The sequence below is a fragment of the Herminiimonas sp. GW821-FHT09C12 genome (assembly GCF_059416385.1).
The window spans coordinates 1093415-1151085 of sequence record NZ_JBWKPC010000002.1; the positions used below are offsets into that span (position 1 = coordinate 1093415).

Annotated in this window: 52 protein-coding genes (2 of these 52 running past the window's edge); 17 read left to right on the top strand and 35 right to left on the bottom strand. The window is 52.2% G+C overall.

Features of this window, described 5'->3' with window-relative positions; genetic code table 11:
* The 4 genes from AC07N2_RS14975 to apbC all read right to left on the bottom strand — a co-directional run.
* Window positions 1-604, bottom strand: partial view of a 4Fe-4S binding protein gene (locus tag AC07N2_RS14975; protein WP_494778968.1) — the beginning only. The gene continues 1496 nt to the left of window position 1, outside the view; only the first 604 of its 2100 coding nucleotides appear in the window; its start codon is at window positions 602-604; the stop codon falls past the left edge of the window.
* Window positions 605-639: 35 nt separating this feature from the next.
* Window positions 640-1263: a DUF3306 domain-containing protein gene (locus AC07N2_RS14980; RefSeq protein ID WP_494778969.1), complete on the bottom strand. Its 624-nt coding sequence runs from the start codon at window positions 1261-1263 to the stop codon at window positions 640-642.
* Window positions 1253-1771, bottom strand: coding sequence for a DUF3305 domain-containing protein (locus AC07N2_RS14985; RefSeq protein WP_494778970.1), 519 nt, complete (start codon window positions 1769-1771; stop codon window positions 1253-1255). Before AC07N2_RS14985 ends, AC07N2_RS14980 begins: the two co-directional genes overlap by 11 nt.
* A 214-nt stretch (window positions 1772-1985) precedes the next feature.
* Window positions 1986-3074: an iron-sulfur cluster carrier protein ApbC gene (gene apbC, locus AC07N2_RS14990; RefSeq protein WP_076591130.1), complete on the bottom strand. Its 1089-nt coding sequence runs from the start codon at window positions 3072-3074 to the stop codon at window positions 1986-1988.
* A 214-nt stretch (window positions 3075-3288) separates the two neighbouring features.
* On the opposite strand from apbC, the gene moaA reads away from it, so the two are divergent.
* Genes moaA through moeA form a run of 3 tightly spaced genes read left to right on the top strand, consistent with a single transcriptional unit; the run spans window position 3289 to window position 6418 of the window.
* A complete protein-coding gene (gene moaA / locus AC07N2_RS14995; RefSeq protein WP_494778971.1) occupies window positions 3289-4401 on the top strand; it encodes a GTP 3',8-cyclase MoaA in 1113 nt (370 codons plus the stop codon).
* 41 nt (window positions 4402-4442) lie between these two features.
* On the top strand, window positions 4443-5039 hold the full coding sequence (mobA, locus tag AC07N2_RS15000; RefSeq protein WP_494778972.1) for a molybdenum cofactor guanylyltransferase MobA: 597 nt from the start codon (window positions 4443-4445) through the stop codon (window positions 5037-5039).
* A gap of 59 nt (window positions 5040-5098) precedes the next feature.
* Window positions 5099-6418 (top strand): molybdopterin molybdotransferase MoeA, encoded by a 1320-nt coding sequence (gene moeA / locus AC07N2_RS15005; RefSeq protein WP_494779263.1) that lies wholly within the window; start codon window positions 5099-5101, stop codon window positions 6416-6418.
* 87 nt (window positions 6419-6505) lie between these two features.
* On the opposite strand, the gene AC07N2_RS15010 is transcribed toward moeA, so the two are convergent.
* The 6 genes from AC07N2_RS15010 to mltG form a co-directional block, all read right to left on the bottom strand.
* Window positions 6506-7204 carry an ankyrin repeat domain-containing protein gene (locus AC07N2_RS15010; RefSeq protein ID WP_494778973.1) on the bottom strand — a complete coding sequence of 233 codons (699 nt, stop codon included), beginning with the start codon at window positions 7202-7204 and terminating at the stop codon, window positions 6506-6508.
* Between the two features lie 4 nt (window positions 7205-7208).
* On the bottom strand, window positions 7209-7988 hold the full coding sequence (locus AC07N2_RS15015; RefSeq protein WP_494778974.1) for a TatD family hydrolase: 780 nt from the start codon (window positions 7986-7988) through the stop codon (window positions 7209-7211).
* 143 nt (window positions 7989-8131) lie between these two features.
* Entirely contained in the window at window positions 8132-8509 is a 378-nt protein-coding gene (locus tag AC07N2_RS15020; RefSeq protein WP_494778975.1) for a PilZ domain-containing protein, read from the bottom strand.
* 10 nt (window positions 8510-8519) lie between these two features.
* Window positions 8520-9551 (bottom strand): DNA polymerase III subunit delta', encoded by a 1032-nt coding sequence (locus AC07N2_RS15025; RefSeq protein WP_494778976.1) that lies wholly within the window; start codon window positions 9549-9551, stop codon window positions 8520-8522.
* A complete protein-coding gene (gene tmk, locus AC07N2_RS15030) occupies window positions 9548-10162 on the bottom strand; it encodes a dTMP kinase (RefSeq protein ID WP_494778977.1) in 615 nt (204 codons plus the stop codon). Before tmk ends, AC07N2_RS15025 begins: the two co-directional genes overlap by 4 nt.
* Before the next feature lie 28 nt (window positions 10163-10190).
* Window positions 10191-11177, bottom strand: a complete 987-nt coding sequence (gene mltG / locus AC07N2_RS15035; RefSeq protein WP_494778978.1) for an endolytic transglycosylase MltG — start codon at window positions 11175-11177, stop codon at window positions 10191-10193.
* 114 nt (window positions 11178-11291) lie between these two features.
* Here mltG and ygfZ point away from each other — a divergent pair, with 114 nt between their 5' ends.
* The 3 genes from ygfZ to AC07N2_RS15050 are packed head-to-tail and all read left to right on the top strand — an operon-like array spanning window position 11292 to window position 13395.
* Window positions 11292-12341: a CAF17-like 4Fe-4S cluster assembly/insertion protein YgfZ gene (gene ygfZ / locus AC07N2_RS15040; protein WP_494778979.1), complete on the top strand. Its 1050-nt coding sequence runs from the start codon at window positions 11292-11294 to the stop codon at window positions 12339-12341.
* Between the two features lie 41 nt (window positions 12342-12382).
* A complete protein-coding gene (locus AC07N2_RS15045) occupies window positions 12383-12670 on the top strand; it encodes a DUF4936 family protein (RefSeq protein ID WP_494778980.1) in 288 nt (95 codons plus the stop codon).
* A complete protein-coding gene (locus AC07N2_RS15050) occupies window positions 12661-13395 on the top strand; it encodes an NRDE family protein (protein ID WP_494778981.1) in 735 nt (244 codons plus the stop codon). Before AC07N2_RS15045 ends, AC07N2_RS15050 begins: the two co-directional genes overlap by 10 nt.
* A gap of 19 nt (window positions 13396-13414) precedes the next feature.
* Here the strand turns inward: AC07N2_RS15050 and AC07N2_RS15055 are convergent, their stop codons facing one another.
* Together AC07N2_RS15055 and AC07N2_RS15060 are read right to left on the bottom strand one after the other, a co-directional pair.
* Window positions 13415-14317: an SDR family oxidoreductase gene (locus AC07N2_RS15055; RefSeq protein ID WP_494778982.1), complete on the bottom strand. Its 903-nt coding sequence runs from the start codon at window positions 14315-14317 to the stop codon at window positions 13415-13417.
* 8 nt (window positions 14318-14325) lie between these two features.
* Window positions 14326-14763, bottom strand: coding sequence for a PaaI family thioesterase (locus tag AC07N2_RS15060; RefSeq protein WP_494778983.1), 438 nt, complete (start codon window positions 14761-14763; stop codon window positions 14326-14328).
* Window positions 14764-15027: 264 nt separating this feature from the next.
* Here AC07N2_RS15060 and AC07N2_RS15065 point away from each other — a divergent pair, with 264 nt between their 5' ends.
* From AC07N2_RS15065 to AC07N2_RS15075, 3 genes are all read left to right on the top strand, one after another.
* A complete protein-coding gene (locus AC07N2_RS15065) occupies window positions 15028-16689 on the top strand; it encodes an MFS transporter (protein WP_494778984.1) in 1662 nt (553 codons plus the stop codon).
* Window positions 16690-16926: 237 nt separating this feature from the next.
* Window positions 16927-18147, top strand: coding sequence for a formate-dependent phosphoribosylglycinamide formyltransferase (purT, locus tag AC07N2_RS15070; protein ID WP_494778985.1), 1221 nt, complete (start codon window positions 16927-16929; stop codon window positions 18145-18147).
* On the top strand, window positions 18147-20777 hold the full coding sequence (locus AC07N2_RS15075; RefSeq protein WP_494778986.1) for a putative bifunctional diguanylate cyclase/phosphodiesterase: 2631 nt from the start codon (window positions 18147-18149) through the stop codon (window positions 20775-20777). The genes purT and AC07N2_RS15075 overlap by 1 nt, the downstream gene beginning before the upstream one ends.
* Before the next feature lie 57 nt (window positions 20778-20834).
* Here the strand turns inward: AC07N2_RS15075 and AC07N2_RS15080 are convergent, their stop codons facing one another.
* A complete protein-coding gene (locus tag AC07N2_RS15080) occupies window positions 20835-22154 on the bottom strand; it encodes a dicarboxylate/amino acid:cation symporter (protein WP_494778987.1) in 1320 nt (439 codons plus the stop codon).
* Between the two features lie 419 nt (window positions 22155-22573).
* Between AC07N2_RS15080 and nadB the strand changes: the two genes are divergently transcribed.
* Window positions 22574-24178, top strand: a complete 1605-nt coding sequence (nadB, locus tag AC07N2_RS15085) for an L-aspartate oxidase (RefSeq protein WP_494778988.1) — start codon at window positions 22574-22576, stop codon at window positions 24176-24178.
* A 229-nt stretch (window positions 24179-24407) separates the two neighbouring features.
* On the opposite strand, the gene nadC is transcribed toward nadB, so the two are convergent.
* The 16 genes from nadC to AC07N2_RS15165 all read right to left on the bottom strand — a co-directional run bounded on the left by nadC (window position 24408) and on the right by AC07N2_RS15165 (window position 42472).
* A complete protein-coding gene (gene nadC, locus AC07N2_RS15090; RefSeq protein WP_494778989.1) occupies window positions 24408-25280 on the bottom strand; it encodes a carboxylating nicotinate-nucleotide diphosphorylase in 873 nt (290 codons plus the stop codon).
* A complete protein-coding gene (gene nadA, locus AC07N2_RS15095; RefSeq protein WP_494778990.1) occupies window positions 25277-26416 on the bottom strand; it encodes a quinolinate synthase NadA in 1140 nt (379 codons plus the stop codon). The genes nadC and nadA overlap by 4 nt, the downstream gene beginning before the upstream one ends.
* A gap of 234 nt (window positions 26417-26650) precedes the next feature.
* Window positions 26651-28252 (bottom strand): ABC-F family ATPase, encoded by a 1602-nt coding sequence (locus tag AC07N2_RS15100; RefSeq protein WP_076591110.1) that lies wholly within the window; start codon window positions 28250-28252, stop codon window positions 26651-26653.
* 182 nt (window positions 28253-28434) lie between these two features.
* Window positions 28435-29394, bottom strand: a complete 960-nt coding sequence (ldcA, locus tag AC07N2_RS15105) for a muramoyltetrapeptide carboxypeptidase (protein WP_494778991.1) — start codon at window positions 29392-29394, stop codon at window positions 28435-28437.
* 3 nt (window positions 29395-29397) lie between these two features.
* Window positions 29398-30309, bottom strand: coding sequence for an alpha/beta fold hydrolase (locus AC07N2_RS15110; RefSeq protein WP_494778992.1), 912 nt, complete (start codon window positions 30307-30309; stop codon window positions 29398-29400).
* An 11-nt stretch (window positions 30310-30320) separates the two neighbouring features.
* Window positions 30321-31142: an esterase/lipase family protein gene (locus AC07N2_RS15115; RefSeq protein WP_494778993.1), complete on the bottom strand. Its 822-nt coding sequence runs from the start codon at window positions 31140-31142 to the stop codon at window positions 30321-30323.
* 112 nt (window positions 31143-31254) lie between these two features.
* Window positions 31255-31746, bottom strand: a complete 492-nt coding sequence (gene tadA / locus AC07N2_RS15120; RefSeq protein WP_494778994.1) for a tRNA adenosine(34) deaminase TadA — start codon at window positions 31744-31746, stop codon at window positions 31255-31257.
* 9 nt (window positions 31747-31755) lie between these two features.
* Window positions 31756-32205 carry a 6-carboxytetrahydropterin synthase QueD gene (gene queD, locus AC07N2_RS15125; RefSeq protein WP_076591105.1) on the bottom strand — a complete coding sequence of 150 codons (450 nt, stop codon included), beginning with the start codon at window positions 32203-32205 and terminating at the stop codon, window positions 31756-31758.
* A 5-nt stretch (window positions 32206-32210) separates the two neighbouring features.
* The gene (gene queE / locus AC07N2_RS15130; RefSeq protein ID WP_494778995.1) at window positions 32211-32846 is read right to left on the bottom strand and encodes a 7-carboxy-7-deazaguanine synthase; all 636 of its coding nucleotides are present in this window, start codon (window positions 32844-32846) and stop codon (window positions 32211-32213) included.
* 192 nt (window positions 32847-33038) lie between these two features.
* Window positions 33039-34673, bottom strand: a complete 1635-nt coding sequence (locus AC07N2_RS15135) for a Na+/H+ antiporter (RefSeq protein WP_494778996.1) — start codon at window positions 34671-34673, stop codon at window positions 33039-33041.
* Window positions 34674-34876: 203 nt separating this feature from the next.
* A complete protein-coding gene (cydX, locus tag AC07N2_RS15140; protein ID WP_494778997.1) occupies window positions 34877-34999 on the bottom strand; it encodes a cytochrome bd-I oxidase subunit CydX in 123 nt (40 codons plus the stop codon).
* A gap of 67 nt (window positions 35000-35066) precedes the next feature.
* Window positions 35067-36221 (bottom strand): cytochrome d ubiquinol oxidase subunit II, encoded by a 1155-nt coding sequence (cydB, locus tag AC07N2_RS15145; protein ID WP_494778998.1) that lies wholly within the window; start codon window positions 36219-36221, stop codon window positions 35067-35069.
* Complete coding sequence (locus AC07N2_RS15150; RefSeq protein WP_494778999.1) at window positions 36218-37822, bottom strand: cytochrome ubiquinol oxidase subunit I; 1605 nt, start codon at window positions 37820-37822, stop codon at window positions 36218-36220. The genes cydB and AC07N2_RS15150 overlap by 4 nt, the downstream gene beginning before the upstream one ends.
* A 54-nt stretch (window positions 37823-37876) precedes the next feature.
* Window positions 37877-39577, bottom strand: coding sequence for an amino acid ABC transporter ATP-binding/permease protein (locus AC07N2_RS15155; protein ID WP_494779000.1), 1701 nt, complete (start codon window positions 39575-39577; stop codon window positions 37877-37879).
* A complete protein-coding gene (gene cydD / locus AC07N2_RS15160) occupies window positions 39574-41253 on the bottom strand; it encodes a thiol reductant ABC exporter subunit CydD (RefSeq protein ID WP_494779001.1) in 1680 nt (559 codons plus the stop codon). The genes AC07N2_RS15155 and cydD overlap by 4 nt, the downstream gene beginning before the upstream one ends.
* A gap of 301 nt (window positions 41254-41554) precedes the next feature.
* Window positions 41555-42472, bottom strand: a complete 918-nt coding sequence (locus AC07N2_RS15165; RefSeq protein ID WP_494779002.1) for a LysR family transcriptional regulator — start codon at window positions 42470-42472, stop codon at window positions 41555-41557.
* 112 nt (window positions 42473-42584) lie between these two features.
* Between AC07N2_RS15165 and AC07N2_RS15170 the strand changes: the two genes are divergently transcribed.
* Window positions 42585-43751 carry a mandelate racemase/muconate lactonizing enzyme family protein gene (locus AC07N2_RS15170; RefSeq protein ID WP_076591098.1) on the top strand — a complete coding sequence of 389 codons (1167 nt, stop codon included), beginning with the start codon at window positions 42585-42587 and terminating at the stop codon, window positions 43749-43751.
* A 78-nt stretch (window positions 43752-43829) separates the two neighbouring features.
* On the opposite strand, the gene AC07N2_RS15175 is transcribed toward AC07N2_RS15170, so the two are convergent.
* Window positions 43830-44570 (bottom strand): SDR family oxidoreductase, encoded by a 741-nt coding sequence (locus AC07N2_RS15175; RefSeq protein ID WP_494779003.1) that lies wholly within the window; start codon window positions 44568-44570, stop codon window positions 43830-43832.
* A 117-nt stretch (window positions 44571-44687) separates the two neighbouring features.
* On the opposite strand from AC07N2_RS15175, the gene AC07N2_RS15180 reads away from it, so the two are divergent.
* From AC07N2_RS15180 to AC07N2_RS15200, 5 genes are all read left to right on the top strand, one after another.
* A complete protein-coding gene (locus AC07N2_RS15180) occupies window positions 44688-45593 on the top strand; it encodes a LysR family transcriptional regulator (RefSeq protein WP_494779004.1) in 906 nt (301 codons plus the stop codon).
* A gap of 90 nt (window positions 45594-45683) precedes the next feature.
* The gene (locus AC07N2_RS15185) at window positions 45684-46094 is read left to right on the top strand and encodes a group III truncated hemoglobin (protein ID WP_494779005.1); all 411 of its coding nucleotides are present in this window, start codon (window positions 45684-45686) and stop codon (window positions 46092-46094) included.
* A gap of 163 nt (window positions 46095-46257) precedes the next feature.
* Window positions 46258-46761, top strand: a complete 504-nt coding sequence (locus tag AC07N2_RS15190; RefSeq protein ID WP_494779006.1) for a sigma-70 family RNA polymerase sigma factor — start codon at window positions 46258-46260, stop codon at window positions 46759-46761.
* A complete protein-coding gene (locus tag AC07N2_RS15195) occupies window positions 46758-47747 on the top strand; it encodes a FecR family protein (protein ID WP_494779007.1) in 990 nt (329 codons plus the stop codon). Before AC07N2_RS15190 ends, AC07N2_RS15195 begins: the two co-directional genes overlap by 4 nt.
* Before the next feature lie 81 nt (window positions 47748-47828).
* Window positions 47829-50306, top strand: coding sequence for a TonB-dependent receptor (locus AC07N2_RS15200; RefSeq protein ID WP_494779008.1), 2478 nt, complete (start codon window positions 47829-47831; stop codon window positions 50304-50306).
* A gap of 67 nt (window positions 50307-50373) precedes the next feature.
* Here AC07N2_RS15200 and AC07N2_RS15205 read toward each other — a convergent pair whose 3' ends face one another.
* From AC07N2_RS15205 to AC07N2_RS15220, 4 genes are all read right to left on the bottom strand, one after another.
* Entirely contained in the window at window positions 50374-51246 is an 873-nt protein-coding gene (locus AC07N2_RS15205; protein WP_494779009.1) for an alpha/beta hydrolase, read from the bottom strand.
* Complete coding sequence (locus AC07N2_RS15210; RefSeq protein WP_494779010.1) at window positions 51236-53665, bottom strand: TonB-dependent siderophore receptor; 2430 nt, start codon at window positions 53663-53665, stop codon at window positions 51236-51238. Before AC07N2_RS15210 ends, AC07N2_RS15205 begins: the two co-directional genes overlap by 11 nt.
* 78 nt (window positions 53666-53743) lie before the next feature.
* Window positions 53744-54760 (bottom strand): FecR family protein, encoded by a 1017-nt coding sequence (locus AC07N2_RS15215; protein WP_494779011.1) that lies wholly within the window; start codon window positions 54758-54760, stop codon window positions 53744-53746.
* The gene (locus tag AC07N2_RS15220) at window positions 54757-55290 is read right to left on the bottom strand and encodes a sigma-70 family RNA polymerase sigma factor (RefSeq protein WP_494779012.1); all 534 of its coding nucleotides are present in this window, start codon (window positions 55288-55290) and stop codon (window positions 54757-54759) included. The genes AC07N2_RS15215 and AC07N2_RS15220 overlap by 4 nt, the downstream gene beginning before the upstream one ends.
* A 268-nt stretch (window positions 55291-55558) precedes the next feature.
* Between AC07N2_RS15220 and AC07N2_RS15225 the strand changes: the two genes are divergently transcribed.
* Window positions 55559-56131: a flavodoxin family protein gene (locus tag AC07N2_RS15225; RefSeq protein ID WP_494779013.1), complete on the top strand. Its 573-nt coding sequence runs from the start codon at window positions 55559-55561 to the stop codon at window positions 56129-56131.
* A 168-nt stretch (window positions 56132-56299) separates the two neighbouring features.
* Here AC07N2_RS15225 and guaA read toward each other — a convergent pair whose 3' ends face one another.
* Window positions 56300-57671: the 3' portion of a glutamine-hydrolyzing GMP synthase gene (gene guaA / locus AC07N2_RS15230; RefSeq protein WP_494779014.1), read on the bottom strand. 248 nt of this gene lie beyond the right edge of the window; 1372 of the gene's 1620 nt are visible here — the last part of the coding sequence; its start codon lies off the right edge, out of view; it ends in the stop codon at window positions 56300-56302.

Genomic DNA, 57671 nt, shown 5'->3' on the forward strand with positions numbered 1-57671 from the left:
TACAGGCTTCCAGATCGATGGGATTTGCCTGTTGCCACTGCACCTTGAATTTGCCCAACCAACCCGTGATCATTATTTGATTCCCGGAGAAAGTTGGAAACGCTCTGTCCTGCAACATTTCACCAGCCGCGCCGCCAGTCAACAAAACGCTGACATCAAGTTGCGACCCCAAACGCTGGGCCCAGGTCAGTGCGCGATCTGCCGGTCCAATGATCAAGGCGTGTCCGGCTGATTGATAATCGACGGTAGGAACGGGATCAGGATCGGGCAAGGCTGCTGCTGCCAGCAATGCTGCCATTTTCGGCACAGCATTTTTCGCTTGAGCGCCCCAACCGCCGGTCTCGCGGATATTGACGAAACGCAGCGGTGCAACCGAACCTTTTTGCTGTGCAATTTCTGCAAACAGGCTGCGTTCCTGCGTACAGGCAACGACGATATCGTCCACACCATCAAGCGATGTTAAATACGAAGGGACTTCACGCCGGCATAACTCAGTATGAACAGGAAGTGCTCCGGTGCCGAGCGCAGTACCGATTTGCGCGCCTGCATGTGTATCAAGAGGCATGGTGCGATTGCAATTACATACTTTGAATTCTGTGGTCATTGGCTGGCTTCTATGGCTGGCTAGGACAAACTGCTTTAAATATCTTCAACGCGAGATGATGCGTTGAGCTCCTTTGGTGTACTGATTTTTTCTTGTTTTTTAGTATCGTCTTGCTCTGTATCGCCATCTGAAGATACTTCTTCCGATGCAGCTGCTTGTACTTCATCCTCTTGTGAAGTATCCAGTACAGGCTGTTCAGCAGTGATGACAACCGGCTCTTCTTTCTTGGGTACTTCCAGTAAATTCATGAACGGCGATTGCAGTTGCGATAGTGGATCCAGCAATGCTTTGGCATGACTGAGAGAAGCAATGAAAGCTGGCGTCATTGGTTCAAACTTGCTGTAATCCTCAATATAGACATCCAGTCCATCCATCACATTGAAGTGTGGATTCGTGAATAATTTCTTCATGGCTGAACGCCTTACCGACTCATCCACACCTTGCCCCATGAATGCCGAATAATCCGAATCGTGTGTCAGGTGTTCAACATCTTCTTGCGTAGGTAGTGGCTTGGCCGCAGTCTCTGCAGCAATCGGTTCATGCGCAGCATCAGATGCAGGCAAGACCTCGCCTGCATTTTTTTCAGGCGCAATTTCTGCATCAGCAGATGTGTCGGACTTTTTCTTGGCCCAACGCGCAAAAAAATCTTCAGCCGCCATGTGTATCACCTTCGGCGCGCGCCATTTTATCGACGCCTTCACCGCCTTCAAATGATGGTTTTTTGTGTTTGCGTTTGGGCTCGGGATGATAGTAGTTGTTCGTAAACTCAGTCAGACGTTCGATGATATCGACAGAGGCTGGCAAGGTATCGACCCGTTCACCACCATCCATCAAACGCGCTGCCTCGTTGTATGACAAGGTGACTGATTTTGGAACGGCCAATTCAACCCCATCAACCTCTTCAATACGCCACATGATGAACCAGCAAGGCGCAGGCGCACTGATATTAAGGAAATATCCTTCTGCTTCAGTACTGAATAATTTGACTTCGATACCGCCAAATAACCAGCTCATATCTGCAGGATCATTGCGCAGACAATGCGGCGCGTCATGTGACGAGCCGACATCTCCGACAACTTCAATGGGGAGCCATTGAAACGGTTGCCACCGATTGGAAAGTGGTGTGCGTTGCATGATGACGCCAACGCGGATTGCTTCTGTCTCCATGTTTCCTCATTGCGGCATATTCTGCCTGTCGTTGTGACGATTGGGACGCAGTACTTATTCTGCGCCGAAATTGCAAACCGGATCGGGACTTCAATCACGGAATTTAACGATGAGTAAACTGCGTGAGCACCTTGATGCTCACGCATAGAGAAACTTACTTCGAAACAACCATACCTTGAAACTTGATGAGCATCAAGCAAGGAAAATGAAAAATTTAATCGTTCTTGACCACGATCGTTGGGAACTTGGACGACATATCCTTCGCCTTTTCTGCAACCTTGATTGCGATCTTGCGAGCGATCTGTTTGTAGATCACCGAGATAGGACCATCAGGATCAGCAACCACTGTAGGCTTACCGGAATCTGCCTGCTGACGGATCGACATCGTCAGTGGCAATGCACCGAGGAAATCCACACCGTATTCGCCACACATTTTCTCGCCGCCACCTTCGCCGAAGATTGCCTCAGCATGACCGCAGTTGGAGCAAATATGCGTACTCATGTTTTCTACAATGCCGAGAATCGGAATGCCGACTTTCTCAAACATTTTCAAACCTTTGCGTGCATCCAGCAAAGCGATATCTTGTGGTGTCGTCACAATGACTGCACCGGTGACTGGCACTTTTTGCGACATCGTCAATTGAATATCGCCGGTACCTGGTGGCATATCGACGATCAAATAATCCAGATCGCGCCAGTTGGTTTGTTCCAGCAACTGCGTCAAGGCTTGCGTAACGATAGGACCGCGCCACACCATAGGCTCATCCGGATCGATCATGAAACCAATACTGGAAACCTGCAAACCGTAGTTCTCCATCGGCTCCATGGTTTTACCGTCCATGGTTTCCGGACGACCGGAAATACCCATCATCATGGGTTGTGACGGGCCATAGATATCTGCATCGAGGATGCCGACTTGCGCGCCTTCAGCCGCCAGCGCCAGCGCCAGATTGACTGAAGTAGTGGATTTGCCGACGCCGCCCTTGCCGGACGCGACCGCAATGATATTTTTGACATTAGCCAACAGCTTCACGCCACGTTGTGCCGAGTGCGCGACGATTTTGGAATAGACATTGGCGGTGACGCTGCCCATACCTTCAATAGTACGTACCGCAGCAATCGATGCCTTGCGGATGCCATCAATCTGGCTTTTAGCCGGATAACCAAGCTCCACATCGAATATGACGTTATTGCCATTGATTTGAATGTTTTTTGCAGAACGGCTGCTGACCAGATCTTTGCCCGTGTTTGGGTCGATTACCCCGGTCAATGCTTCTTTGACTGCTTCAATCGTAATACTCATTGGTTCTCCCGAATTTGATAGCGCAAGTCTAAACTAATTGCATGCGACATGCTGATGACTTGCTGACAAGCATTGCCATATTTTCCATCTTTCCACTTGCGAAAATGGGATTTCAACACCATCTACATAGGTAGAAACCCCGGCAAACAGCCAGTACCAATTCGACACGCCATGCGTGAACGACTTACAATGGCGTACTTAGACCATTTTTGCCATGACTGAAAAAATCATTCCGCTCGCTGACCTACGCTATCTGAACAGGATACCGGTCATTCCTGCACGCCTTGAAGCACCTACCGGCTTGCTGGCGGATACGCGCGCGCGTCCTTTGCAAGACTTGCGTATTTCGATCACGGATCGTTGCAATTTTCGTTGCGTTTATTGCATGCCGAAAGAAGTATTCGACAAAGACTACGCATTTCTGCCGCAAAGTTCCCTGCTGTCGTTTGAAGAAATCACCCGCATTACTTCATTGTTCGTCGCGCATGGCGTGGAAAAAATCCGCCTGACCGGTGGTGAGCCACTGCTGCGCAAGAATGTGGAAAAACTGATTGCCATGTTGAGTGCTCTGCGCACACCTGATGGCCGCGAACTCGATCTGACCTTGACCACCAATGGCGCGCTGCTCGCGCGCAAGGCGCAGGCTTTGAAGGATGCCGGCTTGAAACGCGTTACCGTTTCGCTGGATGCCTTGGACGACAAGACCTTTAAAAAGATGAATGACGTCGACTTCGCCGTATCCGATGTACTGGAAGGTATAGAAGAAGCACATCGCGTTGGCCTCGGCCCGATCAAGATCAATATGGTCGTCAAGGGTGGCATGAACGATCAGGAAATCGTGCCCATGGCACGCCATTTCAAAGGTACGCCATACATACTGCGCTTCATCGAATACATGGACGTTGGTGCATCGAACGGCTGGAAGATGGATGAAGTCATTCCTTCGTCCGAAGTCGTACGTCGCATCGAGGCAGACATGCCATTGCAACCCATCGCACCGAACTACACCGGCGAAACGGCCGATCGTTGGCGCTATGTCGATGGCGGCGGTGAGATCGGTGTGATCTCCAGCGTGACGCAAGCATTCTGCAGCGACTGCAGTCGTGCCCGCCTATCGACCGAAGGCAAGTTGTACACTTGCCTGTTCGCGACCGGCGGTCATGACTTGCGTGCATTAATGCGTGGCGGCAATACCGATGAAGAAATTTCAACCGCAATTGCCCACATCTGGCGCGCACGCGACGATCGCTATTCTGAATTGCGTACCGCGAAGACAAATAGCCTGCAGGTAGAACGCAAAGTCGAGATGTCTTACATCGGTGGCTGATCAAGCACTCCATTTAACTGATATCGGAAAAACCTAACAATATGGATACCAGTCAGATTACCGGCCTCATACTCGCAGGCGGACGTGGCACCCGTATGGGCACTGTTGATAAGGGCCTGCAACTCTTCCGTGATGCGCCCATGGCTTTGCACGTGTTGATGCGTCTGTCGCCGCAAGTCGGCTACATCATGATCAACGCCAATCAGAATATCGCGCCGTATGAAGGTTTTGGCGTACCGGTCTGGCAGGATGAAATGCAAGGATTTGCCGGCCCGCTAGCAGGTTTGCAAACAGGCTTGATCCATTGCGAAACAGATTATCTGGTTACCTCACCTTGTGATTCACCTTTCCTGCCCAAGGATCTGGTGGCACGTCTTGCCGCCGGATTGGAAGAAAAGAACGCCGATCTGGCCGTTGCCATCACAGGTGAAGGCGAAACACGACAAGCGCATCCGGTATTTTGTCTGGTGAAGGCATCCTTGTTGCCACATCTGACGCTGTACCTGCAAGAAGGTGGTCGCAAATTCGATAAATGGTATTCATCGCTCACGGTAGCCGAAGTTCACTTCGACGATGAAGATGCCTTCCGCAACATCAATACGCTGGACGATCTGCGTAAATACGAGACCACTGCATAATGAATCTGCGCTATTCACACATCCTGCGCGATGCCGCACTTTCCGATTTAGATGAGCCCATGTCCAACGATAATCCTGCCGACAGCAATCCTCCGCCAGCAACGCTCTCCAATGTAATCAGCTGTCTGTCGGATTACGACCCTGATGCGTTGCCAGTACCGGATGCGCAAACAATCATTCGTCAATTCATCCAGCCTATCAATGCAGTGGAAAAAGTCGCAATCCGCAGTGCACTGGATCGCGTACTGGCAGCTGACATCGTGTCACCTATCAATGTCCCTTCGCACGACAATTCGGCGATGGATGGCTACGCCTTGCGTGGCAGCGATTTAAATAAAGATAAAGACCTGAACCTGAAGATAGTCGGCACCGCCTATGCTGGTCGCGCCTATGAAGGCCAAGTCAACAGCGGCGAATGCATACGCATCATGACCGGTGCCGTCATGCCGGTTGAGTGCGATACCGTCATTCCGCAAGAATTCACGCGAGACGAAAGCGAAACCGGCGTAACCGTACCCGCCGGCACCGTACGCACCGGTGACAATCGCCGCCTCAAAGGCGAAGACTTGGCAGTCGGCACACCCGCGCTGCAAAAAGGAAAAATCCTCCGCCCTGCCGACCTCGGCTTGCTCGCTTCGCTCGGCATAGGCGAAGTGCCAGTGCAACGTCGCTTGCGCGTTGCATTTTTCTCGACCGGCGATGAGTTGCGTTCCATCGGTGAAACCTTGGATGAAGGCTGCGTCTACGATAGCAATCGCTACACGCTGTACGGCATGCTGACGCGTCTGGGTTGCGACATTGTCGACATGGGCGTAATCAAGGATGATCCGGCTGCGCTGGAAGCTGCGTTCCGCACCGCTTGCGAAAACGCTGATGCCATCATCACTTCCGGCGGCGTTTCCGTCGGTGCAGCCGATTACACCAAACAAATGATGGCTGAATTAGGCGATGTCACGTTCTGGAAAATAGGCATGCGCCCAGGTCGCCCTATGGCTTTCGGAAAAATTTCGTCGCATGGCAAAGAAGCTTATCTGTTCGGCTTGCCTGGTAATCCGGTTGCAGTGATGGTGACCTTTTACTTCCTCGCACGCCAAGCATTGCTGCACATGATGGGTGCCTCGGCAGTAGAACCGCCGCCTTTACTACGCGTCGTATCGAAGGCAGCAATCCGCAAACGCCCTGGTCGTACCGAATATCAGCGCGGGATTTTGAGCCGCAATAGCGATGGCGTACAAGAAGTGCGCACCACTGGTTCGCAAGGCTCAGGCGTGTTGCGTTCGATGTCAGAGGCAAACTGCATGGTCGTACTGGAACATGAGCGCTCTGAAGTCAAAGCCGGCGATCTGGTCGATGTGATTTTGTTTGACGGATTGATTTGAGCTAAAGAATTTCGGCTCATGGCATTAAAAAGCGTCGTTTCAGATTGAACTGAAACGACGCTTTTTTTATGGGTTCAACTTACTCAGTTACAGCTTGCCTGCCTTCTTCAAACGATAGGTCAAACCTTCCACAATATCCGTGCTACCATTCTGCTTGGCAAAATCAATCGCTGTCATGCCTGCTTCGTTCTTCAGCGTGGCATCTGCTCCGGCATCGAGCAAGGCTTTCACAATGAAAATATAGCCACCACGCGCAGCCATCATCATCGGTGTAGTCTTGTTCGGCGATAAGGCATCCAAGGCAGCCGATTTTTTGATCAACAGTTGCACAATCTCGCTATCACCACCGGCAGCCGCGTAATGCAATGGCGCCCAGCCATCCTTGTTGACCGCAGCACCTTTCGCCAGCAATGCTTCCACAGCAGGCTTGTTTGCCTTGAAGGCCGCGATCATCAATGCAGTATCACCATCCCTCGATTGCGCATCCAGATCGATACCATTTGCATTCAATAGCAAGGGAAAGACCTTCATCGAATTTTCACGCATGGCCAGAATCAAACCGGTATCGCCGCGCTCTTCTTCTATCGTATTCGGGTCAAAGCCGCGCTTTAACAAGGAAGAAATTTCTGAAGGATTATCAATCTTCACCGCACGAAAATAATCATCGTACGCGCCAGCATGCGCCAGCTGCGGCGATAGTGTCATCACAGAAGCAATGATGAACATGCCACAAGTCAGGCGACGCATGGGCGACATCAAACTGTGATTCAGTTTTGCGTTCAGCATGGTTTCACCTTGCGATCTTGAATAAATTGAAGAAGTTATCCGTCGTCTGCTGCGCAATCTGTTCCACCGGAACGCCTTTCAACGTCGCCAGATATTCAGCCACATGACACACAAAACCCGGCTCGTTCACCTTGCCGCGATGCGGCACCGGAGCCAGATAAGGCGAATCTGTTTCGATCAGCATTTGTTCCAGCGGCACTTCACGTGCAACCGCCTGCAAATCCTTGGCGCTTTTGAAAGTCACGATGCCGGAGAAGGAGATATAAAAACCCATTTCCATCGCAGCCTTCGCCACTTCCAGCGACTCGGTAAAGCAGTGCATAACGCCAGCCGCACCACCTGCATCTGTACCAGCGCCTTCTTCACGCATGATGCGTATCGTATCTTCGGATGCGGCGCGAGTATGAATGATCAGTGGCTTACCGGTCGCACGCGAAGCGCGGATATGGCGGCGAAAACGCTCGCGCTGCCATTCCAGATCGCCTTCCAGACGGTAATAATCCAGACCAGTTTCGCCTATCGCGACGATTTTCGGATGATCGGATAAACGGATCAAATCATCGACCGATGGCTCCGGCGTATCTTCATAATCCGGATGGACACCAACCGATGCGTAAATGTTTGGGTAGCGCTCTGCCAGCTCCAGGACGCTGGGGAAATCAGGAAGATCGACCGAAACGCATAAGGCGTGGCTGACTTTATTCTCGGCCATCTTGCCAAGAATCTCTGGCATGCGCGCAGCCAGTTCGGGGAAATTGATGTGACAGTGGGAATCGATATACATAGTAGGCAGAATTGTACGCGCCTAGCCGTTTTACTGCGATGGTCGGCGCGAATAAGGCTTACCGTGGAGAATCAGGCTCGCCTCGTCGGCAAGGCGGCCTTCATTGCAGATGAATGAGGAGTGCCGATCAGCACTCCTTCTGCTTACAGCGTGTGTGTAGCGCGCGAAGACCCAAGTGCGGCACCTAGCAACTCTTCTATACGTTGCTTGATGCGCTGACCGCTCTCGTCAGCGGAAAACTGTACGCCTATGCCTTGCGCCTTGTTGTTATTCGCGCCAGCAGGCGTAATCCAGGCGATCTTGCCGGCAATCGGATATTTGGTCGGATCGTCCATCAAGGTCAGAATCAGATAGATTTCGTCGCCGATTTTGTACGACTTGGTCGATGGAACGAAGATGCCGCCATTCGCCAGAAAAGGAATATAAGCGGCGTACAGCGCGGATTTTTCCTTGATCGGCAAGGACAAGACCGACGGTCTGCCGACGACGGGGCTTCCTGTTGCAAGCGGGTTATCTGCCATTACTCACCTTTCAGGAAAAAATCGTCGAATATTCCAGCAACATGTCTTCGATAAAGAGCTTGGGTGCCAAGGGATGCTCGGCAATTGCGCGCCTGTCGTTGACTGCCTTGATCTCCTGCAACAATGCGCCGGTATCGACACGTTGCGCCAGCGCGCCCAGCTCTTTTTTATAGCGCGGGTAGTAACGGATTGTGCCGGAAAGTTTGACGGAAAGCACGTCATACAACCACCGTTGCAACCACGCGACTAATTCCGGCACGGGTGTTTTTTGCAAGCGATCCGCAGCCTTCAAGGCACCATCGACACCGGACTGCGCCAACTGCCGCAAGAAGTCATCCATCGTCTCACGCGCACCGGCTTGCGAGGCTTCAAATGCCGCCAGAGGCGCGCCACCCTGCTCCGCCAGCCAACCGTCTGCGTCACTGACTTGCTGTGTCTTCAACCATTGCAAGGCTTCTTCCTTGCTCGGCATTGCCAATGCAAATTTACGGCAGCGCGACAAGATGGTCGGCAGCAAACGATCCAGACTATTACTCACCAATAGAAACATCGTTTGCGGCGGCGGTTCTTCCAGCATTTTCAGCAGGGAGTTCGCCGCTGCAGTATTCAATACCTCGGCCGGATACAACACGATCACACGCATACCGGAGCGATGCGTGGAAATATTCATGAAATCGGCTAACGCACGAATTTGATCGATCTTGATTTCTTTCGATGGTGCCTTGGTCGCTTTGGCTTTTTTCGACTCGCCTTCTGCTTCGTCGCCCTCTACACCTTCGCCGTCGTCCAGAATTTCAGGACGCACACGGCGATAATCTGGATGACTGTATTGCGTAAACCAGCCACAGGCATCGCATGTACCACAAGCATGACCATCAGAGGCAGGTGTTTCACACAATAGAGATTGCGCAAAAGCGTCAGCGAATGCGGTCTTGCCTATGCCTTCAGCCCCATGAAACAAAATCGCATGCGGCAAGCGTTCGCGCAGTTGCTGCAACTGCTGCCAGGAAGACTCCTGCCACGGATAAAGCGAGGCGCTCAAGAATCTATCCCTGCAATGATGTCGCGCAATTGCTCCTGGATCGTCGCAATTGCTTGCGTCGAATCGATCACGTGGAAGCGCTGTGGAAATTCAGCGGCACGGCGCAGATACTCGGCACGCGTCGCGGCAAAGAAATCCGCCTTCTCTTGTTCAAACTTGTCCAGTGTACGTGTGGCATCCAGCCGTGCACGCGCCACATCCAGCGGCACGTCAAACAACAACGTCAAATCCGGTTGCAGATGCGGATGCACCCATTGTTCAAGCGCATCGAGTTTTGTTCTATCCAGCTTGCGGCCACCGCCTTGATAGGCAAAAGTCGCATCGGTAAAACGATCAGAGATAACCCAATCGCCACGCTCCAGCGCCGGCGCAATCACTTGTGCAATATGCTCGCGTCGCGCAGCGAACATCAGCAGCGCTTCCGTTTCCAGATGCATTTTTTCATGCAGCAAAATCTCGCGCAGCGCTTCGCCCAGACGAGTGCCGCCGGGTTCGCGCGTGACGACGACAGTCTTCTTTTTCTCGCGCAACAGTTCAGCCACAAACGACAAATGCGTGGATTTACCCGCGCCGTCTATGCCTTCAAAGGTGATGAATTTTCCTGTCGTCATGCCGCAACCATAAAAGGATTCTTGTTAATTATTTACGTTGATATTTGTTCACTGCGTTGTTGTGATCGTCCAGATTGGCCGAAAACTGGCTGCTGCCATCGCCGCGTGCAACAAAGTACAAGGCATCAGTTTTCGCTGGATTCATGGCTGCATGCAAGGATTCTGCGCCTGGCAAAGCAATCGGCGTCGGCGGCAAGCCCGCACGCGTGTAGGTATTGTGCGGCGTATCGGTCAACAGGTCGCGTTTGCGGATATTGCCTTTGAACTGATCGCCCATGCCATAGATCACGGTTGGATCGGTTTGCAACAACATGCCGTGTTTCAAACGATTGACGAAAACCCCTGCGATCATGCTGCGCTCGGATTTCTTCCCGGTTTCTTTTTCGACGATGGAAGACATGATCAATGCTTCATACGGCGTAGCATATGGCAGCCCGGCATCACGTGCCGCCCACGCTTCGTTCAAACGCTTGATCATCAGGTTGTAGGCTTGCTTGTAAATTTGCAAATCGCTGGAATTTTTGGCAAACAGATAAGTGTCGGGATAGAACAAACCTTCCGGCAAGGCGTAATCGCTGGAGATTTTCGCCATCAAGTCTTTATCCGACAAACCAGCCGTATCGTGTTTTAGCGCAGGATTGCTATCGATCGCCTGACGCATCTGCTTGAAGCTCCATCCTTCGATGATGGTCAGTGCTTCTTGTGCAAACTCACCGCGTACCAGTTGCTTGACCAATTGGTTCGGCGTGGTGCCCGGCTTCAGCTCATAGGTACCAGCTTTCAGCTTGGTGCTATTGCCCGTCATTTGCGCCAGCAAGCTCATCAACCAGGAATTGACCGGCACACCTGCATCGTCGATCTGCTGCATGCTGCTTCTGAGGCTGCTGCCAGGAGCGATGGTGAACTCCATGCTGGAAGTTTGCTCAGCAGGAAGAATAGGCTTCTCGGCCCAAAACATGAAAGATGCGCCGGCGATGATACCCAGCAAGATGATGCGCCTGAATAATTTTTTCAAAACAAGGTCTCGGTGAAATCGAAGGCAATCCGACGTGTTTTTGCCACGCCACTATAATCAGACCCTAATGATAATCGCTGAACCACCCAACGCTCCAATTTATTGATTGAAATTATGACTACATGGCTTACTTTTCTAACTGAACAAGGCGCAAAAATCAGCGCCGACGCCGCTCCGCGCGTGCTGTCTTTCGGTGCAGAAATACCATCCGAGACTGCAAAAACCAATTTTGTCACACCACTGACTCATCTCGGCCTGATCGCTGCCGTCGGCGAAGATGCGCCACACTTTCTACATAATCAACTCACCAACGACGTAGAACACCTGAATAGCACCGAAGCACGACTGGCTGGTTATTGCTCCCCCAAAGGCCGCTTGCTGGCCAGCATGCTGATCTGGAAGACGGCTGACGGCATCATGCTGCAATTGCCACGTGAACTCCAAGCCGCGATACAAAAACGCTTGCAGATGTTCGTATTGCGCGCAAAAGCCAAGTTATCTGATGCGACAGAAGATCACGTCATGCTGGGCTTGGCCGGTCCTGCTGCAGCCAGCGCATTGATGCCTTGGTTCCCTACGCTACCAGTAGCCATTTACGGCAAAGTCGAATCGGAGGCAGGAACCTTGATTCGTCACTCCAACGCCTTCGGCGTGCCACGTTATCAATGGATTACCACGGCCGCACAAGCTATCGAAGCCTGGCCAAAATTGACTGAAGTCTTGCAAGCCAGTGGTGCAGATGCCTGGCAACTGGCAGAAATCGACAGCGGCGTGCCGCATATCACTCTCACAACCCAAGAAAAATTCGTACCGCAAATGATTAATTTTGAATTGATAGGCGGCGTGAACTTCAAGAAAGGTTGCTATCCAGGGCAGGAAATCGTCGCCCGCAGCCAATATCTCGGCAAACTCAAGCGCCGCATGCTGCATGCCAGCGTCGCTGCGACAGAGGTAGAACCTGGCACTGAAATTTTCTCCACAGACGATCCCGAACAGCCTTGCGGCATGGTGGTCAATGCCGAACGTTCGAATGCGCACACCATCGATTGTCTGGTTGAAATCAAGCTGGCTGCTACAGAATCCGAAGTCCATCTGGGCTCGGCACAGGGCCCTGTATTGTCATTCCTGACCTTGCCTTACCCGCTCACCGATCCGGCAGTTTGAGCGGCGACAGCAGATTCATTTCAAATCACGGACAATAGGCAATGGATCTCTACATCTACTACCGCGTGCATGTGCGCGATGCAGAAATCTTCCGTGCAAAAGTTTTGGCGATGCAAGATAATCTCGCCCGACTATACGGCGTCCGAACTGCGCTCAAGCGCAGACCAGATGAGCAAGATGGCATGCATACATGGATGGAAGTGTATCTGGATGCTGCGGAGGATTTTGAAGCGAAACTGGAACAAGCCATAGGCGTACACCAGTTGTTGTCGTTAATCGATGGCAAACGCCATACGGAACAATTTTTGGATTTATCTTTATGTGCTTAATCGTCTTTGCATGGCATGTGATCCCAGGCATGCCCTTGATCGCCGCAGGTAACCGCGACGAATTCTACGACCGTCCAGCCAAACCGGCAGACTGGTGGGACGATCATCCACAAATTTACGCAGGACGCGATTTACAAGGCGGCGGCACTTGGATAGGAGTCTCCCGTGAAGGACGTTTCGCTGCATTGACCAATATCCGTGCACCCGCAGAAATGCGCAACGATGCGCCATCGCGCGGTGCTCTGGTCACCAATTATCTGGCAGGAACAATGAGTCCCGACGAATACGTCGAAGAACTCAAATCACACAAAGAAGATTACAACGGCTTTAATCTGTTGATCGGTGACAGTAATCAACTGGTCTGGTTTTCCAACCGTGGCGATGGCGACGAACGCAACGGCAAGGCGCTGAGTCCCGGCATCTACGGCTTATCCAATTCCCTGCTCGATTGCGCATGGCCGAAAGTCGTACGCACCAAGGCGCAATTTGCCAGCCTGCTATGCCAGGGCGCGCCGGAAGATGCTTATTTTGAGATGTTGACCGACACCACCTGCGCATCGGATTGTCGCTTGCCAAAAACCGGCGTCAGTATCGAGCGTGAACGTCTGCTGTCAGCCGTCTGCATCGAATCGCCCGACTACGGCACACGCGTCTCGACCTTGGTCAAATTGAATGGCAGCGGCCATCCGGTATTGATAGAGCGCCCGACATTGGCCATGCGTTGAGCCGCAGCTCTACGAAAAATTATCGCTTCAGCTTGGCGCGTAACAACTGCTTGATGTGCGGTATTTCTTCGTAGGGATCGTAAGGATTACGCTGCTGCACGATGTCTTCCATGCGTTTGCGCGCATTGCCCAAAGGCTCCAGATCAGAATAAATATAAAAACGATCGTCGCGTATCGCATCGAAGGTCAATTCCGCCACTTCCGCAGCCGAAATTTTTCCAGACGCTACCGCTTTTTCTGAAAAAGACTGTGCAGCGCGCTGACTGGTAGTCGGCGCTGCATCATTTTGCATTTCATCCGGGCGATTACGCTCCGATTGGTGTATCCCGGTCGGCACAAAGAACGGACATAACAATGAAGTGCTGATCGGCGCTTCGATCAAGCGCAAATCCTGATACAGCGTTTCCGTCAGTGATACCACTGCATGCTTCGATACGTTGTAAATGCCCATCGTTGGCGCATTCTGCAAACCGGCAACCGAAGCGGTATTGACGATATGCCCTTCATACGCAGCATCGTGTTTGGCACACCCGAGCATCAGCGGCGTAAAGATACGCACCCCGTGTATGACACCGAACACATTCACGCCCAATACCCAATCCCAATCCGCTGCCGAGTTTTCCCAAATCAATCCGCCGGAACCAACGCCAGCGTTATTGAAGAGCAAATGCACGGCACCGAATCGCGCCATCGTCGCATCCGCCAAGGCCTGCACTTGTTCTGCCTTGCTCACATCGCAGCGCAACGCCAGTACTTGAGCGCCCTGCGCTACCAACTCAGCCTCGACTGTACTCAATGCATCTTGCTGCACATCGGCCAGCACCAGCTTCATGCCCTGCTGTGCACCGAGACGTGCAAACTCACGTCCGAAACCGCTGCCGGCACCGGTAATGACGGCAACTTTATCCTGAAAATTTTTCATGCCTGCTTTCAATCTGATTGCGTCATCTTCTTCGCAACATCGGTGCGACGGATGAATTTGAATGTCCCGCTGGATTTGGCAACCAGCTTGTCTGCATTCCACACTTCGCCTTCACAAAAATAAATGCTGGAGGCAGCATGAATCACCTTGCCTTTGGCGATTATGCGTTCGCCTTCCACGCCACCCGGCTTCATGAAGCTGGTCTTCATCTCTATCGTCACGCCGCCGCGTATACCCGGCTCCAGTGAACGCCCTGCCAATGACATCACGTTATCTAGCAAGGTCATGATGACGCCGCCGTGTGCGACATGCCAGCCATTGAGGTGACGCGCCTCCAAGGTAAGCGCAACGGTTCCTTGGCCACCGCCAAAGTCGACAACTTCAACACCGAGTTCTTGCAGGAAGGGAATGGTGGGCTGTGATGCTTGTGTAGAGGAATTCGTCATTGATGCTCTTCGTTACAAAATGGCGCCATTTTAGAGCCATAGTCCGCTTACGCAAACCTTGTTCGACATTTCGCTCTTGCACCCACGGGATAAGCAGCCCTGTTTTATCTCTAAAACAGGCTAGTTTGTTGCAATTCATATATGTAAGCGTTACGTAAGCTTCATGCAAGTATCCCGTAAGTTTCCAGTCGCACACTCCATTTGCGTACCCGATGTACGAATCTACTCGTGCGTCGAATATTAATAATTATTAAGGAGACGAACATGGCGACAGTATCCACAACTGATCGCAGTATCACACCGGAGGAACGGAAAGTTATTTTCGCTTCTTCGCTAGGTACTGTATTTGAATGGTATGACTTTTATCTATACGGCTCACTAGCCGCAATTATTGCCAAGCAGTTCTTTGCTGGTACCGATCCGAATACGGCATTTATTTTCGCCCTGCTCGCCTTCGCTGCCGGTTTCATTGTTCGTCCTTTCGGCGCTATCGTGTTCGGCCGTCTGGGCGACATGATCGGTCGTAAATACACCTTCCTGGTCACTATCGTGATCATGGGTACATCCACCTTTATCGTTGGCTTGCTGCCTAACTATGCATCCATCGGTATCGCTGCACCTATCATCCTGATCATCCTGCGTATCTTGCAAGGTTTGGCACTGGGTGGCGAGTACGGCGGCGCGGCTACCTACGTGGCCGAGCATGCACCGCACGATAAGCGCGGCGCGTTCACCTCCTGGATTCAAACCACGGCAACCATGGGTCTGTTCATGTCGCTGCTGGTGATTCTGGGTACACGTACTGCGATGGGTGAAGAAGCGTTTGCCGATTGGGGCTGGCGCATTCCGTTCCTGGTCTCCGTTTTCCTGTTGGGTATCTCGGTCTGGATTCGCTTGTCGATGTCCGAATCGCCTGCCTTCCTGAAAATGAAATCAGAAGGTAAAGCTTCCAAGGCACCATTGACCGAAGCGTTTGCAAAATGGGGCAACCTGAAGATCGTTATCCTGGCACTGATCGGTTTGACCGCAGGTCAAGCAGTGGTCTGGTACACAGGTCAGTTCTACGCCTTATTCTTCCTGACGCAAACACTGAAGGTAGATGGCGCAACTGCCAACATCCTGATCGCGGCTTCGCTGTTGCTGGCAACGCCATTCTTCGTGATCTTCGGTACGCTGTCCGATAAAATCGGCCGCAAACCTATCATCATGGCGGGCTGTCTGATTGCTGCGTTGACCTACTTCCCGATCTTCACTGCATTGACACACTATGCCAATCCAGCACTGGAAGCAGCATTGAAAAATGCTCCAGTAGTCGTTACCGCTGATCCAGCAACTTGCCAATTCCAGTTCAACCCAACTGGCACCAAAAAATTCACTTCGTCTTGCGACATCGTGAAGGCAAAACTGGCAGCAGCTTCCGTTGGTTATTCCAATGAAGTGGCACCTGCAGGCACCGTTGCTTCGGTAAAAGTCGGCGACACACTGATCACATCATTCGATGCGAACGGTTTGTCAAAAGAAGATGCTGCGGCTAAAGACAAAGCCTTCTCGAAAGAGTTGAGCGATGCCATCAAAGCCCACGGTTATCCAACCAAAGCTGACCCTAACCAAATCAACTATGGCATGACACTGTTGTTGCTGTTCATCCTCGTGATTTACGTCACGATGGTTTACGGCCCAATCGCAGCCATGCTGGTTGAAATGTTCCCAACCCGTATCCGCTACACATCGATGTCCCTCCCTTACCATATTGGTAACGGCTGGTTCGGTGGCTTGTTGCCAACCACAGCGTTTGCTCTGGTTGCATTCAAGGGCGATATTTACTACGGTCTCTGGTATCCAATCATCATCGCGTTGATCACCTTCGTTGTCGGTATGATCTTCGTCCGTGAAACCAAAGACAATGATATTTATGCCAACGACTAAACATCGTTAAGCATACATTCAAGCTAGTCTTGAATAAAAAGCTGCCAGGCAATTTGCTGGCAGCTTTTTTTACGTGTTTATTTTGCTGCATTTAGACATCAATTACCCACGGGAAACACTAGCCTTAATCGCAATTTACGCTGTCCAAACCCACCAAGATTTGCTATTGTCTGTAAGTCAATAAATCACTTCTCGCACACCGTTCGAGAGCGCATCATCTTCAATCAATCTCCCTTCATGAATAAAAGCAACACACTCAATCGCATCGGCACTCCGCTGTCCAGCTCCGCCACCAAGGTCATGCTGCTGGGCTCTGGCGAACTTGGCAAAGAAGTCATTATTTCGCTGCAACGTCTGGGCGTCGAAGTCATCGCCGTGGATCGTTACGCCAATGCGCCCGGCCATCAAGTCGCACATCGCTCTTATGTCATAGACATGACAGATGGCGTAGCGCTGGCAGAGTTAATCAATCAAGAAAAACCGGATTTGATCGTGCCTGAAATCGAGGCCATCGCCACTGCAAAACTTGTTGAAATGGAAGATGCCGGCAGTGTGCGTGTTATCCCGACCCCGCGCGCCGCATGGCTGACGATGGACCGCGAAGGCATACGCCGTCTGGCCGCCGAAGAATTGGGCGTTGCCACTTCGCCATACCGTTTTGCCGACAGCTTGAAAGAACTCAAGGCTGGATGTGCAGAAATCGGCTTTCCATCCGTGGTAAAGCCCGTCATGTCTTCGTCCGGCAAAGGTCAATCCAAATTGAACAGCATGGACGATGTGGAAGCAGCTTGGGATTGCGCTGCAGCAGGTGGCCGTGTTGATTCAGGCCGAGTGATTGTGGAAGGCTTTATCGATTTCGATTACGAGATTACCTTGCTGACTGTACGCGCCATCGGTGCCGATGGACAAACACATACCCATTTCTGCGAACCTATCGGTCACGTACAAGTGAATGGTGATTATGTTGAATCGTGGCAACCACAACCCATGCATCCCGGCGCACTGCAAAAAGCGCACGACATCGCAAAACGTGTGACTGACAACCTCGGCGGCCTTGGTCTGTTCGGTGTTGAATTATTCGTCAAGAACGATATGGTCTGGTTCTCGGAAGTCAGTCCGCGTCCGCACGATACCGGCATGGTCACCATGGCCAGTCAGGAACAAAGCGAATTTGAATTACACGCCAAAGCCATCCTTGGCCTGCCCGTTAATGTCGCGCTGAAAACACCCGCAGCCTCAGCCGTCATTTACGGTCGTCATGACAGCAAAGCAGTGGCATTTGAAGGCGTCGCCGATGCCTTGCAAATTCCAGGTACCGATATCCGACTGTTCGGCAAGCCGGAGTCGTTTGCACGTCGTCGTATGGGTGTTGCGCTTGCCAGCGCCACCGATATCGAGACTGCGCGCCATAACGCCAAAGCCGCCGCAGCGAAAGTCAAACCGGTCGTACCCAACTAATGAAAACGCCGCATTTCCGTGGCATAGATATTTTTGCAGGGCACGATATTTATCGTGCCGTTTCCCTGCTCCTCTATGCGGCGCTTTTATTCAATGTTGTTCTACTGGTATATGACAGTCACTTGAGCCTGTCGCCGCTCGGCGTTGCCGCCGCAGCATTACTCGTCGCATTACTAATTGCTTCCTTCGTACGCTACTTCTGGCTTCATAGCGTCGTCCTCGGGGAAGCATTTTTTCTATGCGAAATAATCATTGCGACCTTCATCATCGCAGTTCTCTCTTCCTACAATTCGATGCCATGGCTGATTGTTATCGCCGGCATTTCGCCATTGGTGTTACGCCCGCGTATCGCGCTGATCGTGATTGCGATACTGGCTGGTATAGGCTACTTTCTGACGCATTATTTCGGCGCAAAGATCAGTGACTTGCTGCCGGATTTCTTCGCCACGCTTTGTATCGGCTGGCTCGCCGTACTCCTTGCCAAAACGCTTAACCTTAACCGTCTCACGCTCAAGCAGGCTCATACCAACGAACGTCGCTTCAATGCCATCGCGCGCGTCACCCGCCATATCTTTATCATCACGGACTCGCACTATCACATCAAGTTTGCCAATCCTGCCTTGCAGGAAGTCATAGGCTACGATGCTGATGAAGTCATCAAGCACGCCATGAAGCCTGTGTTGCACGCGGATGATGCAGCAGAACATCAAGAGAAACTACGTCATCTGCGCGATACACCGCACAGCACGATATTCTCGCGTCACCGTACACGCCATAAAGATGGTCATTGGATATGGCTGGAAACACGTGGCTACAACATGCTGCATGATGCCGCCATCAATGGCCTGGTTTTCAGCATCGAAGATGTCACGCTGCAGAGAGATGCAGAACAAAAATTGCAGGAAGAAACCGCCTTGTTGCGCGCGGTACTCGACCTCAATCCATCGATGATCTACGCGAAGGATAACGAGGGTCGTTTCACCATCAGCAATCAAAGCTTCCAGAAACGTTTCGGCTATGACAGCGAGGAAGAGTTGCGCGGCAAAACCGCGTATGACCTTTGTTTGAAAATGGCAGCTAAAGGCGACGAGTTAAGCGCACGTGAAATCGCCGATGAAATTCACCGTCAGGATTTGCAAATCATGCAAACCGGTATCCCTCTGCAGGATATAGAGCTGCAAGGATTCTGGCGTCACGATATGGATCGCTGGTTCCACACCAGCAAATATCCATTGCCCGATGTAAAAGGCAACACCATAGGCGTACTCGGTGTCACGCGCGACATCACAAAGCGCAAAAATACCGAGCTGCAGATCGAGTATCAGGCGATGCACGACATACTCACGGATTTGCCGAACCGTCGCTTTCTGGTCAACACATTGACTACGGCCATGGAAGCAAGCCGACAACGCCAATCCAGTCTGACGATGTTGTTCTGCGATCTGGATTTCTTCAAAAGCGTCAATGACACGCATGGCCACGACTTTGGCGATCAATGCCTGATAGAAACCAGCAAGCGCATCGTTGCCGCATTACCGAAGAGTGACTTCGTTGCACGCTTTGGCGGCAATGAATTCGTGATCCTGACCAATTCATCGCTGGCAGAAGCCACTGTCAAGGCAAATGCCATCATGCGTGCCGTATCTGAACGCCTGGTCTTCGACAACGTCGTCGTCAAGATACAAACCAGCATAGGCATCGCGCAACTCAACGTCGACCATCACAGCCCTGCTGATTTGATCCGCGATGCTGATGCCGCCATGTATCAAGCCAAGGAGCGCGGACGTAATCGGGCAGAAATTTACGATGCTGCATTACAGAGCAAATCAACCAAGCATGCCCGTATGGATGTTGCCTTGCGCTTTGCGCTGGAGCGCGAAGAATTATCGGTTGCATATCAACCGAAAATATCGCTGACGGATGGCAGCGTCCAGGGCTTTGAATTACTGTTGCGCTGGAATAGTCCTGAGTACGGAATGATTTCACCCAACGAATTCATTCCGATTGCAGAAACCTCCGGCATGGTCGTACCTATCGGCATGTGGGCCATGGAGCAAGCTTGCAGCCAACTCGCGGCATGGCAAGATCAATATCCTGAGATGGGCGATATCACGATCGCAGTCAATGTCTCGATGCGACAGTTATTGCAAACCTCATTCTTCACTCAAGTACGCGACATTCTGGAAAGCACAGGCGTTGTACCGCACATGGTCGAACTGGAACTGACAGAAACATCTGCCATGGCCAATCCATTGCAAACGATGGAAAATCTATCGATGCTGAAGAAGCTCGGTGTGCGCCTGGCGCTCGATGATTTCGGCACTGGCTATTCATCCCTCGCCTATCTGCAAAAACTGCCTATCGACATACTCAAAATCGACAAGACATTCGTCCGCGGACTGGGGACAAATCAAAGTGATATGGAAATTATTCGCCTGATGATGGCATTGGCACAAACGCTGAATCTGCAAACGACAGCAGAAGGTGTAGAAACCTTTGAACAGCTCCACGAGTTGAAGAAAATGGGCTGCGATTTAGGACAGGGCTTCCTGTTCTCCATGCCGTTGACAGCACAGGAAGCGGAAGCCCTGATTTGTTCATCCCATCGATTCCCGTTGATGCTGGTTTAAAACATAGCGACAATAAATGAATACGCACTCACCCGCGATGGATGAGTGCCAGATAACTCAAGCGTCTAACTTGGTGTTAGTCAGATCCAGTATTTTTTCCGGTTGATCGGCTGCCTGCGGATTTTCATTATTCAATTCCGAGTGCAACTTATCCATATCCAGATCATTGACCCATTTGGCCACGACCAAGGTTGCGACACCGTTACCAATGGTGTTGGTCAATGCTCGTGCTTCAGACATGAAACGATCGATCCCGAGTATCAGCGCCAAGCCGGCAACAGGCACATGACCAACTGCCGATAGCGTAGCCGCCAACACGATAAAACCGCTACCGGTAATCCCCGCCGCGCCTTTCGATGTCAGCAGCAATACGGCCAGCAAGGTCACTTGTTGCATGAGACTCATCGGCGTATCGGTTGCTTGCGCAATAAAGACCGCAGCCATCGTCAGATAGATCGCAGTGCCATCCAGATTGAATGAGTAACCGGTTGGAATTACCAGACCAACTACCGATTTCTTGACTCCCAGATTTTCCATCTTGGCAATCATGCGTGGCAACACCGATTCGGACGATGAGGTACCAAGCACGATCAGCAACTCTTCCTTGATGTACTTAACGAACTTCCAGACGCTGAAACCGTGCAAACGCGTCACGATTCCCAACACGATAAAAATGAAAAGCAAACACGTCAGATAGAAAGTCCCCATCAATTTACCTAGAGACAATAGCGAGCTGATGCCGTACTTACCTATCGTGAATGCCATCGCACCGAACGCACCGATAGGCGCTGCTTTCATGATCATGCCGACGATGGAGAACAGAACGTGCGAAATTTTCTCGATAAAGTCGAAAATCATCGTGCCGCGTCCACCCAACTTCTGCAGAGCAAAACCGAACAAAACCGAAACCAGAAGCACTTGCAATACATCACCCTTGGCAAATGCATCCATCATGCTGGTCGGGATGATGTTCATGACAAATTGAGTCACTGTTTCCATCTTGCCTGGTGCGGTATACGCCGTGATGCTTGATGTATCGATAGTGCTGACATCAATGTGCATGCCCACACCTGGCTGCAGAACATTGACAATAATCAAGCCGACCAAGAGCGCAACCGTACTCATGACTTCAAAATAAAGAAGGGCAAGACCACCTGTCTTGCCCACTTTTTTCATATCTTCCATGCCGGCAATACCAATTACGACCGTACAGAAAATAACTGGCGCGATAATCATCTTGATCAACTTGATGAAACCGTCGCCTAGAGGTTTCATCGCTGTACCTGTCTCCGGTACAAAATGACCCAACAATACCCCGATAATGATGGCGCAGATAACCTGTGCATAAAGGGATTTATATAGAGGCTGCTTTTGCATTTTTTTCTTTTCTTTGAAAGAGGGGAACAACCAATCCGATCGAGGTCATGTCCATCGTTGACAGGCATACCTTGTATCGACCTACTGCTATGCCTAAGAGAACATCATGCTAGGTCTCTTTTAGGCAGTTCATGTGGAAAAAGATTCACTCAGGCATGACAAATAAAACACCGTTTTAGGCGGCTCTGACATCGACTTTCGCCTTTGTACAAGCCCGTTTGGATGGTACTACTACGACAGCCCGCAGTGCGTTACCATACGGTAATCAGGCAGCAGGATAGCCGCGTCGCCAAACCTGCCTTTTTTAACGTTTTTCTCACATCTATCCGATATTCCGCGCGTTTTTGGTGCGCGGATTGCGCGACTTCTCGCCAAATCGCATATAGTCATGGGCAAACTTATCCTTACTACAAACATTTATGAAATTTGATGTCGCGATTGTCGGCAGCGGACTGGCAGGACTTTCCGTTGCTCTCCACTTGGCTGAAACCCGTAAAGTTGCTGTCATTTCCAAACGCACACTGCTTGACGGTGCCAGCAGCTGGGCACAAGGCGGTATTGCTGCTGTGCTTGACTCCAACGATAGTTATGACGAACACGTCGCCGATACGCTGGTCGCTGGTGGTGGACTGTGTGACGAAGCAGCAACCCGCTTCATCATCGAACACGGCCGTGAAGCGATTGAATGGCTGATCGCACAAGGCGTCCCTTTCACACCTGATCCGACTGCTGAACTCGGCTTTCATCTGACACGCGAAGGTGGCCACGGCCAGCGCCGCATTATTCACGCCGCCGATGCAACCGGTCATGCGGTACAAGTCACGCTGGAACAAAAGGTTCGCTCGCATCCGAACATCACGCTGCTGGAACATCACTACGCGATTGACGTCATCAGCTCGGACAAGCTGGATCAGAAAAAACGCGGTCCACGCTGTCTCGGTCTGTATGTCCAAGATGTCAAAAGCGGCAAGGTCATTACCATTTCAGCCGAGCACACGGTGCTAGCCACCGGCGGTGCCGGCAAGGTTTATCTTTACACCACCAATCCGGATACCGCGACCGGCGACGGCATTGCGATGGCATGGCGTGCAGGCTGTCGTATCGCGAATATGGAATTCATTCAGTTCCACCCTACTTGCCTGTATCACCCATACGCGAAATCTTTCCTGATCACAGAAGCCGTACGTGGCGAAGGTGGTTTATTGAAGCTGCCAGCCAGTGCTGGACGCGATGGCGGTAAACGTTTCATGCCTGCGCATGACGAACGCGCCGAGTTGGCACCACGCGACATCGTCGCTCGCGCCATCGATGCCGAGATGAAAAAACGCGGCCTTGATTACGTCGACCTCGACATCAGCGATAAGTCGCCGGAGTTCCTGAAAGAACACTTCCCGACCATCATGGCGCGCTGTCTAGAACTTGGTATCGATATGACCAAGCAACCGATTCCAGTCGTGCCAGCCGCGCATTACACCTGTGGCGGCATCATTACCGACCTCTCCGGCCGCACTGATCTGCCGGGCTTGTACGCGGTAGGTGAAGCAACTTACACCGGACTGCACGGCGCCAATCGTCTGGCCAGCAATTCGCTGTTGGAATGTTTGGTACTCGGCCGCGCAACGGCAAAATATATCGACGAACAACCGAAGCAGAAACTCGTCACCCTGCCCGCCTGGGATGAAAGCCGCGTCACCGATGCCGATGAAGAAGTCATCATTGCAAATAACTGGGACGAGCTGCGTCGCTTCATGTGGAACTACGTTGGTATCGTGCGTACCACCAAGCGTCTGGAACGCGCGCAGCATCGCATTCGCCTGCTGAAGGAAGAAATTGACGAGTACTACGCCAACTTCCGCATCACGCCGGATTTGCTGGAATTGCGTAACCTGGTTGAAGTCGCATCGCTGATCGTCAATAGCGCGCTGTCACGCCGCGAAAGCCGTGGCTTGCACTTCAGCCGCGACTATCCGGATACATTGCCTAAAGCCTTGCCTAGCGTGTTGTCGCCAGATCGCAAGCATTGAGATTGGAATGTTCTACAAAAATGCCGTTCAGTTTTCTGAGCGGCATTTTTTATTGGGAAATGGTTTTCTGTTTGATGTTGCTGATGGGGTTATCTCTCCGTGGAGAGTTGATTTGCCGGGGGTAGCCCGGCATACCAACTATGTCCGAAGAAAAAACATCATCAACAAACGAAACTCCAAGCCACAATAAAAAAGCCGCTCAAAGCGGCTTTTTATAAAACAAGAAATCTTATTTCGTCTCGATAATACGCAAGGAATAATCAGTCGCCCGCACATCCTTAGTCAATCCACCGATCGAAATTCGATCAACACCAGTCTCCGCAATCGCACGCACCGAATCCCGATTCACCCCACCCGACGCTTCCAGCAAAGCACGGCCAGCAGTCAAGGCAACTGCCTCTCGCATGTCTGCCAATGAAAAGTTATCCAGCAACACCGACTGCGCACCTGCTGCCAAAGCATCCTTCAGCTCAGCCAGATTCTCGACCTCGATCTGTATCGTGACGCCAGCATTCAAGGCCAAGGCAGCTTTCATCGCCGCTTGCACGCCGCCAGCCGCTGCAATATGGTTTTCCTTGATCAGAATGCCGTCATACAGCGCCAGGCGCTGATTTTTACCGCCACCCACACGTACGGCGTACTTCTGTGCCAAACGCAGCCCAGGCAGCGTTTTACGCGTATCCAGGATTGCGGCTTTGGTGCCGGCAGTCATCTTGACATACTCGCGCGTCGCCGTTGCAACGCCTGACAGCAATTGCAAGAAGTTCAGCGCAGTACGTTCAGCAGTCAACAGCACACGTGCCGGTGCTTCAATTGCACACACTTCGCTGTCTGCTTGCATCAGATCACCTTCGGCATAACGCCAGCTAATCTGTATGCGCGCATCCAAGCGCTTCATCACGCTTTCAAACCATGGTGCACCGCACAGCACAGCTTCTTCGCGCACGATCACACGCGCATGGACTACTTCCTGCTCTGGCACCAGCTTGCCAGTTACATCACCAGTGCCGACGTCTTCGGCCAGCGCCACTTGAATATTGACGTCGAAGGCCGCAGCCAGTGCTGCATCGAATGGAGCAAAGGGATTACGCAACAAACTCATGCCGGTCCTATTCCTGAAAACAGTTGTTGTTCTTTCGCCAGATCGCTGGATGGACGCACATTGGCTTTTTCTGCTGCAGCGAAGTCCAACATGCGATCGATACAGACAGTCGCCTTGCGACCGATTTCTGGATCGACGTGGATTTCATTGCGGCCAGACTCCAATACGTCAGCCAGATTCTGCAAACCATTCATCGCCATCCATGGGCAATGCGCACAGCTCTTGCAGGTTGCGCTATTACCGGCAGTCGGCGCATCGATAAAGATTTTGCCTGGCGCGGCGGCTTTCATTTTGTGCAGGATGCCGTTATCGGTCGCGACTATGAATTCCGGCGCATCCATCGTTTGTGCTGCGTGTATCAGTTGCGAAGTTGAACCGATAGCGTCAGCCAATGCGACTACGGAGGCCGGCGACTCTGGATGCACCAGTACTTTTGCCAGTGGATGTTCTTTCTTCAGCAGCTCAAGTTCGACTGCCTTGAACTCGTCGTGTACCAGGCAGGAACCTTGCCACAGCAGCATGTCTGCGCCGGTTTGCTTTTGAATGTAGCCGCCCAAATGCTTATCCGGTGCCCACAGAATTTTTTTGCCTTGCGCGTGCAGATGTGCGACGATTTTCAAACCGATGGATGAAGTCACCATCCAGTCGGCGCGCGCTTTTACTGCTGCGCTGGTATTGGCATATACAACGACTACGCGATCAGGATGCGCATCGCAGAAGGCAGAAAACTCATCCGTCGGACAACCCAGATCAAGCGAGCAAGTCGCGTCCAGATCCGGCATCAGGATGGTTTTTTCCGGGCTGAGAATCTTGGCGGTCTCGCCCATGAATTTCACACCAGCGACAACCAAGGTCTTGGCTGGATGATCGCGACCAAAGCGCGCCATCTCCAGCGAGTCAGAAACGCAGCCACCAGTTTCTTCCGCCAGATCCTGCAAGTCGGAATCGACGTAGTAATGCGCGACCAGTACGGCTTCGCGCTCTTTCAACAAACGCTTGATGCGTTCCTTCAATGCGATTTTCTCTTCCGGCGATGGCGTGGCCGGCGTCCGTGCCCATGCATGTGCGGTGCAGCTGGTACCAGCTTGCATGGCAGGACGTTCGAATTCAACGGTTTTGATTGGCTGGATTTGCATGGCTAGTCGGATAATTGAATGCGATGGATTATTTATTCGTGTCGCGATTACAGCAGGCTTTATCAACAGTATGTGTTGCCTTGCTGAATCCCTTTAGAAGGGAATGGCGGTGTCGTCGAATTGTAGCGCTATTTTTATATGAGGGTTCTTGACTCGCATGCAATACATTCTTGCCTGCGAATGTGAAAAAGCGCGACGGGGAAGATTCCGCGCCGCGCTTTTACATTACCAGTATTACTCGATGCCTTGGCTGGACAAGTATTCTTCGTATGTGCCTTGGAAGTCGATGATTTCACCATCTTTCACTTCCAGCACACGCGTTGCCAGCGAGGATACGAACTCACGATCGTGCGAAACGAAGATCAGTGTACCGGCGTATTTTTCCAGCGCAATGTTCAAGGATTCAATCGATTCCATGTCCATGTGATTGGTCGGCTCATCCATCAACAAGACGTTGTGACGGCCCAGCATCAATTTGCCGTAGGTCATGCGACCTTTTTCACCACCGGACAAGACCTTGACCGATTTCTTCACATCGTCGCCACCGAACAGCAAACGACCGAGGATGGAACGAACTGCCTGATCATCGTCGCCTTCCTGTGTCCATTGACCCATCCAGTCGCTCAGATTCTTGTCGCTGGCGAAGTCTTCGGTCGGATCTTGCGGCATGTAGCCGACGTTGGCGTTTTCCGCCCATTTGATACGGCCTTGATCAGCTGACAAGCCGGTAATGTCTTCGCCACCGATGCAACGCAGCAAGGTCGTTTTACCGGCGCCGTTGGCACCGATAATCGCGATACGTTCGCCTGCTTCAACCATGATGCTGAAGTTCTTGAACAGTTGGCGATCGAATGCCTTGGTGATGGTTTCTGTTTCCACTGCCAGACGATGCAACTTTTTCTCACCGTCAAAGCGCACGAACGGATAAGCACGTGACGATGGTTTGATATCGTCAACCTTGATTTTCTCGATCTGCTTGGCACGTGATGTAGCCTGACGCGCCTTGGATTTGTTCGCAGCAAAGCGGCGTACGAATTCCTGCAGCTCAGCGACCTTGTCTTTTGCTTTCGCATTGTTGGCCAGTTGCTGATTACGCGCCTGGGTCGAAGCGAACATGTAGTCGTCGTAATTGCCTGGATAAATCTTCAGCGTGCCGTAATCCATATCGGCCACGTGCGTACACACTTGATTCAAGAAGTGACGATCATGGGAAATGATGATCATGGTGGAGTTGCGCTCGTTGAGCACATCTTCCAGCCAGCGTATCGTGTTGATATCCAGATTGTTGGTCGGTTCGTCGAGCAGCAGAATGTCTGGATTCGAGAACAAGGCTTGCGCCAGCAATACGCGCAGCTTCCAGCCTGGCGATACATTACTCATCGGACCTTGATGCAAATCGATTGCAACGCCAGCACCCAGCAACAACTCGCCCGCACGCGATTCTGCTGTGTAGCCATCGTACTCAGCAAACTTTGCTTCGAGATCGGCCGCCTTCATGTAGTCGTCGTCGGTTGCGTCCGGATTCGCGTAAATTGCATCGCGCTCAGCCATCGCTGCCCACATTTCTGTGTGGCCCATCATCACCACATCCAACACGCGCATTTCTTCAAACGCGAATTGATCCTGACGCAATTTACCCAAACGTTCGTTTGGATCGAGCATGACCGTACCGGCGGATGAATCGAGATCGCCACCGAGGATTTTCATGAATGTGGATTTGCCGCAACCGTTGGCACCAATCAGGCCGTAGCGGTTGCCATCGCCAAACTTGACGGAAATGTTTTCAAACAGCGGCTTGGGGCCGAACTGCATCGTGATATTAGCTGTGGATAACACTGATAAAGCCTTTGCGGATATGAATTCGAATAACCTTCTATTCTATCATCTCAGAGGAGTGATCCGCTCTGAACGCGGGATATGGAGGAATGAACACCGCCAAAAGTCATGCGAATCGACAGTTATTTATTGTTTTTTACCTAAGAAAATAGCCGCCACGACAGATGGCAATCTGTCTCACTTCATCTCGCCAGGTTCGGATAGCCCTGCATCGTCAACGCGAAAGAATCAGCTTGCGAACGCAACGTGGCCTGCGCACCAACTACCAGTGTCGCCTTGTCACGACCATGCCCAAATGGCAAATCAGTCAACACGGGTACCGGCAAGTTGGCACGCAAATACGCCACCATCTGCTCGAAGTCATAGCCGTTGTCGTAGTCGGTCAGACGATAAGCGGAAAAATCGCCCAGCAATATCGCCTTCTGATGATCCAGCACACCTGCATGCAATAACTGCAACATCATCCGTTCAACACGGTATGGATGCTCGTTCACATCCTCGACAAACAGTATGCCGCCCTGCACTTTTGGCAAGTAAGGCGAACCCACCAAATGCGCCAGCATCGCCAGATTGCCGCCCCACAAGGTGCCACTGACATCGAGTGTAGGATTGCCTTCAGTTTGCGCTGTAATAGTGTGTTCTTTCTGCGTGATGCACTGCCAAAAATTACGCAGCGTATATACACTCAACTCATCGCGTACAAAGTCGTCACACAACATCGGACCGGAAAAACTAATTGCGCCGGTTTGCGCCAGCAAGCCCATTTGCAAAGCGGTGAAGTCGCTATGCCCGACAAACAATTTCCCGCTGGCAGCCAGCGTCTTGAAATCCAGCGACGGCAACAATCGCGTCAAGCCGTAACCGCCACGCAATGCCAGCACGATGTCCACTTCAGGATCTTGTGCCGCTGCATATAACTGCGCAACCCGCTCATCGTCAGTTGCGCCAAAGCGCTGGAATTTTCTGGCGGAATCAGTGAAATTTTTTACCTGACATCCTTGCGCCTGCAGTGTCGCAATTCCGCGCTCGACCGCATCAGGACTCACTGCATAACCACTGGGAGAAACAAGTGCAACAACGGGTTGCCTACTGCCGTTAACTGCTGTGAGCTTGCGTAGGGATAGATTCAATTCAGCGTTCATTTTTTATTCGGTTGGTCCATACAATTTGCCCGCAGCGTGGCAATGATCACCTATCAATTGCGACAGATGATCATTCAAGCCATCCGGCAAATCATGTCCCATGCCGTCGATTTCCTGCATGACGGCATTCGGTATCAATTCGGCTGTTTCACGACCGCAAGCGACCGGCAACAATGGATCATCGGCACCGTGTATCACCAGAGATGGAACACGCACGGTTTTCAACAATTCGACACGATCACCCGATGCACCTATCGCCAGCAATTGACGCGAAGTAGCAACCGGTGCGAGGCTGCGCTGCACGCTTTGCGCAATACGTTCTTGCAGAACTTCATGCGCGACTGGATAGCCAGGACTACCGATCACTTCCATCGTATTGACGAAATGTTCTATGACAGCCTTCTGATCGCTAGGATCGGGCGGTTTGGCAAACAAAACCTTGCGCGCCGCTTTGGTCGGTCCCGGCAAACCGCGTCGACCGCTGGTCGACATGATGGAAGTCAGGCTCAATGTGCGTTCCTGATAATTGGCCGCGACGATCTGCGCGATCATGCCGCCCATGGACGCGCCGACGATATGCGCTTTCTTGATAGCCAAAGCATCTAGCACACCGACCGCATCGGATGCCATATCGTCCAAGGTATAACCGGCAGAAATTGGAATACGAAACGCCAGCTTGATTAAAGCAAGCACCGTATTGGGCTTGCCTAAATGATGCAATTTGCTCGACAGTCCGCTGTCGCGATTATCGAAGCGTATGACATAGAATCCTTGTCGCACCAAGCCATCGCAAAAAGCATCCGGCCATGAAATGAGTTGCATCCCCAAGCCCATGATCAGCAAGATAGCTTGATCATCCGGATTGCCTTGGGTTTCATACGCAATGTCTACGTTATTTACATGAATAGTCGGCAAGGAAAAACTTTCTAAAAACCACCGGCACGAGGTGCACGTTGTGGATCACGATAAATGAATTTTTTAACACCTTGATGACCATTGCGATCGAAACGTTTCCATAGCCCATCCGGTTGCGCCAATCTATCCGCAATGGCATACAGCACCGTCGGGTTGGCGACCATGCCGGTATGACTGCCATGCACTTCAATATTTTCAGAGTGATCGCTTTCCTGCTCGATGCAACACTGCCACGACACAATACCATCGGTACGACTGAAAATCGAGGTGGTCGGCACCGGCGGCGTTTTCTTGAGTTCTGAAATTTGCACTTCATCGACGGCCGGCTTGCCACTGACCATCTGATACAAACGCCAGGCATTGGTCGCCGTCGGATGACCGGTAAATGGCGAACCTAAAGTGATTACGCAACGTACGTCATTCGGTGCAGCTTTCGCAATTTCTCGTGCATAAATACCGCCGAGACTCCAACCTACCAAACTGACTTTTTGCCCGTGCTTTTCGCTTAACTCCTTGACGCGTACCACGCACTCTTCCAATAAACCATCGCGCGGCCCAAGATTCACACCTTGCTCCCAGGCATACGCCGCATAGCCCCAATTTTTAAGAAATTTACGCAGAAAGAGCGTCAGAAAATCGCCAGCCATCAAACCCGGCAACACCATGACAGGATGCCCATCACCTTGAGGTACATCCTTCAACAAGGGAGCCGCCAGCAAAGCTGCACCCAATTCCCACGGCGCGCGCCCTTCCAATGCAAATAACAGCATGCTAGGCGGCTTCAGCACGCTTGTTTCATTGGACGTATCGGTGGAACGATATGTAGCCATCATGGTTTCCCCAGATCAAGGCAAGTCTTGATTGGAGTACGCATGCGGCGTGTGGTTCAACGATTAACGCTGCACACAAACAGGGAGGGATGAAAAAGGAAGGAGATGCTGCGACTCAGAGCGAGTCAGGAACCACAGATTTCGCCGCTAACTGTGCAGCTTTACGACGCTCGGCAAAAAACTCTTTCAATAGCGCGCCGCATTCATCGGCCATCACGCCGCCGGTCAATTGCGTATGGTGATTGAGTTGATTTTGCTCGAACAGATTAACAACGGAACCGCAAGCGCCGGTTTTAGGATCGGATGCGCCAAATACCACGCGTGACAGGCGCGCATGTATCATCGCGCCGGAACACATTGCGCATGGCTCCAAGGTCACGAACATTTCACAGCCAGGCAGACGGTAATTGCCAAGTATGGTCGCTGCGGCGCGCAAGGCCATGATTTCTGCATGTGCAGTAGGATCGTGCGTGCCTATCGGCTGATTGAAGCCGGTAGCGATGACTTGACCGTCTTTGACAACGATCGCGCCAACCGGCACCTCACCCAGCGCCCAGGCGTTGTGCGCCTGATCCAGCGCCTGCCGCATGAAGATTGCATCTTGCATCGCAGTCGATCAGCCTTCTGCTGTAATTTCAGCCCAGCAATTCGGGGTTTCGTGCAGCACCAGTTTTTGCAAGCGTAAGCCCGTACCGTAATGATCCTGATACGCGGCATTCAGAATATTGAATGCGGTCTGCGCCAGATTTTCCACCGTAGGAATACGGTCGATGATCACGGTTTTATGGCCTGGAATGCTTTCGAGGAATTCGCGTACCTTGGCATCCTTCTCATAGACGAGAAAAGCGTGATCCCAGACATCAACCAGATGCTGTTTCGCCAGCGACTTGATATCGGAAAAATCCATGATCATGCCGTTATCTGAGCTACCTTCTACTTCGATCACGGCACCGACCAAGGTAATTTCCAGCGTATAGCGATGGCCGTGCAAATTGCGGCACTGGCTTTTGTGATCGGGAATGCGGTGGCCGGCATCGAATTCCAGCTTGCGGGTAATAGTCAACATAGAGGTTACGGTATCTGTAAAAGTTTATGGGTCTGCAAGCTCAGCTTCCATTTCGGATTGCGTTTGCAGACATCAATCGCAAGCTTGGTATTTTGTTCTGCCAAAGGGCCATCCATAGGCTGCACGAAGAAGTGCTCGAATTCCAACGCTTCGTAAGCCGCTAACGACTGATCGTTTTGCGGAATCACGACCTTCAATTCACTACCTTTGCGCACGACCAGTTGCGAGCCCATCTTCGGACTGACGCATATCCAGTCGACGCCTTCCGGTACCGGCAAGGTGCCGTTGGTTTCTATCGCGATCTCGAAACCAACAGCATGCATCGCATCTATCAGGGCTTTATCCAGTTGCAGCAAAGGCTCGCCACCGGTAAAGACGACGTATTTGCTCGCTGCGTAAGACTCAGGCCACAAAGCATTGATGGTATTCGCCAGAGCCACGCCATCGACAAACTTGCCACCGCCTACACCATCAGTACCGACAAAATCGGTATCGCAAAACTGGCACACTGCCGTCGCACGATCGCTCTCGCGACCAGTCCACAAATTACAGCCGGAAAAACGGCAAAACACCGCAGGACGTCCGGCTTGCGCGCCCTCGCCCTGAAGTGTGTAGAAAATCTCTTTTACGCTGTAAGTCAAAATGTGTGCCGAATAACTAAATAATGCGAGGAATGAATGTCTTGCCGCAATGACAATCGATTGCGAAGCTATGCATGCGCCACCGGCCAGAAAAGCAGCGCATCTGGCTGCGAATCGCGGTTTTAAAGGCATGGTCGAAGGCCGTCATTATAGACTAGCCCGCGTATTACCGTGCTACAGAGGAACATCGACTCAATGTTCGGTCGGACGCGACAAAGCTCCTTCGATCAAGTCCAGCTCGCGTAACAGGCGTTGATGCACGGAGTCATCCAGCTTGTTGCTCAACCACATTTGAAACAGTTCATCGCGTTCAGCCCGGATCGCCTCCAGCTTCAAGCTGCGCTCCGCATCTGCCTGTAGATGTATCCGTGTAGCTTCATCACCTTCGTTCCCATAATCCAGTCGGCGCTGGTACAACTCGGTAACGCGCGTCGCCGCTTCAGCGTAGGCATCGTTAGCGCTCATACTCTTCATCAATTGCTCGATACGACGTATCGCCGCTTCAGCCGCCGCCGCTCGCGCCTGCCACTCTCCCGCGCCCATGATCGGTTCCGGAGAAAACTCCAAATCCCTGGTCAAGATCGGCAAGGCGATACTGGCGCTCAGCAAAGACAGCAGAATCACGCCTTTTGCGAGGAAAATCAGCAAATCCCTGGCCGGAAACTCCGCGCCATTCGGCAGCAAAAACGGCAAGGTCAAAATACCCGCCAGGGTAATCGCGCCACGCACACCAGCAAATGCACCGACCAACAGCAGGAAAAAAGATGGTTTGACGATTTCATCCCCATTTCGCTTGGCGCGAAACAAGGTGAATTTAAAAGAACTCCACACCCACAAGAACCGCAGGACAGCCAGGACCGTCGTAATCGCCAGCACATAAAATGCCAGCCACCACGCCGTACTCAAACCCATCTCCAGCGCAATGCCGGGCAAGCCATCGACAGTCGCCCGCAATTGCGCTCCAAGGATGACGAAGATCACGCCATTCAAGGCCATCTGTATCGTGTCCCACACAGCGCGGCGCTGCATGCGCGTTGCTGCCAAACGACGTCCAACCAGATCCGCATAATGCATGGTGATACCAGCAGCAGCAGCGGCGAGAATGCCGGAACCGCCTATATGCTCTGCGCCCAGATACGCGGCAAAAGGTATCAGCAGGCTGATCAGGATTTGCGTGCCTGGATCTTCACCAGCTGCTGCGACCAGCCAGCGATTCAAGATGCCGATCAACCATGCAACACCAATACCTATCAGCAAACCACCGCCTGCCGTTTGCAAGAATTCCAGCGAAGCATCAAACAAGGAAAAACTACCGGTAATCACCGCCGCTACCGCAAAACGAAAACACACCAGACCCGACGCATCGTTCAACAATGCCTCGCCTTCCAGGATATGCATCATGCGTGAAGGAATCGGGCTATGCGACGCAATCGCGGATACGGCAACCGGATCAGTCGGTGACAGTATCGCCGCCAGCGCAAAAGCCGCGGCCAGTGGAATTGCCGGAATCATCCAGTGGATGAAATAACCCATGCCAACCACGGTGAACAGAACCAGTCCGATGGCCAACGTGACTATCGGACGCGCATCACGGAAGAACGCACTTTTAGGAATACGCCAGCCATCCAGAAACAGCAAAGGCGGAATGAAGAACAGAAAGAAAAACTCAGGATCCAGCGGCACACTCATCCCGAAGCCGTAAGAAAGCGCAGCGCCGGTGGCAATCTGAATCAAGGGTAAAGGGATTTTGAGCGGCACTAAACGCGCGATAAAGGCGCTAGCCACTACGGCGAGAAGCAAAATGAGAATGATCGTAACGGTGTGCATCTAAGCCTGAGTTTCAAATGGTGCCTAAGCACACGAATGACTTACGTAATGCAGATGGGAAAACCAGAGTTTCCGCACAAGCTGCCAGGCATCGATTTTACGCTGAAGCGACAAAGTGAACATGGATCAGAAAAATACAAAGGCAATGCCTACACTGGTTTTCTCTGAGGCAATCCATGCTCACTCTCCTTACATAGTTACCATCAAGGCTTACTCATCCCCTCCTTGCGGATGGCCTCATCTTCCATCAGTTCGTACCACATCGCATTCAGTACGGCAAAAGCAGCCGCGAGAGGCAAGCCGAGTATCCAGGCGAAATACCACATGATTTGTCCTTGTCTTTAACTGGCTACCGTCAGATGACGGTAGCCAGAGGTTGGAGTTTCTTCACAATTAATAAGCGTGTTTGGTTTCATCACGGATCTCTTTTTCATCGACCTTGCCCCACAGCACGTGATACACCCAAGTGGTGTACGCCACGATGATAGGAATGAAGATAGCCGTCACAACCAGCATGATGAATAGCGTCAAATGACTGGATGACGAATCCCACACCGTCAAGCTGGCACGCGGATCAATGGATGAAGGCAAGATGAATGGGAACATCGATGCACCCACGCTCAAAATGATGCCGCTCACACTCAATGCACTACACAGCAGCGCAAAAATTTCGCGACGCAAGCGCAAACCCAGCAACGCACCCACGGCACCAACAAAACCCAGAACCGGTGCCGCCATCGTCCACGCATGTTCCTGATAATTGACGAACCATGCACCAGGATGTCCTTCAACTGTTTTCAGCAAAGGATTGGATGGGCCTAATGGATCGACAACGCTACTGATGCGATAGCCATCAATATATTTCCACAGCAGCAAACCAGCGACCGCATACAACACGATCGTAGCCAATGCAGCCACGCTACCGAACTGTCGCGCCCGACCAGCAATTGCACCATCTGTTTTCAACTGCAGCCACGCTGCGCCGTGCATGATCAGCATGGCGACCGATACCAATCCGCACAATATGGCAAATGGATTAAGCAAACCGAAGAAGCTGCCATCGTAAAAAATATGCATGCTGGAATCGAGTCGGAACGGCACACCTTGCAACACATTACCCAGAGCCACACCGCAGATCAGCGTCGGTACAAAACCGCTGAAAAACAAGACCCAATCCCATCTCGCACGCCAACGCGGATCTTCACGTTTGCTGCGAAATTTGAACGCCACCGGTCGTAAAATCAATGCGGTCAGAATCACAAACATCGCGAGATAAAATCCGGAGAAAGACACCGCGTACAACTGCGGCCAGGCAGCGAAAATAGCGCCGCCGCCCAGTATCAGCCAAACCTGATTGCCTTCCCACACTGGACCAACACTGTTGATGACGACACGTCGCTCAATATCGGTACGACCAACAAAAGGCAGCAGGATTCCAGTTCCCAGATCAAAGCCATCCGTCACGGCAAAACCGACCAGCAGTACACCTATCAATGCCCACCAGATCAGGCGCAGAGTGTCATAGTCTATGAGAGTATGCAGAATCATAATTGCTCCGGCTTGGCGAGAGGGACTGCACTAGCGGCAGCGGAATTGACGTTCACACCTGTTGTAGGCGAATGCTCTGAAGTCGGCCCTTGTTTGATCGTTTTGAAAATCAGTTTTATCTCGATCACGAACAGCACGGTATAAATCAGCACAAAACCGGCCAGTGTAATCAACAGGGTTTTGATACCCAGATTCGACACCGCCACTGCAGTCGGCAAGACGCCTTCAATCACCCACGGTTGTCGACCGAACTCGGCCACCAGCCAACCCGCCTCAACCGCAATCCACGGCAATGGAATCGCGCACACCGCCAGCTTCAGCAACCAGCGATGACGATCCAGTTCACGACGTGCAGACAGTACGAAGAAAGTCGCCGTCAGCAGAATCATGAAGAGACCGATCCCGACCATGATGCGGAACAACCAGAACAGTGGAGCAACCTGCGGCACCGTATCCAATGCAGCCTTGCTGATCTGTTCAGGTGTCGCCAGTCGCGGATCGTCTACATAGCGCTTGAGCAGCAGCGCATAACCGAGGTCATGACCGTTATCTTCAAACTCCGTGCGCATGGCCTGCGTGATGTTGGCAGAACTACCTGCCGCGCGTATTTTCTGCAAGGCATCGTAGGCGCGTATGCCATTGGCAATACGTAACTCCGCGTGCTGTACCAATTCATTGATGCCGGGAATCACGGTATCGAGCGAACGCGTACCAATCAAACCCATCACCCACGGGATATGAATTGCATAATGCGTTTCGCGCGCAGCCTGATCAGGGAAACCGATCAAGGTAAAACTGGCTGGCGCAGGTTCGGTTTCCCACATGGCCTCAATCGCAGCCAGTTTCATTTTTTGATGTTCGGTAGAGAGGTAACCGCTTTCGTCACCAAGTACGACAACCGACAGCGCGGCAGCCAAACCGAATGATGCGGCTACCGTCATCGAGCGTTTGGCCAGTTCCAGATGGCGACCTTTAAGCACATACCATGCAGATACACCCAGCACGAAGATCGCCGCCGTTACATAGCCGGCAGAAACCGTATGTACGAACTTGGCTTGTGCTACCGGATTAGTCAGCACCGAGAAAAAATCGCTGACTTCCATCCGCATTGTTTCCGGATTGAAGACCGCACCAACTGGATTCTGCATCCAGCCATTGGCGATCAAGATCCACAAAGCGGAAAAATTGGAGCCTATAGCCACCGCCCAGGTTGCGACCAAATGACCTACCTTGGAGAGCTTGTCCCAGCCGAAGAAAAACAGACCAACGAAAGTGGCTTCCATGAAGAAAGCCATCAAGCCTTCAATCGCCAGCGGTGCGCCGAAAATATCGCCCACGTAATGACTGTAGTAACTCCAGTTCATGCCGAACTGAAATTCCATGACGATGCCGGTCGCCACACCCATCGCGAAGTTGATACCGAACAAGGTGCCCCAGAATTTGGTCATATCGCGCCAGATGACGCGACCGGTCATGACATAGACCGTTTCCATAATGGCGAGGATGATAGATAGGCCGAGAGTCAGCGGCACGAACAGAAAGTGATACAACGCTGTCGTGGCAAACTGTAGCCGTGATAAAGAAACAATATCGAGTTCCATGTAGCTCCCTTTTGTGCTTAAATTCTTCGTCGTGCCTGCTTCTTGAAGCCACTATCAATCCGGCCGCAAGCTGTTCAACACACCCTCAAAATCTGCATCGCTACGCTTCACATCAGCAACAATACGCCCATGTTGCAAACAAACCAAGCGGTCTGCCAACTCTGCCTCACGTCGCACATGTGTTGCCAACAGGAAAGCACGTCCCGTAGCTTGCATCTTCAATCTTTGTAAAACATCCCGCGCCGTCGCTGGATCCAGCCCTTCCGTCGGCTCATCCAGGAGCCAAAGCGGCACTTGTCTCAATAACAAGCGTGCCAGTGCCAAACGACGCAATTGCCCGCCGGACAAGCCCAAACCGCCCTCGCCCAAGCGTGTATTCAGCCCTTTTGGCAAATCTGCAACATCGTCGGCCAAACCGGCTGTCTGCAATACCTCCCACAGCCGCGTATCGTCGGCACCCGGATCGGCCAGGCGCAAGTTATCGCGCAAGCTGTCCTGAAACAGTTCAGTACGTTGCGGCAGCAGGCAATGCGGCGCAACTTGTACCGTGCCGGATCGCACGCTCAGTTCCCCGGCGACAACTGCCATCAATGTGGATTTCCCAGCTCCACTCGCACCAATCAAGGCAACGCGTTCGTTGACGCCTAGCGTGAGCGAGATGTCGTGAAGAACGGCAATGCCAGGCGCATCGCTACCTGCAGGATGCGCGCTGATGTTGATCAGATTAACGACGTATTCACTAGGTAGAATTTGTGCGGGAATGGTATTGGCTTTTGCTTCCTGCATACGCGGAGCAAGACGACGTGCCGCCAACACCGTACGTCCCAATTCCAAGGCACCGCGTCGCAAAGCAGAAAATGGTTCCGTTGCGGTCAGCACCAACAACAAGGCAAGCGCAGCGATAGGCGTACCTATTGCACCCGCTCCTACCAATGCGCCAACAGCAAGCAAGGTTCCCGTCAACGTCAATGTGCCGACCACGCCATACGCCATGCCCGCCTGCGCTTCCAAACGATTCAAGGCATCGTCAGCACGTGCCAGATGATGATCAGCACTTGCCAAGGCAGCGCGCTGTGCATCAAGGCGGCCAGTCATGATTAACTCTGTCTGCCCCGCAACCAGATCGATACTGCGGGCACGTAAAGCTTCCATCGCATAGCTGCGACGACGCGCGGCAGGACGCGCACGTTGCGCCACGAATAATGTAATTCCCAAGCCCGTCACAATCAGCCACAGCGCAATTGCTACGCCCAACCATATCTGCACAAAACCCAATGCCACACCGATTGCCAACGCTGCTGCCAGTGCTGCGCCAACGGGCACAAGTATGCGTAAATACAGCGAATCCAGCGCATCGATATCGCCTGTCAGTCGGAACAACAATTGTGCAGGTCGCGACAGCAAACGCCGTGCCGCTTCCGGTTGCGCCCAGCCACGGAACAAGCGCACACGCAAGGCAGCCAACACCGCTAACGTCGCATCGTGCGTCACCAATCTTTCGCCATAACGCGAAGCAGTACGCCCCAAGGCCAATAAGCGTATGCCTGCCGAGGGCATGAACACATCGAAGGTAAATGCCATGCTTGTATTCAATCCGGCAATCGCCGTCGCCGTAATGAACCAACCGGATAAACCGAGCAGTGTCATGCCGGATAACACCGTCACGGCAGCCAGCAACGCGCCCAGCAACAATTTATTCCGGCACTCGGCCGCAAACAAATTCAACACAGGATGGAGATCGCGCCACAGTCTCATTCAGACTCCTGCGCATCCAACACGATCACGCGATCCATGCGCGCTGCCAGGATTGGATCGTGCGTCGCGATGATCATGGTCTTGCCCTGCGCCAGCTGCAGCAAGGCATCCGTCACCTGTTGTGCCGTAGCGCTATCAAGATGGGCAGTTGGCTCATCGACCAACAGCAAGTCAGCATGCTTATCCACCGCTGCACGCGCCAGTGCCAGGCGTACGGCTTCACCGCCCGACAAGCCGCCACCGCCTTCACTCAAGCCAACGCCAGGGTGTGCTTGCGACACAGCATCCAGTGAAGCGAAACGCAGTGCTGCAGCAACATCAGCCACATCAACATCGGCGCGACCCAGTGCCACATTCGCACGGACCGAGCCGGAGAAAATATGCGGCTTCTGCCCTATCCAAGCCATACGTGTACGCAATTCAGCTACCGTATTCGCAGACAGCGTCACGCCATCGATCGCGATCTCGCCAGACTGCGCAGACACCATGCCCGCTATCAAGGACAGCAGTGTCGATTTACCGCCACCACTAGGCGCCACGATGGCAATACGCTCACCTGCAGCGACATGTAGATCGTATTCATCAAATACAGTAGCGCTTGCATCTGAATATGAAAAACACAGGCCTTGTACATCGATAGACGGCGCAACGCGTTCCGTTGTTTGAGCTGTTTTCTTTGTCTGTTGCTCTGCATCCGGCAACAGCAATCCTTGCGCTGTCAAACGAGCGATCGCATCCAGTGCAGCATCGCCCGCGGCCTTGTCGTGCCAGACACTGGATAACTCCCGCAAAGGCTCAAAGAAAGCCGGTGCCAACAACAGGATGAACAAACCCTGCCCCAAAGTCAGACGCGTACCCCATGTGCCGAATTCGATTTGTCCCAGCAAATGAAAACCGATATAAACCGCCATCATCGCCACACCCAAGGCTGCGAACAACTCAAGAACTGCCGAGGACAAGAAGGCGATGCGCAACACATTCATCGTGCGGTGTCGCAGCGACTGTGCCGATTCCTGCAAGCGCTGTGCTGTCGTCTCTACTGCATCCAATGTACGTAGCGTCGCCAAGCCGCGCAGACGATCCAGCAAAAAACCATTCATGCCGCCCATCTCCACCATCTGCGCTTCGCTCGCTGCTTTCGCACGCCAGCCAACCAGTGCCATGAAGATTGGAATCAGCGGAGCCGCCACCAGCAGAATGAATGCAGCAATCCAGGAAAGTGGAAAAACGACGACAAGAATCGCCAACGGAACAATCGTGCAACGCAGACGTGCGGGGCGATAACGTGTGAGATAAGGGACGACTGCTTCGGCCTGCTCGGCAATTACACTTGCGGCCAGGCCCGATGCAGGTCGCAGTGCGTCCAGCGGAGAACGCACCGCCAGCGACAATGCCACGCGTTCACGCAATTGCGAGAGGTCAGCACGCGCCGTTTTAAAAACACGGCGCATACCCCACGCATCGCACAGCGCACGCAACACACCAAGTATGAAAATCAGGAAAGCAGGAAGATATATAGAGGCGAGTCCATCGCCGTCAGCCAGACGCTGCAGTGCATAAGCAAGCAGCGCTGCCTGCGGCAACCACAGCAATGATGCAAACGCTTGCAGCAAACTTCCGACATCAATCCCTTTACCGGATCGCAATCGAAGGAAAGCGGCTGGAGTAGTTCGCATAGTGCCTTGCATTTTTGCGCATTGCCATCTCATTGCGTGACAGCACGTGCTTCATTACATCGGATCCGATGAGATTGATGACAGCATACGCCTTGGCGAGCGTTGTAGACAGTATCAGATAGATCTGTAATTAGCCGTAGCAGATTTCCTGCCGATGAATAAGCTTTGCTTGGTCGCGCGAAAAATGGATCAAAAACGGGTATTGCTGGTGTACACATCATGCCGAGCATTATCCGGCATCGAATATTTAACTTCTTGCGCTATATCAAATTTATGCTCGTTTTATCTGATCGTATGACAGCTAACTGGAGAGAGGCAAGTCTGCCAGCATATCGACATGCTCAACGAGGAAATCGATAAACACCCTCGCCCGTGTACTCTGATTACGTCGGTTCGGGTAATAGACGAACAAGTCCGCCGACGGCAGGACAAAATCGGGCAAGACAATTTTCAGCCGTCCGCTCTTCACATACTTCGCCAAATCCCATTCGGAGCGAATCAGGATGCCGTGCGCATCTAGCGCCCAACCCAGAACGATATCACCGTCATTGCTGGATAGTGCGCTCTGCACTTTGACGACTTCGCTATTTCCCTTGTGCGTGAAACGCCAGATACCGGCTGCTTCATCATTCTGGCGATGCGTAATACAGCGATGCCTGCTTAAGTCGGCTAGCGTCTTGGGTGTGCCGTGACGTTCCAGATAAATCGGCGATGCGCACAGAAAACGACGGTTAGACATGATCTTGCGTGCATTGAGACGCGTATCCGGCAAGTCACCAAAGCGTATCGCCAAATCAAAGCCACTCTCCACCAGATCAATCGGCTTGTCCGTCACTTCGAATTGCACTTCTACATGTGGATAGAGTTTGGCGAATTCAGACACCAGCGGTGCAATCGCCGTACGGCCAAAGCCCAAGGTCGCATTGACGCACAACAGTCCGCGTGGCGTAGAGCCACCCGACGACACTGCGTCCTCCATTTCCTTTACTTCTTCCAGAATTCTGGTCGCGTAACCCAGATAGGTCTCGCCTTCGCTGGTGAGGCTGATGCTACGCGTCGTCCGGTTGATAAGCCTGACGCCCAGGCGTGCTTCCAGTTGCGCCAGTCGCTTGGTTGCCGCCGGTGGCGTGATATCGAGCGCGCGCGCAGCCGCCGAGAGATTGCCGTGGCGGGCAATCAGCACAAAGAATTCAAGTTCGGATGAGATGTCAGTTTTCACTGGGGGTGAATAGTTATATGACTTGCGGTGAATTATAAGTACGCGTTCTGCGAATAAGCTAGCGCTTTCCATATTCCACATCGACCAGACGCGATGTTTTCAGGAGACCCGCATGAGAATAGTTGAAATCCGCGAAAAGACTTTACCGATTAGCTCCCCTATACGCAATGCATACATCGATTTCAGCAAGATGACACTGAGTCTGGTGGCGGTCATTACCGACGTCATCCGTGACGGCAAGCCAGTCGTCGGCTACGGTTTCAACTCGAATGGTCGTTACGGCCAGGGCATGCTGATGCGCGAACGCTTCATCCCGCGCTTGATGGAAGCCGATCCAGCCTCGCTCGTCAACGATGCCGGTGACAACCTCGATCCGCACAAGATCTGGAACACGATGTTCACCAACGAGAAGCCAGGCGGCCACGGCGAACGTTCCGTTGCCATCGGTACCATCGATATGGCGGTATGGGATGCCGTCGCCAAAATTGAAGGCAAGCCACTCTTTCAATTGCTGGCTGATCGTTATGGCAATGGTCAGCCCGATCGCAAGATTTTTGTCTACGCGGCTGGCGGTTACTACTACCCTGGACAAGATCACGGCAAGCTCAAGGATGAGATGCGCAGCTATATTGATCGCGGCTATACCGTAGTGAAGAAGAAAATCGGCGGCGCATCGCTGGATGAAGACTTGCGTCGTATCGACTCCATCCTCAGCGTACTCGGCGATGGCCAAAAACTCGCAGTCGATGCGAATGGCCGCTTCGATCTGGATACCGCAATCAAGTATGCGAAAGCCTTATCGCAATACGATTTGTTCTGGTATGAAGAAGCCGGCGATCCATTGGATTTTGAATTGCAAGCGACCTTACGCAATTATTACGACAAGCCAATGGCGACCGGAGAAAACCTGTTCTCCATGCAAGATGCACGCAACCTGATTCGCTACGGTGGCATGCGTGCGGATCGTGACTGGCTGCAATTCGATTGCGCACTGAGCTATGGCTTGGTGGAGTACTTACGCACGCTGGATATGCTGCATGAGCACGGCTGGTCACGCAAACGCTGCATTCCACACGGCGGCCATCAAATGTCGTTGAATATCGCAGCTGGTCTGGGTCTGGGTGGCAACGAGTCGTATCCTGATTTATTCCAGCCTTACGGCGGCTTCCCTGATGGTGCCAAGGTCGATAACGGTTACATCACATTGCCTGATCTGCCTGGCATCGGTTTTGAAGGCAAAGCCGATCTGTATAGTGAAATGCAAAAGCTCTCTGCTTAAACATCAGTACAAAACAAAACGCCGACACTCATCATGTCGGCGTTTTTTTCAATCAAGTTTGTTACAACTCTCGCAGGATCAGGCCAATCCCCCATTCGCCCGCAATACCTGCCCATTAATCCAGCCGCCATCCTTGCCAACCAGGAATGAAATTGTCGCAGCAATATCATCAGGCTGACCAAGACGTTGCAGCGGCGGCATATTGGCGAACTGCTGAATCTGCGCTTCGGTTTTTCCATTAAAGAATAATTCCGTTGCCACCGGTCCCGGTGCGACAGCATTGACAGTGATATTGCGACCACGCATCTCTTTCGCAAAGATCGGCGTCAACACTTCCACTGCAGCTTTGCTACCGCTGTAGACCGCATAGTTAGGCAAGTTCATTGCCACCGTCGTGCTGGAAAAATTCACCACGCGACCGCCATCATTCAAACGCGTCGCCGCTTCACGCAAAGTATTGAACGTGCCGCGTACATTGATGCTGAATGTTTGCTCGAACATTTCATCGCTGCTCTCTGCCAACGGTGCCGTTTTTAAAATGCCGGCGTTATTGATCAGTACATCGACCTTGCCCAGCTTTTGTTCAGTTTCATCAAACAGGCGACGCACATCTGCCGCCTTGGACACATCGGCCTGGACAGCGATGGCTTCGTGTTTGTCCGCTGCCAGTTTGGCAACCAGGGCATCAGCCTCTGTTGCACTATTGGCGTAGTTGATGACGACGGCAAAGCCGTCATGCGCCAGACGCTCTGCGATTGCTGCACCTATGCCGCGTGATGCACCGGTAATGATGGCTACTTTTTTGGCTTGCTTAGTCATGATGCTTTTCCTCAAAATGTTGGTATGGACGGATTGTGCGACAAACCACAAAAAAGATAATCAGGCTAAAATCGACTTCATTATTCGAAATTCAATAACAATCAATAAGGCCATCTCATGGATCGATTTCAGGAAATGCAGATTTTTGTGCGCATCATGGAACGTCGCAGCTTTACCAAAGCGGCGGATGACCTGCAACTGCCGCGCGCCACCGTCACCAATGCGATGAGCCGATTGGAAGAACGACTAGGCGCGCGTTTGCTCAATCGTACGACGCGACAAGTGACACCGACGCTGGATGGCGATGCCTATTACGCGCGCTGCGTGCGTCTGCTGGCCGACGTGGAAGAAGCGGATGGTGCCTTCCATAATGCTGCCCCCAAGGGATTGTTGCGCGTCAGCTTGCAAGGCACTCTGGCCGCACATTTCGTCGTTCCTGCTCTGCCGGATTTTCTGGCACGTTATCCAGATATCGAATTGCACATCGATGTGAGTGATCTGCTGGTCGATTTGGTACGCGACGGTATAGATTGCGTATTGCGTGGCGGCAATCCACAAAGCTCTTCTCTGATCGGGCGCAGGGTTGCGTTGCTTGAACAAGTCACATGCGCCAGCGCTACTTATCTGGCCAAGCACAAACCCATACGCAACATCGCAGACCTTGCCACACACAAAGCGGTCAATTACATCTCCAGTTCTACCGGCAAACCTTATCCGTTTGAATTTACCGTGAACGGTAAAGCCAAGCTGATCGACATTCCCAGCGCGGTGTCCGTAACCGGTGCAGAGATTTATACCGAATGCGCGATCGCCGGATTGGGATTGATACAAGTGCCGCGCTATCACATCATTCCTCAATTGGAATCCGGCATCTTGAAGTCCGTATTACCAAAGTTTCCACCTCCATTGATGCCGATCAACGTCTTGTATCCACATAATCGACAACTGTCTCCGCGTGTCCGCATCTTCGCAGAATGGCTGAAGGAAATATTCGAACGCGCCTTACCGCCGCAGAAACAATAAGCAAACATGGGGCAGCCGCATAAGCATTAACGAGCTGCACGGCCTATCATGTGAACCTAGGTATCAACGCATTACATACTGGAGAAACAAGTGTCATCACACGAACTGTGTACCGATGAAGAAGTCACGCAATTGGTTCATGCCTTTTACGCAAAGGTGCGACTGGATGCCGTACTCGGCCCTATCTTCAACGGTCATATCGACAACTGGGATCACCACTTGAGCAAACTGGTCGACTTCTGGTCATCGATACTGCGCGGCACCGGCCGTTATAGCGGTACACCGATGCAAAAACATATCGCGCTACATCATCTGGATCCCGCGCTGTTTCAACGCTGGCTGGCGCTGTTCAAGGAAACCCTCAATGAACAGCCGAATGACGCGATGAGCGAACGTGCCTATGCTTCCGCACAGCGCATCGCACAAAGTCTTTGGTACAGCTACCAAATGAATCGCCAGCCGGATGCGCTACCGACTGATCTGGATTTCTCTCAAAGCTGAATGTTGCGACTTGTACAAAGCATATTGCCGACGTCGTAAAAAAGCAGCACTAGCCGCCATCCGACGATAAAAACAAGCTCGTTTTTACATCTTCATGCAATAATAACGATTCTCATTTACATAAATAAAGGACTTGTGACAACACAAGCCTCGGAGAATCGTTGTGCCCATCCATCCCTCATCGTCTGCCGTTTTAAAGATGCTTTATGTCGAACATCAGCCGTGGCTGCTGTCCAGATTGCAGCGTCGCTTATCCAGTCGTGCAGACGCGGAAGACGTCACTTCAGAAACCTTTACTCAAGTCGTGGAATGCAAGAGCGTCGCGACAATTACGGAGCCGCGCGCATTTTTGACGACCATCGCCAAACGCGTCCTCTTCCATCTATGGCGTAGGCAGGATCTGGAAAAAGCCTATCTGCAATCGCTGATGTTAATGCCGGAAGCTGTCGCCCTGTCCCCAGAAGAACGTACGGTATTGCTGGAAGCCATAGAACAGATAGACCGCGCACTCGATGCACTCCCGCTGCCAGTCAAGAAAGCATTTCTCTACAGCCGTCTGGATCGCCTGACCTATCCAGAAATCGCCGTGAAACTAGATGTCTCGCTTGCCACTGTAGAACGCTATATGAAGCGCGCGCTGCTGCAATGCCTGCAATGGGCGCCATGAATCCGGCAATCGATCACACGCCTGTTGTTCACGAACGGCTTCTCCATACCGCAGTAGATTGGCTGATCCGCTTTGAATCGGACACCTTGACGGATGCAGATCGGCTAGCCTTTGAACATTGGCGCACCGCCGATCCTGCGAATGAAATGGCATGGAATCGTGTCGCTGGCTTGTTGAACGATTCATTGACTATCGTGCGCGATGCCGGTCTGCGTGCTCCGGGGCAAATCCAGGCGACGCAACGCGCCCTGCTCGGCACTCGCCGCAGAAAACTGCTGCGCGGCGCGCTGGCATTTGCCGGACTGGGCGGTGCCTCAGCCATCGTTGCCAATCGCAGCATGCCGATTAGCCAGTTCATGGCCGATCTGCGCACAGGCACAGGACAAAGGCAAACGTTTACCCTGGCCGATGGCAGCAGCGTCGAATTGAATGCACGCTCGGCAGCGGATATCGACTTCAATCCAGACACGCGGCAATTGCATTTGCGTGAAGGCGAATTGATTGTCACCGTCGCGCCGGACGCGCAACGTCCGTTTATCGTTCGTACCAGTCAAGGCACGGTGCAAGCCCTGGGCACGCGCTTCCTGGTCAGTCAGCGCACTGCACAATCGCAAGTCGTGGTCCTTGAGCACAGTATTGAATTGCGCACGCGCGATGGCCAACAGATGCGCATACGCGAAGGTGAAGGTGCTTCATTCACCTCGGCACAAATCGATCCGATAGCAGGCAATGCCACCGCGCGTGCCGCTTGGTCAGATGGCATGCTGGCAATCGAGAACGCCACGCTGGCCGAAGTCATCGCTGCCTACAAACCCTATTACAGCGGCCTCATACGCGTTTCACCAGAAGCTGCAGAATTGCGCGTGTTCGGCGTATTTCCACTGGATGATCCCGGTCATGCCTTACGCACATTGACATATACCTTGCCATTGCAGATACGTCACTACGGCAATTGGTTGATTTCCATCGATATCAAACAGGCATAGCAATTAATTTTTAAAAAGCATGAGGGGTTTTTCCATTTCGTTCCACATGGTTATTGAAAACAAACCAAAAGGGACCTTCTCATGCAGCACATACACATCTCTCGTTTGAAACTAAGCCGTATCGCCTTCGCTGTTGCCATTGCCTGTACACAAGCCGGCGCATTGGCACAAAGCGCCAGCCCAGCTTCCACTGCGAGCGCAGTTCAACTGAATATCCCGGCAGGACCATTGAGCGCCACACTGACTCGCATCGGCCAGCAAAGCGGCCGCACTATCGTTGCCGATCCAGCCTTGATCGCAGGACATCAGGCAGCAGCAGTCAATGGCCGCCTGTCAGCCGACGAAGCCGTGCGGCAAGCATTGAGTGGCAGCGATCTGACAGCAGAAACGATCGCCAATGGTGCTTTACATATTCGACGCAAGACAGCGGCAGAAATCAGTGCAGCATCGATTCCTTCAGCGCCTGACATCATGCCTACTGTCGTCGTGACGACAGAGCGTTCCGGCAGTAGCTTGATGCAGCCGACGCGACAAATCACCGTGATTGAAGGACAGGAACTGGCCGATCTGCGCGCCACTTCGCCCAATTTGGGCGCAATGCTGACCAAGAGCGTGCCCGGATTATCAGATTCCAGTCGCAACCTCACCGACTTTGGACAAACGCTGCGCGGACGCAATGCGCTGGTTCTCGTCGATGGCATCCCTCTCAATACCAATCGCGACTCCGCACGCAATCTGGTCAATATCGATCCCAGTCGTATCAATCGTATCGAAGTCCTGCGCGGCAGTAATGCGATCTACGGTAGCGGCGCAAGCGGCGGCATCATTTCGGTCACAACGCGCCCTGTCGGCGGCGAGCCTGTTGCAGAAACCACGATATCGATGGATGCAGCGCTATCCAAGCTGACAAGCAAAGGTTTGGGTGCACAGGTACAGCATTATTTTTCTGGCAAAGGCGATGTCGTCGATTATGAAGTAGACGCATCTTATCGCCGCATAGGTGGCTCCTACGATGCGCACGGTGATCGTATTGCACCAGATGCGAGTCAAGGCGATCTATTCGATTCAAACACCTATAGCTTAGGTGGCAAGATCGGCTTCCGCATCGATGCCAACCAACGACTACAACTTGCGGCCAGCTATCTGCGCGCAAAACAAGACACCGATTATGCCAGCGATCCGGCAGTTTCCACAACACCGATAGGCAGCACCACAGCGCGTGCCATCAAAGGCCTGCAACTGGCGAATCAGAACGAAGTAGAAAACACTTTGCTCAGCCTTAATTACGAACACAAAGATGTCTTGGGCGGCTCGCTATCAGCACTTGTCTATGGACGCGATAACTTCACCCGCTTTACGCCTTTCGATGCGCGTAACGCAAGCATCACGCGTGGCAAAAACATCGATCAAGTCATGCAAAACAATAAGGTATTCGGTGGTCGTTTGACCTTGGATACACCGTTAGGCAGCAAGGAAGATACACGCTTGGTATGGGGCGCAGATTTCATACAAGAGCGCAGCAATATGCCTATCGACATATTCGATCCGGCCGCCTACGATGCCAGCGGCGGTCTGGTATTCCGCAAGACAGGTCAGCAAATCTATCTGCCTTGGACCACGACGCGCAGTATCGGCACTTTCGCTCAATTGCAACACAAGCTCAATGATCAATGGTCGCTCGAAGGTGGCTTGCGCTATGAAAGAAGCAGCGCCTCAGTCAATGACTTTCAGCCCTTGTCACAATCCAAAGTCCCCAATCCAGTAATGGTTCAAGGCGGCAAGGTCAATTACGATGCATTAATGCACAACGCAGGCATCGTATTCAAACCAGTCAAAGGTCAGGAGTTTTATACATCGGTCAGTCAGGGTTTCGATTTGCCTGACGTCGGCCTGATATTGCGTAATGCACAAGCAGGCTTTAACCTCAACTCTTCCCAATTGGAACCGGTGAAAACCGACAACTATGAATTGGGTTGGCGTGGCCGCTTTACGAACACGATGGCATCGCTGGCACTGTTCCGCTCCACCTCCGACCTGGGCGCTGTGCAGTCATTCAACAACGGCTTGGTACTGACGCGCACTAGTGAAAAAATCAATGGTTTGGAAGCAACCGTCGATCACTACAGTGATGATGAAAAATGGGCGAGCGGCGCCACCTTCACATGGATGCAAGGTCGTGAGTTGCCGCAGAACGCAACGAAAACACAGCAAATGACCGGCTACCGCATCCCACCCGTCAAGATCACCAGCTATGTGCAATATCAACCCAATGAACGTTGGAGCAATCGCGCACAACTGACCTGGTTCGGTTCCAAGGATTATCGTCTGGCCGATGGCAAAACGCAGTTCGGCAGAGCCGATGTCAAAGGCTATTACACAGTCGATGTGGTCAGTCGTTACAAACTGGATAAACATGATTCCATCACGATAGGCGTGCAGAATCTGTTCAACAAATATTATCTGCCGCTGTATAGCCAACTCATCCGTAGTGGCAACAACAATAGTCGTTTGCCGGCGACAGGCGCGACACTGTCTGTCAGCTATACGCATCGCTGGTAAGTCGCAGCAGACAAAAAATCAGCAGCGATCAACGCTGCTGATTTTTACGATTTAACTCCGCCTGGTCTTACCTTCTACGCGCAGTAAACACTTGTCGCAAAACGCGCGGCGCAATGCTGATCGGCAATGACATGTGATCTTCATCCGGCTGCAAATAAAAAGCTGTACGCAAGCCCCAACGTGATAGCGGTTGCAAGCGCTGCTCCAGCGCCTGAGGTTCCTGAATACTCTGCGGCGTTTCTCTGTCTCCCACAAGCAATAACACGCTTTGATTTCTGGGATCCCAGCGGCCGGTTTGTACCTGTTCGATGAAATCATGCTCCTGCTTCAATAGATAATTATCGTTCCACCACAGCGACGGACTGGCCGCGATGTAATGGCTAAAGAGCGTCGGACGCGTGAATAGCGCATGCATCGCGAACATGCCACCGAAAGAATGGCCGAACAGACTCAACTGCTGCGGATTGACCGGATAACGACGCTTGATCTCATCAATAATCTTTTGCAAGGTATCGAGAAACTCGTCATCGCCACCCTGCGGAGGAGTATTGCGTTCCGATGAAACCGCAGGAGAGAAGTCATATGAGCGTCGCAAAAAATCATGCGGCGTTGTTGTTGGATAGCCGATACCGACGATGATGGCTTCTTCAAAGGAAGCCTGCACGCGCTTGGCCTCATGGAATGCGGCGAAATACGCATTCGCATCCAGCACGAAGAGCACAGAATGCCCATCGCGTGGAATCTTCTTGCCGGTCGGCTCACTGATGAAGAGATGATAGGCCCGATCAGCAGACGGCCCGCCCATGAAGGTAAGCTGCCGCGTTCCTGACAGCTTGACTTCCTGTGCCGAAACCTCGATTGTCATCAGCAAACCGAGCATCAACAGGCCACGTCCAAGCATGGAAAAGCGCCATGCAGCGCGTCGATTTTTACCAGGCATAGGACAAGGTTGCGAGCACGGTACGTTGTGAACCGTAATAGCAACTACCGAGTGGGCATGTCGTCACATAATGCTTGTTCGTCAAATTGCTGATGTTCAATGCCAGATTCCACTGTGCATCTATCTTGTAGCGCATGGCCATATCAAGCACTTTGTAGGACGGTACTTCCGCCAGGTACAAGTTGTCGCTATACGTTGGGCCCACATATCTCACGCCCATACCCGTGCTCAACCCAGGTATCGACGAGGCGCGATAATTCAGCCAGAGCGCTGCATTCTGCTTTGCCACATCGAGTGGACGACGACCGACATTACCGTCTTCGCTGCGCGTAATCTCTGCATCCAGATAGGTGTAGCTTGCAACGACGTCTAGTTGACGCAGCAGATTGGCTTTGAACTCCAACTCCAGACCACGCGTACGCACTTCGCCGTCAGCCCTCTGGTAGTCGCCGCATCCCGGACTAGCCGATACCTGACATGTATTCGCGACATCCTTGGTCAGTACATTGGTTTTGCGCAAATCAAAGATGGCCATGGTAAACAGCGCGTCCCAATCCTGTGGCGCGTACTTCAAGCCAACTTCATACTGCTTCCCTTGCGAAGGTGCGAAAGCCACATCGCCGTAACCTCTACCAACGTTGGGAAGAAAAGATTCGCTGTAGCTGAAATACGGAACGATGCGTGGGTTATACAGATAGGAAACGCCCAGACGATAAGTGCTTGCACTATCCTTTTGCGCCTGTTGCGTCATTGCGAGCAAATTGTTTGTTTCCTGCCGTACTTCATCCCGACGCGCACCCAGAGTGACGCGCCATTTTTCTCCCAGATCGATCTGATCCTGCAAATAGATACCCGTTTGTCTGAGCTTGGTTTGCGTACTGCCGCTAGGACTGGCTGGCATCGTGATAGGAGTGTCATAAACGGGAGCCGTTATGTCGAGATCTGGAACGGCGTACGATAAAAAGCTATCTTGCCGAGTGCGTACATTGTAGCTATCCAACCCAATCAGAAGCTTGTGCCGCAAGCCGCCAAAATCGACTTGTCCTTGCATGCGATTATCCACCGACCATTGTTCGGTATGCTCCTTCGCTGCGTACAAATAGCGAGACATCATGTTGTTCTGCAAGGCATAACCGGTTACTGAACGATAGTCCACATCGTTCTCTGCATAGCGGAAGTTCTGGCTGAACGTCCATTGATTATCAAACGTATGCTCCAACTGATAACCCAGCATGGCCTGACGCTGATGCATGCGATCGAAACCAGGCACACCCGAGGTGACGTTAGTGGAAGCACCATACGGCACCTGGTAGGGATGGAATTGGCTACCCCGTTTATCTTTCTGGAATTCCGACAATATCGTGAAGGAGGTTCTGCCATTGGGCTTCCAGGTCAATGACGGTGCCAGATAAATGCGATCATTAGGTTGTTTGGCTCCGTTACTGTATGCATACGGGGAGTTGCTCTCGCGCAGCGAGACAGGCAGGCGATACAAGAGCGTGCCATCCTCATTGAGTGCACCACCAATATCAACGCCCAGCTGTTTCCAGTCGTTATTTCCCGCTTGTAATTGAATGTTGCGGACGCTATCAGCAGAAGGTTTTTTACTGACCGCATTAACGACGCCACCTACATCGCCCTGTCCATACAAAACGGAAGCTGGTCCTCTCAGCACTTCTATACGTTCCAAGCCGAACGGCTCTGTATTGAATACTGCGAAGCCACTGTTATAAAAACGCAAGCCATTGAGATACTGCCCAGAGTACATCGTGCTGAAACCACGTAACTTGATGTAGTCAAAACCGCGTGGATCCACACCATAACTTTCAGTGATGACGCCCGGCGTGTAACGCAAGGCTTCCATCAGGTTTTGCGTGCCTCTATCCTGCATTTCTTCGCGGCTGATGACAGAAATTGACTGCGGTGTTTCTATGATGGGCGTGTCTGTTTTGGTCGCCGTCGTGCTGCGCTTGGCAACATAACCCACATCTTCCTGCACACCCGCGCTGACCTTCACTTCCGGCAGCGTCGTTTCCGTACTGTGCAGTTGCGACACGGGAATTTTCTTCAGCGTATAAGCGTTACCCGAACTGGCAGCAATTGCCAGACCACTGCCCTGCAATAAAGCATCAAACCCTTGCTTGATGTTGTATGTGCCCTTGATACCCTTGGTGGTTTTACCCGTCGTCAATTCCGGTTCGAAAGAAAGCAGCACGCCAGCCGTTTGCGCAAAGCTGTTCAGCGCCTGCGTCAAAGAACCAGCCGGAATATCGTAAACGCGGCTTGCCGCGGCTGATTCGGTACTGGCAGCTTGTGCGTATGCAGCGCCCGACACAACGACGGTCGCGCTGACTGATACAGCCAGCAAAAGATGTACAGCAGCAGCCAAGGGCTTTTGCTTGAAGAGTGCTTGATGCATGAAAGAGTCCTCCTGTTTGGTGTCTTCATAAGTGATGACGAAGCAAAAGACAGGAGGGACAGTGAACGAAAGAAAAATTTATTTAAGCGGCGACACCGTAACGAATAAAGGTGTGTATTGCTTGACGCGAATCGGCGTGGTTGCTACCAGCACCGATAGCGTACGGTCGGTGTCATCTAGCGCATACACACCGGATACGCGTAAATTGGAAATCTCGTCCGCATTGAAGAAGATGCGTCCGTAGCGATAACGCGCCAACTCTTGCAACACCTGCGCCAGCGGTTGATTGTCAACCACCAGCATGTGCTTGCTCCACGAAGTGGAAGCTTCGGCATTGACCATGCTCGGTGCTTGCACTGCGTCCGGCGTGACTACTGTTTGCTCGCCCGGCTTCAGCGTAACGCATGCGGGCACCTTGGCGGCACACGCTTCCACCGTCGATTCGATGACGGTGACACGCGTACCTTCGTCTTCGCGCCTGACCAGATACTGCGTGCCAAGTGCGCGTGCCGCGCCATGTTCGGTTTCGACGATGAATGGTCGTGTGCTGTCCTTCGCCACTTCGACCAGAATTTCGCCCTGCTGCAAGGTGATGCGACGTTGCTTGCCGCTGTAATCGACATCGATTGCGGAATGCGTATTGAGCGTAATGCGGCTGCGATCATCCAGCTCGATCACACGCTGCTCACCAACAGCAGTGCGATAATCGGCCAGCATGTATTTCGCTGGTGTTGTTTGCAAAGCAGTCCACCCGCCGAATACAGCAAGGCAAAGTGCCAATGCTTGTGCTGCCACTTTCTTGCGTTTCGCGGCACCTGACTTCAACGCCTTGTTCAAGGCAATAGTCGCCGATTTGGCATCCACGTCATCGAAGCGCGCCCACAGTTTTTCCATGCGCGCATAGATCTCCGAATGACGCAGATCTTGCGTACGCCAGCATTCAAAGTTGGTGTAATCCTCGTTCACGGCCTCGCCGGAATGCAGATGCGCATGCCATTCTGCGGCGCACGCGATGATGTCGGTATCGCTTGCACGTGAATGGCCGGCTTGCGGCGATGCAGATACTGCAGCAATGCTGGAAGCAACCAAACTCATGCTGGTTGCTCCTCGGCATAAACAATCTGGTAACAGTGCACCATCGCACGTGCGATGTATTGTTTGATCATGCTGCTGGAGACGCCAAGTTGAGCGGCAATTTCAGGATAAGTGAGATTGTCGAGGCGGCTCAGCATGAAAGCCTGGCGTGCTTTTTCCGGCAGGTTTTCCAGCATCTGCGCGATCAGCGTCAATGTCTCTACAGTTTGCAAATGCTGTTCCGGCGATACTGCATGCGCATCTTCTTGCAACAACGCCAGCGCATCCATATACGCCTGCTCAACCTTGCGTCGCCGTACTTCATCGATAACCAGACGTGTAGCGGTCGTTGTCAGATAAGCCCGCGGCGTCTTGAGTGCAGACAGCTCAAACGGCACGGACAACAAACGGAAGAAAGTATCCTGCGCCAAATCCGCCGCACTATGCGGGCAAGACAACTTCTTGCGTAACCACGCATGCAGCCAGCCGTAATGCTCGCTGTACAAGGTGTGCAAAAGATCGTGCTGACTGGGATTGGAGGCAGAAGGCATGAAACTGGATGAAGAATCAACAACTTAATTGATAATGATTCTCATTATCACACTACTTATTATTTCTTGCCACATCCAATTTGTAACTTGAGCGAACTTGTTGCGAAGACGGTACAGAGAAGACCTCGCCCCTTATTCAGAATAGCGTGTCGCTCATCAATTTTTCATGTTCGATAGAAACTTAATAAGCCACAGGCACTCTCAGATTGAGTACGGCATATCACCTTGCCGTACCTTCCCTAACGTCTTCTATAGAAAGCGTGCTCCCATGACTACCATCGCCATCGTATTTTTCAGCGGCTACGGCCACACGACCAAGCAGGCGGAAGCGGTTTTTGAGGGGGCATCATCTGCTCCCGGCGCAAAAGCCAAGCTGTATCAAATCAATCCCGAAGGTGACTTGCCAGAAAGTGCATGGGAAGAAATCAGCAAAGCAGACGCCATCATCTACGGCAGCCCTACTTACATGGGCGGTCCCGCCTGGCAATTCAAGAAATTCGCCGATGCCTCATCCAAACCGTGGTTCGGACAAGCATGGAAAGACAAGGTCGCCGCCGGCTTCACCAACTCTGCATCAATGAATGGCGACAAATTTTCTACCATCCAGTATTTCTGGACGCTCTCTCAGCAGCACGGCCAGATATGGATAGGCACCGGCTTGATGCCAGCCAATACCAAAGCGCACGGTCCTGATGACGTGAACTGGACTGCGGGTTTTGCCGGCGCTTTGGCAGTATCGCCGTCTGATGCCTCGCCGGATGAAGCACCTCGTACAGGCGATCTGAAAACTGCACGCTTGCTAGGCAAGCGCGTCGCGGAATTTGCTACGCGTCTGACTTAATCAACAACTCACACAACACACCGTTGATGGTTAGCCTCAACTGACAATTGCGTGCCGCATCTCAGCGTCGTTCAATTTATTCCCATTCAACAAAGATATTGCGCAAAAAAAACGGTTGCCGCAGCAACCGTTTTTTTAGACTCGCGCTATCAAGCAACTAGCACAAACTTATTCCCACTCGATAGTCGCAGGCGGTTTGCCCGAGATATCGTAGACCACGCGATTGATGCCGCGTACTTCATTGATGATGCGGTTAGACACATTGCCCAACAGCTCATGTGGCAAATGCGCCCAGTGTGCAGTCATGAAATCCTGTGTCTGTACCGCACGCAAGGCAACGACGTATTCGTAAGTGCGGCCATCGCCCATTACGCCTACCGATTTAACTGGCAGGAACACGGCAAATGCCTGACTGGTCGCGTCGTACCAGTTGCGATGTGGAATACCATTATCGGTTGCTTCCGATGCGCCTGGCGTTGCCACGAATGGCGTATTACGCAACTCTTCAATAAAGATCGCATCTGCGCGGCGCAACAGATCGGCGAATTCTTTTTTCACTTCACCGAGGATACGCACGCCCAGACCAGGGCCTGGGAATGGATGACGGTACACCATATCGTGCGGCAGGCCGAGCGCAACGCCCAGTTGACGCACTTCATCCTTGAACAGCTCACGCAATGGTTCCAGCAATTGCAGATTCAATGTTTCCGGCAAGCCGCCTACATTGTGATGGCTCTTGATCGTGTGGCCTTTCTTGCCCTTGCCTGCACTCTCAATCACGTCTGGATAAATTGTGCCTTGCGCCAGCCATTTGGCATTCTTGCGCTTGCCGGCTTCGACCTGGAACACTTCAACAAATTCGCGACCAATAATCTTGCGTTTCGCTTCTGGATCACTCACGCCTGCCAAATGACCCATGAACTGATCAACTGCATCGATGCGGATGACGTTAACGCCCAAGTTCTCGGCAAACATCTCCATCACCATCTTGCCTTCGTCCAGACGCAACAAGCCGTGATCGACAAAAACGCAAGTCAGTTGATCGCCAATCGCGCGATGAATCAAAGCTGCTGCAACACTACTGTCTACGCCGCCGGACAAGCCCAGAATGACCTCATCCTTGCCAACTTGCTGACGAATTTTTTCAACTGCTTCGGCGATGTAATCGGGCATATTCCAGTCCGATTTGCAGCCACAGATGTCATGCACAAAACGCGCAATGATGACCTTGCCTTGTACTGTGTGCGTGACTTCCGGATGGAACTGAAATGCGTACATGCGACGCGCTTCATCAGCCATGCCAGCGATGGGGCAATTCGGTGTCGATGCCATCAGTTTGAAACCAGGCGGCATTTCGTTTACTTTATCGCCGTGGCTCATCCAGACTTTCAACATGCCGTAGCCTTCAGGCGTGGTGAAGTCGCTGATGTCTTTCAGCAGCGCGGTATGACCATGTGCACGCACTTCTGCGTAGCCGAACTCACGTACTGTGCCATTTTCAACTTTGCCACCGAGTTGCTCTGCCATGGCTTGCATGCCG

What these genes read in the sequence shown, in the direction of transcription:
- AC07N2_RS14980 (WP_494778969.1), bottom strand. Translation starts at nt 1,263, where the DNA reads ATGGCGGCTGAAGATTTTTTTGCGCGTTGGGCCAAGAAAAAGTCCGAC.
- AC07N2_RS14985 (WP_494778970.1), bottom strand. Translation starts at nt 1,771, where the DNA reads ATGGAGACAGAAGCAATCCGCGTTGGCGTCATCATGCAACGCACACCA.
- apbC (WP_076591130.1), bottom strand. Translation starts at nt 3,074, where the DNA reads ATGAGTATTACGATTGAAGCAGTCAAAGAAGCATTGACCGGGGTAATC.
- moaA (WP_494778971.1), top strand. Translation starts at nt 3,289, where the DNA reads ATGACTGAAAAAATCATTCCGCTCGCTGACCTACGCTATCTGAACAGG.
- mobA (WP_494778972.1), top strand. Translation starts at nt 4,443, where the DNA reads ATGGATACCAGTCAGATTACCGGCCTCATACTCGCAGGCGGACGTGGC.
- moeA (WP_494779263.1), top strand. Translation starts at nt 5,099, where the DNA reads ATGTCCAACGATAATCCTGCCGACAGCAATCCTCCGCCAGCAACGCTC.
- AC07N2_RS15010 (WP_494778973.1), bottom strand. Translation starts at nt 7,204, where the DNA reads ATGCTGAACGCAAAACTGAATCACAGTTTGATGTCGCCCATGCGTCGC.
- AC07N2_RS15015 (WP_494778974.1), bottom strand. Translation starts at nt 7,988, where the DNA reads ATGTATATCGATTCCCACTGTCACATCAATTTCCCCGAACTGGCTGCG.
- AC07N2_RS15020 (WP_494778975.1), bottom strand. Translation starts at nt 8,509, where the DNA reads ATGGCAGATAACCCGCTTGCAACAGGAAGCCCCGTCGTCGGCAGACCG.
- tmk (WP_494778977.1), bottom strand. Translation starts at nt 10,162, where the DNA reads ATGACGACAGGAAAATTCATCACCTTTGAAGGCATAGACGGCGCGGGT.
- ygfZ (WP_494778979.1), top strand. Translation starts at nt 11,292, where the DNA reads ATGACTACATGGCTTACTTTTCTAACTGAACAAGGCGCAAAAATCAGC.
- AC07N2_RS15045 (WP_494778980.1), top strand. Translation starts at nt 12,383, where the DNA reads ATGGATCTCTACATCTACTACCGCGTGCATGTGCGCGATGCAGAAATC.
- AC07N2_RS15050 (WP_494778981.1), top strand. Translation starts at nt 12,661, where the DNA reads ATGTGCTTAATCGTCTTTGCATGGCATGTGATCCCAGGCATGCCCTTG.
- AC07N2_RS15055 (WP_494778982.1), bottom strand. Translation starts at nt 14,317, where the DNA reads ATGAAAAATTTTCAGGATAAAGTTGCCGTCATTACCGGTGCCGGCAGC.
- AC07N2_RS15060 (WP_494778983.1), bottom strand. Translation starts at nt 14,763, where the DNA reads ATGACGAATTCCTCTACACAAGCATCACAGCCCACCATTCCCTTCCTG.
- AC07N2_RS15065 (WP_494778984.1), top strand. Translation starts at nt 15,028, where the DNA reads ATGGCGACAGTATCCACAACTGATCGCAGTATCACACCGGAGGAACGG.
- purT (WP_494778985.1), top strand. Translation starts at nt 16,927, where the DNA reads ATGAATAAAAGCAACACACTCAATCGCATCGGCACTCCGCTGTCCAGC.
- AC07N2_RS15075 (WP_494778986.1), top strand. Translation starts at nt 18,147, where the DNA reads ATGAAAACGCCGCATTTCCGTGGCATAGATATTTTTGCAGGGCACGAT.
- AC07N2_RS15080 (WP_494778987.1), bottom strand. Translation starts at nt 22,154, where the DNA reads ATGCAAAAGCAGCCTCTATATAAATCCCTTTATGCACAGGTTATCTGC.
- nadB (WP_494778988.1), top strand. Translation starts at nt 22,574, where the DNA reads ATGAAATTTGATGTCGCGATTGTCGGCAGCGGACTGGCAGGACTTTCC.
- nadC (WP_494778989.1), bottom strand. Translation starts at nt 25,280, where the DNA reads ATGAGTTTGTTGCGTAATCCCTTTGCTCCATTCGATGCAGCACTGGCT.
- nadA (WP_494778990.1), bottom strand. Translation starts at nt 26,416, where the DNA reads ATGCAAATCCAGCCAATCAAAACCGTTGAATTCGAACGTCCTGCCATG.
- ldcA (WP_494778991.1), bottom strand. Translation starts at nt 29,394, where the DNA reads ATGAACGCTGAATTGAATCTATCCCTACGCAAGCTCACAGCAGTTAAC.
- AC07N2_RS15115 (WP_494778993.1), bottom strand. Translation starts at nt 31,142, where the DNA reads ATGATGGCTACATATCGTTCCACCGATACGTCCAATGAAACAAGCGTG.
- tadA (WP_494778994.1), bottom strand. Translation starts at nt 31,746, where the DNA reads ATGCAAGATGCAATCTTCATGCGGCAGGCGCTGGATCAGGCGCACAAC.
- queD (WP_076591105.1), bottom strand. Translation starts at nt 32,205, where the DNA reads ATGTTGACTATTACCCGCAAGCTGGAATTCGATGCCGGCCACCGCATT.
- AC07N2_RS15135 (WP_494778996.1), bottom strand. Translation starts at nt 34,673, where the DNA reads ATGCACACCGTTACGATCATTCTCATTTTGCTTCTCGCCGTAGTGGCT.
- cydX (WP_494778997.1), bottom strand. Translation starts at nt 34,999, where the DNA reads ATGTGGTATTTCGCCTGGATACTCGGCTTGCCTCTCGCGGCTGCTTTT.
- cydB (WP_494778998.1), bottom strand. Translation starts at nt 36,221, where the DNA reads ATGATTCTGCATACTCTCATAGACTATGACACTCTGCGCCTGATCTGG.
- AC07N2_RS15150 (WP_494778999.1), bottom strand. Translation starts at nt 37,822, where the DNA reads ATGGAACTCGATATTGTTTCTTTATCACGGCTACAGTTTGCCACGACA.
- AC07N2_RS15155 (WP_494779000.1), bottom strand. Translation starts at nt 39,577, where the DNA reads ATGAGACTGTGGCGCGATCTCCATCCTGTGTTGAATTTGTTTGCGGCC.
- cydD (WP_494779001.1), bottom strand. Translation starts at nt 41,253, where the DNA reads ATGCGAACTACTCCAGCCGCTTTCCTTCGATTGCGATCCGGTAAAGGG.
- AC07N2_RS15170 (WP_076591098.1), top strand. Translation starts at nt 42,585, where the DNA reads ATGAGAATAGTTGAAATCCGCGAAAAGACTTTACCGATTAGCTCCCCT.
- AC07N2_RS15175 (WP_494779003.1), bottom strand. Translation starts at nt 44,570, where the DNA reads ATGACTAAGCAAGCCAAAAAAGTAGCCATCATTACCGGTGCATCACGC.
- AC07N2_RS15180 (WP_494779004.1), top strand. Translation starts at nt 44,688, where the DNA reads ATGGATCGATTTCAGGAAATGCAGATTTTTGTGCGCATCATGGAACGT.
- AC07N2_RS15195 (WP_494779007.1), top strand. Translation starts at nt 46,758, where the DNA reads ATGAATCCGGCAATCGATCACACGCCTGTTGTTCACGAACGGCTTCTC.
- AC07N2_RS15200 (WP_494779008.1), top strand. Translation starts at nt 47,829, where the DNA reads ATGCAGCACATACACATCTCTCGTTTGAAACTAAGCCGTATCGCCTTC.
- AC07N2_RS15205 (WP_494779009.1), bottom strand. Translation starts at nt 51,246, where the DNA reads ATGCCTGGTAAAAATCGACGCGCTGCATGGCGCTTTTCCATGCTTGGA.
- AC07N2_RS15210 (WP_494779010.1), bottom strand. Translation starts at nt 53,665, where the DNA reads ATGCATCAAGCACTCTTCAAGCAAAAGCCCTTGGCTGCTGCTGTACAT.
- AC07N2_RS15215 (WP_494779011.1), bottom strand. Translation starts at nt 54,760, where the DNA reads ATGAGTTTGGTTGCTTCCAGCATTGCTGCAGTATCTGCATCGCCGCAA.
- AC07N2_RS15220 (WP_494779012.1), bottom strand. Translation starts at nt 55,290, where the DNA reads ATGCCTTCTGCCTCCAATCCCAGTCAGCACGATCTTTTGCACACCTTG.
- AC07N2_RS15225 (WP_494779013.1), top strand. Translation starts at nt 55,559, where the DNA reads ATGACTACCATCGCCATCGTATTTTTCAGCGGCTACGGCCACACGACC.